The following is a 57,671-nucleotide window of genomic DNA, read 5'->3' as shown; positions in this document are numbered from 1 at the left end:
TTCTTAATGAAGCTTTCACCATTGCCAAATCCATCAACGTTGAGGGAAAATTAGAGGAGAAGCTCGACTCCCTTAAAATGAGAATGGAGAATCTCATCGCCAAAGGGGACTCGGCTTTTGAAGGCGGCAATTACACTGAAGCGCTCAGGCTTTACAGTGAGGCGTTAAGCATTGCAAGGGCATTGAACACCGACACTTCAAAGATTGAAGAAAAGATTAAGCTCACGGAGGAGAAGCAGAGGCTCGAACTTCTGAAGGAGAGTCTCAAGCTCGACGTTCCAACCGAGATGCCCCACAAGGCCGAGAGCGAGTTTCCATACTCGTCACCAACCGCTTTTCTGAGGGCATCTCCCTTACCGTCGACCTGAGCGAAAACTCCGACTACTTCGAGCTGAGCGAGGAGAAGGTGAACTTCCCACGCGTCAAGCCCAGCAGGACGATAGGCGATAGCATCACCGTGAAGCCCAAGTTCATTGGCGACTTCGACTTCATCATCAACGTAAACTCCGACAAAGGCTCCTTCACGAAGACCGTGCCAGTCAAGGTCACTAAGACGGCCAAGATGGGCGCGGCAGCGGTGACCCCCTCGGCCCTTGGGAGAACCCCAATCCTCAACCCAGCTGAGGCTCTCCAAGAGTTCTACTCGGACTTCCAGTACATCGGCGAGGGCGGTTTCGCGAGGGTTTACAAGGCGAAGAGAAAGGACGGCAAAATCGTGGCCGTTAAAATCCCGAAGACTCTTGATCCGGCAGTTGGCAGGGCTTTTGTAAGAGAAATTACCAACTGGCTGCACCTCAAGCACCCGAACATCGTCGAACTCTACGACGTGAACGTCCTTCCCGTTCCATACCTTGAAATGGAGTACTGCGAGAGCTCACTCGCGAGACTCCAGAAGCCCCTGCCGGTTGATGAGGCCGCCTTAATCGTCTTCAACATCGCCGAGGCTTTGAAGTATGCTCACGGAAAAAAGATTGTCCACAGGGACTTAAAACCGAGCAACATTCTGTTGAAGAACGGTTTACCAAAGATCTCAGACTGGGGGCTGAGCAAGGTTTTAGAGGAGAGCACGAGCGCGACGACCACGGCAAGCTTCACCCCATACTACGCCGCCCCGGAGCAGATTGATAAAAAGTACGGGCACACGGACGAGAGAACCGACATCTACCAGCTCGGCGTTATCTTCTACGAGTTGGTCACCGGCAAACTTCCCTTCGAAGGCACGCTGAGCCAGGTGATGATGGGAATCCTGAAGGACGACCCCGTTCCGCCGAGCCAGTTGAACCCGGCGGCAAAGGAGGTAGAGCCGATAATCATGAGAATGCTCGCCAAGAGGAGGGAAGAGCGCTATCAGTCCATCGAAGAGCTCCAGCGTGATTTAGCAGGAGTCCTGAACATGACTTACTCGGAGAGCCTGAAGGAGAGCAAGACCCTCGGCGACGTTGGGAGGGCAAAATACTACCTGACGGAGCTTCTCCTCATCAACCTGAAGACCAACAACGCCGGAGAGGCCTACAAGTACGCGAGCGATTTGGCATTCTACGTTAAGGGCGAACTTAAGGAAGAAGTTCAAAAGCTTGCCGAGCAGGTCAAGTTCAGGCTTGAGGAAAACCTCAACATTCCGCAGGAACTCGTGGAGAAGGCCGAGATAATAGTGCACAAGATAAGGGTGGGATTTGAAAAGGTCTGACTTCTTTTACCTTATCACCCTCCTGCTCAGCACGACGACAAAGAAGGCCATCATAAACGCTCCAAGAAAGGCCTCACTCACGGCTAAGAGGTGGTAGCCGGGCTTTGGAACGTAGTCGCCGTAGCCGACGGTTGTGAAGGTGACCACGCTGAAGTAGAGGTTCTCCGCGAAGCTTCCCGCTCCCTCAACCGCGCCGAGATGGCTGTAAAGGGCGGCGTAGGCGAGTATAACCCCCACCGTTGTCAGGAAGACCCGCCAGGGACTCTCACCGTAGCTGGAGATGTACCAGAGAAAGCGGTTGGCGAGCCAGCGGAGGTGGCCCTCAAGAAACGCCAGCCACCTCTTCCTGAACCTCGCCGTAAGCGGAAGAAACGCCTCGACGTGCGCCCGTCCCAGGGCTTTGTGGGCCAGTCTTTGAATCTTCCCGCGAACGCGCCACTCGCCTATGGAGTACCTGCTCGCGGCCTCGTATATTCCCTGTTCCGCGAAGAGCTTCTTGAGGAGGAGGTAGACGTCTATCGCCCGGTTGTACGATTCGAGGGCTTCCGAATACTTACCCTGCCGAGCGAGCCGGTCGCCGATGACTTCCTCAACGACGATCTCGTCGAACCTCGCGTAGCGCAGGTTCTTGGCGCCGGTTAAGGAGACTCCGTAGAGTTTCGCACCCCTGAAGTCCGCGCTGAAGAGGTTCGCCCCGCTCAGGTTTGCCCCGTAGAGCTCCGCACCCTGGAGGTCAGCGCTGGCAAGGGTGGCGTTCTCAAGGCTCGCGAGGGAAAGGTCGGCGTGAATGAGTTTCGCTCCGCTTAAGTCAGCGCCCTCGAGGCGGGAACTGCTCAGGCTGGCGTGGGAGAGGTTGGCGCCGCTTAGATCCGAGCCCTCCAGGTGTGCCCAGGCGAGGTTGGCGTGGGAGAGGTCGGCATCGCTGAGGTCGGCGTGGCGGAGGTTGCCCCCCTCGAGGTTGGCCTTTCTCAGGTTGGCGCCCGAGAGGTAGGCCTCCTCCAGATCCTCGCCAGAGAGGTCAGCCCTCTCAAAGTCCTTTCCCCCAACCGGCTCATGGAACGGGCAGAATGCCGAATCCTCTGCCGCCTCTCGGGGGCACTCCTTGATGGGGTTGTGGCGGTAGCTGTGGACGCACCTCATGGACACCAGCCCGGAAAGCTGTGGGTGGAGTGCGAAGGGCGGTTTTATATCTCTCGGAACGTATTTATTTGTTTTGGGACACGATAACGGTTGAACTTTTCATGGGGCGAAAACCATTTATTCCATAACGCCCTAACGTCTGGGAAACGCAACATCACCACGGGAGGTTCCAGCGGTCCGCCAAACACGGTAAAACTTCGTTATGAATGAGCCAGCTAAATCCAGTCAAGGGCATTACAGAGGCACAGAGTATCCTCCAAATCGGAGAAAACTTTAAATAAGATGAACGACTAATCCATCGCAGTGGTGCGTATGGGCTACATAATCTTCGTCACGTACGATAACGATGCCGAGAGAAAGCGCATAGACTATCTTCTGGACAAATGGTCCTCACGAGCCACCGTGAAAAAGCCCAGAGGGGTGGTTTTCTACATCGAAACGGACGAGCCCCAGGAGTTCCTGGAGGAGCTTTTCTCGAGGCTTGAGGGCAACGCCGAGGAGAAGGTCGAGGTGTACAGCGCAAAGAGGGTCGAGAACAGGGTCAGGGCAAAGAGGAGGACCCTTGAATACACCATCGGCGAGGAGAGGAAGGTCGTCGAGAGGTTCATCGACTACCTGCTCTCCAAGATGAACGCCGGCTATTCCCACTCAGAAAACGAGGCGAAGGTTTACAGCGTGTACACCAGAAAGGGAAGGGCCACCATAAGGGCCACCATCGAAGGAAACGGAAGGACAAAGGTAACCCTGGAGATTGAAGGCTACGGCGATGCCGTTGATTTTCTCGCCGAAAGGATAGATGAAGAGCTTAAGCTCTTCGCGGGTGGTTGAGATGGGGGTATTTGAGGAAGGACGAACCGACTGTGTTAAGGAGCTTTTGAAGCCTGCCGAGCGCGTCCTGAAGGAGGGCCTCGACATCGGCGTGGAGAGCTTCTCCAGAAGGGAAAGGCTCTGGCTCCAGATAGAGGAGAACTACGACCGCTACCTCGACGGGGAGTGCGGCGAGTTCCTGAAGGACCTCGACATGCACTTCCGGGGCAAGTTCGAGGGAGCTTTGGCCATACTCGCCTGGAGCTTCAGGCAGAACGGGGAAACCTACCTGCCGGCGAGCAGGAGGTACAGGGACAGGGAGCTGGAGGCCCTCGAGAGGGTTCTACGCTACAACGTCTTCGAGATATACTCCAAGGAGGACATAATGAAGAAGATAATGCACAGGGATAACAACGTCCTTGGCCTCCTCAGGGAGTACTACCACGGCGTGGACAGGTGGATTGACGATGCCCTCAACGACCCCTCGATAAAGCTTCCCCTGAGGGGGTTCCTCAAGACCAAGTGGGACTCCTACAAGAGCAAGATAAACGCGGCCATAGCCGAGGCGACGATGCGCTTCGACTGGTTCAGGGACTTCCTCACGATGGCCGGAGAGGAGACGCAGGCAGTGGAGAGAACGTACCAGAGAAGACTAGAAGCTAAAGAGCGGGAGATGGAGGAGCTGAGGAGACAGATGGAGGATATGCGCAGGAACTTCGAGAGGGAGAAAGAAGAGCTCAGGAGAAGGCTTGAAACCGCGAAGGAAGCCGAGATATCGAGGCTCATTCAGGAGAAGGAGGAGATGAGAAGACAGTTCGAGGAGGAGAGGCAGAGGCTCATCGAGGAGATAAGCAGAATGAAGGACGAGGAGGCAAGGAGAACCCTCGAGGCAGAGCTCGACAGAATGCAGAGGGAAATGATGGCTAGCATTGAAGCCATGGAGGCCGAGATAAGGAGGAAGGAGCTTGAGCTCAAGGAAAAGGAAATGGAACTCAGGAAGAGGGAGCTTGAGCTGAAGGAAAAGGAGGACGAGGTGACCAGGCGGATAAAGGAGGTAATGAGCCTGGCCGGCAAGGTCGAGAAGGGCTCGCGCTTCGTCAGGCTCGACGAGGCGAGAATGCTCGAGATGAACTTCGTCGGGAGGATAAGGAGCAAGTTCAGGGACGAGGTGAAGCTCCTGGGCAGGACCTTCAAGGTGGAGTCCGTCGAGGAGAGGAAGACCTTCGACAAGAGCGCCTACGCAGGAAAGCTGAGCGAGAGGGACCTCAAGAACGTCCCCGACAACAGACTGGTGGAGGTCAGGCTCAAGGAGAAGAAGCTCCTCGGAAAGAAGGAGGAGATAACCGTAAAGGCGCTCTTCTATGGAAGGTCCGAGCGCTACGCCGAGGTCGGCTTCGACACCGACCCCCTCGAGCTGGCAGATATCAACGCGCTCCTGGTTGATGCCCGTGATGAGGCCAAGAACGGCCGCATCGTCCTCCTCGTTGCCTCCCCAACGGGCTTCGAGAGGAGGATAGCAAACTACGTCAATTCGGGCGACTTCCACAGGAACTTCATATCCGAGAACGTCTCTTTAGCCCTGCTCGACCTTGAGAGCGGCGAGCTGATATACAACCCGCACGACGAATATGCTAGAGCCTTCGAGCCGATGCTCCGCCTTGAGAGGGACGAGGAGCTTCTCGCCAAGGTCAAGGACTTCCTGGAGGAGAAGATAATAATGAGGGGCTACGTGAGGCTGGAGGAGGCCCTGGAGCACTTCGCCGAGGAGGTCGTGAAGAGGGCGTTCCACGAGCTGTCAAAGGAGAAGGGCTACATAACCAAGTTCGTCGAGGGCGTCGGCTACGTCCTCGTCAAGGAGGGGTTCCTCTGATTTGACGGTTTCATCTTTCCTTCCCGTGGGAGGTGTGAAAAAATGAAAATACGTGATATGTTTGGAAGGAAGAACACCATCGAAAAGCTCTCGCTGAGGGAGCTTCAGGCCGAGGAGATAAGGCTGAGGAACAGGCTCGAGAGGCTCAAGAAGGACATCAACCAGATTGAAAAGAGGAAGAAGCAGCTCTTCCAGGAGGGAATCGGAGCTGACAAGCTCAAGAAGAAGATGCTCGCCCAGGAAATCAAGAGCCTCGACATGGAGCAGAAGCTCAAGCTCAAGGACTTCACCACTGCCCAGAAGCAGTACACCCTCATAAAGAATCTGATAATCGTGAAGAAATACGAGAAGGAGCTGAGGAAGACCGGGGTCTGGGAGAAGCTCAACAGCGTCGAGCCGGAGGAGCTGGAGCAGGCGCTGATAAAGATAAACCTCGACGGCAAGGAGTTCGACGAGATGGTGGACAGCCTCAACAGGGTCTTCGAGATGGAGGTTGCGGAGTTCGAGGAGACCGAGGACCAGACCGAGCGGGAGCTCATGAAGGCCTGGAGCCAGGTCGAGGCAGGAGAGGCTGACGTTGAGGACGTCGCCGAGAAGGTCGTCTCCATAGACCGCAGGCTCGAGGAGGACGAGGAGCTATGAGCGTCCTCTCCCGCTTTTTTGGAAAGAAGAACCCCCTTGACATACCCCTTCCAAAGCTCAGGGAGAGCCAGATCAAGCTGGAGTACCAGATAGAGAAGGTGGAGAAGGAGATAGCCTCGATAGACCAGGAGATAGCGAGGCTCTTTGAAAAAGCCAAAAAGGCAAGAACCAAGAGCGAGGAGCTGACGATAGCGACGAAGATAAAGACCCTCAACCAGCGCAAGAAGAACCTCCAGAAGACCCACATGGCCCTCAACAAGCAGCTGATGCTCATCAGCAACCTCGTGATAATCAAGGAGAACGAGAGCATACTCAGGGGCACACCCACCTGGGACCTGTTGAAGAGAATGTCGCCCGAGGAGCTCGAAAGCCACCTTACCGAGATGCAGCTCGACGCCCAGAACTTCAACGAGAACCTCAACAGAATGCTCGGAATGACCGACCAGACCATCGGGACCGGCGTTGAGTTCGAGGAGGACGAGGAGCTGGCGGAGATAATGAGGACGATACATGCTGTAAAGGAGGGCGAGCTGGAGCCTGACGCTGCCGCCGAGAAGGTGACCGGTGAAGAGAGGACAAAGAGGAAGGAGGACTGGCTGGAAGAGCTTTGATTTTTGCGTTTTTTGATTAAAAACGTCAAATCAGCCAACCCTGGATATAATCAGCGGAGGTGTCGATATGAGCCGATAGAGCTGGTGATAACAATGAGGCACGCAGGATTTATCGTGGCCCTGGGCATGATACTTGCCCTTCTGTCCCCCCTAGCAACTGCAGCTGCACCCACCTGGACGAAGGGCATCGGAGTTTACTCGGTGTGCATATCCCCGGACGGGAGGGCGATATTCGCAGGGGTGGAAGATGGGGTGTACCTCTTCGACCGGAACGGAACCGAGGTGTGGCACACGGAACTGCCTGAGGCCATCAAACTCCTCGCGGTTTCGCCGGACATGAAGTACGTGGTGGGGGCAGGAGAGAAGGACGTCTACGTGATAAACGCCTCCAGCGGAGAGTTCCTCTGGAGCACTGACACGAAGGGGAAGATAGAGAGCCTGGCCGCTTCGGGGGACAGGTTCGTCGTGGGGACGCTCTTCAGCGTTGAGGCCTACAGATACACCGGAAAGCTGACGTTCCTGCGCTTTCCCGAAACCCAGACCACAGGCGGGGTTGCCATGGCGGCAGAGGTCGGCTACTCGGTTGGATTCGCGGACAAAGCAATAGTCGTAGCGGGGGACAAGGTCATCTACTACCGGGCCGATGGAACCGAAGGGTGGAAGTACGACCCCTACGCCGACTCCAGCGCCGACAGGAACTTCGAGGCCCTGGCAATAAGCCCGGACAACTCCCTGATAGCGGCCGGCGGAAAGGACGGGGTCTGGATACTCGACGTCTACGGGACGTTCCGCGATAAGCTGACGGTTCCAAACGTCATCGACTTGGAGTTCACCCCGGACGGGGAGTACATAGCGATCCTTACCTCGGACGGAAAGGTTTACCTGGCGGACAGGAACGGAAACGTTGAATGGTCAAAGGCGACCAGAGGTGTCCCCAAGAACCTGGCGGTCACGCTCCACTACGTCGGAATCGCGACCGATAAAGGAGTAGAGGTACTGACGATAAAGGACGGCTCATCTGTGAACTTCTACGACCTTGGCAACACGAACTCCGTGGCCGGGACGGAAAAGGCCGATTACCTGGCCGCAGGGGGAGAAAAGCTCGGCTTCTTCAACTTCAACTACGCGGTCCTCACGGTGAAGACCAACCCAAGCGGGGCCGAGGTTTACATAAACGGTGTTTATAAGGGCACGTCGCCGCTCAGCCTGACTATCAATCCAGGAAAATACAAAATCACGGTGAGCATGGAGGGCTACTACTCGAACGAAACGACCGTTACCCTGGATCTGGGAGAGAGCGAAACGGTGACGCTGACCCTGGAGAAGAGGTCCGAGATAGAGACCCCAACCGGAACGGTCACCACCACTACCACCAGCCCACAGGTATCGATGGAAAAATACAGACTCGGCGGCCAGGAGATCAACTTCCAGCCCTCTGAGGGCTACCTGCGCGAGGTGTCCAGCTACGCCATTCAGAAAACGGAGGAACTGATTGACAAGATGAACGGGCTTGGATACAGCGCGGACCTCGCGGGGCCCATTCTTGAGAAGGCGAGGCAGGAATACCTTAACGGAAACTACGCGGCCGCGAGGGATAAGGCTCTTGAGGCGTGGATAACCGCATTCAGGGAGTTCTGGGTCCAGTATGATACGGCCATACTGTCGAAAGGGGGCATCGACGTAAGCCCCGTTGAGGAGAGCTACAAATCTGGGAACTTGGAGGACGCCCTCGGAAAGGCGGTGTCCATGAGCGGAAAGCTGGAAGGAGAGCAGAAGGAGCTGTTCGATGCGGCTGATGGAGCCGCGGCGGTCGTGGACGAGTACTGGAGGAAGGACGTCCGCCTCTGGAACTACGTTGATCCACTCCTCGACTCGGCCGGGAAGTTCAAGGACGGTGACGTGAAGGGTGCGAAGGAGCTGGCGGAGAATGCAAGGGCTGCACTGGAAAACGTGGGCAAGAACGGGGAGAAGGCACTCAGCGAGATACTGGCCCAGGCAAGAACCGGAGGACTGAGCGAGGAGAAGCTGAAGGAGTTTGAAATGGGCAACTTCGGCGATGTTGAGACCGAGACGCAGACCAAGGAGGGCGGCGGTGGCATCTGCGGGCCAGGGCTCTTCGCTATTCCCGCACTGCTTCCGGCACTGCTCCACCGGAGGGTGAGGAGGTAATGCACCCACGCTCCCGGGAGGCGGATTTCGTTCGTCGTCTTTTTATTTCCATATTCCTCGTGTACTTCCTGGGCAAGTTTGGACTAGTCCTGGCCCTGTTCATCTTCCTGCCCACGATAATCCGCCTGCTCGAGGGAGGCACCGCCCCCAAGCGGCCGCCGGCCGTAAAGATGCCTCCAAGAAGGCAGGACATCAGAAGGGTTCTCCGTGAGGGCTTCATCTTTGAAGCACCTCCAGAGCTGAACGAAGGCGTCGAGGCCCTCCTCCGGATCGGAATGAGGAACGTCTCAAGCCGTCCCCTGACCGTCACGATAAGGCTGGACGAGCTTGCGGAGTATGGAAAGGCGTCCCCGGGAAGGATAGACCTCTCGCTAGCGCCTGGTGAGGTCAAATCAACCTTCGTGAGGTTCATTCCGCGGAAAGTCGGCGAGATAAAAGCCCGCGCAGGGCTGAAATCCGGAATCTACCTGGTGAGAGTTCCCTTAACGCTCAGGGTTAAGCCGCTCCCCAGGGGGGAACCCGAACCCCTGCCCTCGGGGCCCGGCGGGCTGGAGAAACTGCTATCGATGTACTCCTCGGTGGAGCCAATCGGTTCCGGCGGCTTTGCTATCGTCTACCGCGCCGTGAAACCGGACGGCTCGGTGGTAGCGCTTAAGGTTCCCCACAGCCTTTCCGAGGGAGCGGGAAGGCAGTTCCTTCACGAGGTTGCCGTCTGGAGCGGGCTGAGGCACAGGAACATAGTCCAGCTTTACGAGGCGAACATCGTTCCTGTGCCCTACATAGAGATGGAGTACTGCGAAGGCTCGCTGGGGAACATCAAGAAGCCCCTTTCCCCTGAGAGGGTGGCGGAGATAGCCTTTGACGTCTGCGAGGGCCTGAAGTACGCCCACGAGCGGGGAGTAATTCACAGGGACATAAAGCCGAGCAACGTCCTCCTGAAGGACGGCACGCCAAAGATAAGCGACTGGGGGCTCAGCAAGATTCTGACAGAGAGCAGAACAACCACAGCTACCTTCACCCCCCTCTACGCCGCTCCGGAGCAGATAAGCAAACGCTTCGGCAGAACCGATGAGAGGACCGATATATGGCAACTCGGCGTTCTCATGTACGAGCTCGCGACCGGAAGGGTGCCCTTCGACGGTGAGGACTTCGTCGAGGTCGCCGGAAAGATAACGATGGAGAATCCCGTTCCCCCAAGCGAGCTGAACCCCGATGCAAAGCCCCTCGAGCCGATAATAATGAGATGCCTTGCCAAGAGGAAGGAGGAGCGCTATCAGTCGGTTGCTGAGCTGCAGAGGGATCTGGCGGAGATTCTCGGTGGGAAGTACCGGAGGGAGCTTGAGAGGAGCACGGACTTTTCACGCTCGGCATACTACGCCGGCCAGCTGCTCCTCCTTCACCTGAGGCTCGGCGATGCCAAGGAGGTCCTCAAGTACGCTCTCTCCCTCAGGAGGTACGCCAGAGGAAAGGCTAGGGAGGAGCTGGAGGGCCTGATAAAGGGACTCGAAGCCAGGGTTGAGGAAGGCCTGCCAGTTCCGGGGGAGATAGTAGAGCGGGCGGAGGTTGTTGTTCACGCGATTAATGGAATTTAACTGCTCTGAGGGGGTGAATCGTTTGGACAAACTCGTGGCCAAGATAAACTGGTCCTTCAACCGCTGGAAAGGTTTCGACTGGGAAGCGTTTAGGAAAAAGTACGAATCCGGATTCGAGTTCGTCAGACAAACAGGCTACGCTCACGAGTGGTGGAACTTCTACGAGGGATTTTCGCCCGACAAGTACTACGGAGTTATCCTCAAAAGGCCCAAAAGATTCCATAGGGGAATTGTGCTCTTTGTGAGTATGAACCCTCTCGACGGCAGATGGTACTTCGTTGGATTTTACTGCGATGCCGTAAGGCCCCCGAGCGACGCCTCAACAGGGGTACCGGTCAGGAACCTCCTCCCCGATGAGGTTATACGGGACCTCGAGGAGCTCCTTAGAACCGCCGACTGGGAGGACAGGCATTTGGAATACATATCACGGGTTCTCTCCGGTGAGGAGTACCTAGGCACGCTCGTCGCCCCAAAGGAGTATTCCGCTTCGTTTCTGCCAGAGGCGTACGTGGAGGTCTTCCCTGAGGACTTAGGCGTTGGAAGGCTCGGGGGGCAGTGGAAGATAACCTACAAGATAACCGGCGCCCAGGTTCAAAGGCTCCTTGAGGAGGCCAAGAGAAGGCACGAGACGATTGGCGGGGAGGAAGCACGGCTCATAGTGAGCAGAATAAACAAGGCACTCGAAAGGTTGAAGGGCGGGCCAATTGTAGAGGAAAGAAAGCCTGGAGGAATGGCGCGGAGACTCATAAATTTCCCCGACACTTCCTCCGCGTTCCAGAGAGCTCACAGGGGAAGTGGAAACATCAAAGGTTTTCCGGTCGAGCTTCTCCCCCACTATGAGCCCCTTGAGTTCCTCGGCGAGGGCGGCTTTGCGAAAGTGTACAAGGCCAGAAGGAAAAAGGACGGAAAAATCGTCGCCCTCAAGATACCGAGGATAGACGAGAAGACGGGCAAGTTCTTCATTAAAGAGGTGGCGTCGTGGTATCAGCTCAATCATCCAAACATAGTGACCCTCTACGAAGCAAATGTCTATCCTCTCCCCTACATTGAAATGGAGTTCGTTGAGGGCGTTGAGGTCGATGGAGAGCTTTTCAGAGACCTCGGAGCTTATCCGAAGCCCGTTCCCGAGAGGGTGGCAATTAAACTAATCACGGGCATCGCCGAGGGTTTAGCCCACGCACACTCAAAGGGCATCTACCACCTCGACCTGAAGCCGCTCAACGTTCTCCTCAAGGCCGACCTGACACCCAAGATAACGGATTGGGGTTTAGCCAAGATAAGCGCGAGGAGCTCGCTGAGCATGCACTACGGATACTCCCCTCTCTACGCGGCCCCGGAGCAGCTCGATGAGGAGACCTACGGCGAGCCAGACGGAAGAACCGACATCTACCAGCTGGGCTTAATCTTCTACGAACTCCTCACCGGCGAGCTTCCGTATAAGGCCACCTCCCCCGGTGCTCTCGTCGGCAAAATCCTCTACACAAAGCCGAAGCCCGTCTCCGAGATTAAGGAAGAGCTCAAGAAGTTCGACGGAATGTTCGAGCGCCTGCTCGCGAAGAAGAAGGAGGAGCGCTACCAGAGCATCAAGGAGTTCCTCCAGGCCCTCGAATCCCTGGCGGAGCTGGAGAAGGAGAAAGGGGAGCTGATCAAAACCGGCCTGGCGTTGAGAAGAAGCCGCTCGCGGGAAGAGTTCGAGAGGCTGAAGATCGAGAGCGTCCGCAAGACCGCCAAGGTCGCGATTCTGGCGGCGAGGCTCAACGATAAGGCAGAACTGCTGGCGGCGCTGGACGACCTAAAGTTCTACACGAGGGAGAACCTCGACGATTTACTCAGCGCCATAGTCCAAGTAGAGATGTTGCTGAAGGAGGGGATTCCGATAGGTTCCGAAGTCGAGGAGAAGGTTAGGGCGCTAGTACTGAGGATCGAGAGGGAGGTGTCGAGGTGAGGTTGGAGTCACCTAACAGTCCACGTTTGAAAATTCGCAACCCCCGGGAGGTTTTGTTTTTCGGGGTTGATGTGGCACAATTCAAAAACAGGTGGTGATTGAAATGTCCGTCGATCTTTCCGGTCCCCTGATGTCAGCCTTTAGGAAGGCCAAGAAAGAGTTTGAGGAAGCGATAAAGAAGGGAGACAAGGAAACCGCCAGAAAAAAGGCTCTCGAATGCTCCAGGATACTGAAGCAGCTCGCGAAGTACGACGAGTTCAACCGCGAGAGCTACCTGCAGAAGGCCAAGAAGTGGGAAACCATAGCACGGGACGTTGAGGCCGGCCGCTACGGAGTAAAGAGGAAGCACAGGCCGATGAAGGAAGGTGGAAGCGGAAGGGAGGCCGGGACGGAGGACGGCGAGGAGGACAAGTTCAAGCAATACGTCGAGAACCTGATAACGAAGTCCAAGGTCAAGTGGAATGACATAGGCGGGCTGGAAGAGGTCAAGATGCTGATGATGGAAACGGTCGTCATCTCTGCCCTGCAGAGGCCCGAATCGATTCAGCCCTGGAAGGGTATCCTGCTCTTCGGCCCGCCGGGAACCGGCAAAACGCTACTCGCGAGCGCCGCGGCCGGAAGCCTGAACGCAACCTTCTTCAGCGTTAAGGCCAGCAACGTCCTCAGCAAGTACTTCGGAGAGTCCACCAAGATAATCTCGGCCCTCTACGAGGTTGCCAGGGAAAAGGCCCCGAGCATAGTCTTCATGGACGAGATAGACGCGTTGACGACCAGGCGCTCCGGTGACCAGAGCGAGGCCAGCAGGAGGATGCTCTCGACGCTCCTCACGGAGCTGGACGGCTTCCAGGACAAGAAGAGCGACATACTGGTCTTGACTTTGGCGGCGACCAACACCCCCTGGGACCTTGACGAGGCAGTTCTGTCGAGGTTCCCGCGCAGGATCTACGTCCCCCTGCCTGACGAGAAGGCCACAAAGGAGATAATCAAGATCAACACCCGCGGACTGGACATAAGCAGGCTCGACCTCGACGCGATAGCGGAGGAGAGTGTCAGGAGGCTCTACTCCGGAAGGGACCTCAAGAACCTCTGTCAGGAGGCGATATGGCACATGATACGCGAGGAGAACAGGGACCTTCACAAGCTGGCGGAACTGCCGTATGAGAAGCTCAGGAGGCGCTCCCTGAAGACCAGGCCGCTTGAGATGAGGGACTTCGAGGAGGCCTTCAAGAGGATCAAGTCCCCGCTGACGAGGAAGGAGATCGAGCGGTACGAGAAGTGGGCGGAGGAGTTTGGGGGATGAATGGTTCAATGACCATACACATTGGGAGGAGGTATACATTTTGAGTGTTACTGGTGTTGTCATCAACATTGTCTTAAGCACGATAATAGTGCTGTCCATGGCGTTAACGTTAAGAGACATAATGTGGCGAGACGACATAGGGCGCTTACGTAAGATTGTGTGGAGTTTCTTAGCACTGAATCCCATAGGAATAGCTGGGTACTGGGCATCTAAAAAGATGAATGTCATTCCTAAAACCAGAACGGAACACAAGAAAAATCGGAAAACAAATCAACTCTACATCCGCAGTATACTCCCCGGCTTCCCGCCCGAGCTCCTCGACAAGTACGAGCCCCTTGAGTTCCTCGGCGAGGGCGGTTTTGCAAAAGTGTTCAAAGTGAGGAGAAAATCGGACGGCAAAGTCATGGCCCTCAAGGTCTCCCGTCTGGACGAGAAGGCCAAGAAGTTCTTCCTCAAGGAGGTCAGGGCCTGGCGCCTCCTTGATCACCCGAACATCGTCAAGCTCTACAACACCTTCGACGAGCCTCTACCCTACCTCGAGATCGAATTCGTTGACGGAATCCAGCTTAACGGCGAGGTCATAAGGGACCTAGGAAAGTACCCGAAGCCCGTCGATGAGGAGAAGGCGCTCCACTTCATCAGGGGCATTGCCGAGGGCCTCAAGCACGCCCACGCAAAACAGGTCTTCCATAGGGATCTGAAGCCCCAGAACGTCCTGATAACGAGCAATTTAACCCCGAAGATAACTGACTGGGGATTGGCTAAAGTCGGTGCCATATCAACGACCGCGACAACCACGAAGGGATTAACCCTCCTCTACGCGGCCCCGGAACAGCTCGATGACGAGACCTACGGCCACACCGATGCCAGAACAGACATCTACCAGCTCGGCCTGATATTCTACGAGCTCCTCACAGGGAAACTTCCATATCAGGGAACTTCTCCAGCGGTGGTCATGGCCAAGGTGATAAACCCGGCAGTAAAACCCAAACCGCCGAGCCACTTCAACAAGGCTCTGGCTAAATACGACGGCATCTTCGAGAAGCTCCTCGCGAAGAGGAAGGAGGAGCGCTACCAGAGCGTTGAGGAGTTCCTCCGTGATCTTGAGCTGATGAAGAAGCTCGACGGGGAGAGAAATAAGCTGGCGAAAGAAATCGAGAAGACCAAAACCACGATGAGCATGACAATCGACAGCAGGGAGCTTAAGAAGCTTATGCGCCAGCTGGTGGAACAGCTGAGCAGGAACGCTTTACTCCACGCTCAGCTCAACGACAAGGCTGGCCTGATCAACGCGCTCGAAGATTTGAAGGCATTCTCAAGGAACCATAGGGAGGAGCTCGAGGGCGCGATAGGCCAGTTCGAGCTGATGATGCGGGAGAGTGTGCCGATAAGCAAGTCCACGCTGGACGAGCTGAAAATCCTACTCCACAAGGTGCAAAGGGAGGTGGAGGGGTGATGGAGGTAAATGGAGATACCGATGTTCTTTTTCTCCCATTTGCGGCCGCCATAAGCCACGTTGGGGAAAGATACAACAACGAGGATAACTTCTTAATCCTGAAACTGCCTGACTCATACCTCCTGGCGGTGGCCGATGGGGTTGGGGGTCATAGTTCCGGCGAGGTGGCTTCCAGGATTGCAATTGAGGTTCTGAAAGAGACGCTTCTCCAGGAGTACGAACCTGGCGCTCCAGGGTATCTCACCTTGATAACGCTCAGGAAAGCGTACGAGCTGGCACACTCCAGAATATTGGAGAACGCCACAGGAGAGAGGAAGGGAATGGGGACAACCCTTGTGTCCGCCCTCGTTTCCCCAGGAAGGGTTCTCATAGCCAACACTGGGGACAGCAGAGCGTACCTGATAAGGAATGGAAAAATCATCACCAGGACGAAGGACCACTCACTCGTCCAGGAGCTCGTTGATAAAGGTGAGATAACCCCTGATGAAGCGAGGAGGCACCCGATGCGGAACATCATAACGAGGGCCCTCGGGGCCAAGTTTGAGGTTGATTTCTACGAATGGAAGCTGAGGCACGGGGACGTTCTTCTGCTCAGCTCCGACGGACTGCACGACTACGTGGCCGAGGGCAGGATAGTGGGGATAGCCTCGCAGGGCAGGAGCGCGGAGGAGATAGCGAAAAAGCTGATTGAAGAGGCCCTGCCGGTCACAAGGGACAACGTGACGGTCATGGTTTGGAGGTGGTAAAAACGCCCAAAAACATCTTATCCTTCAACACTGTAATCGGATAGGTGGTAGCGTGAACAGTACATTTCCAAAAATACCGGGCTTTAGAGAAACATTCCGAGTATTAAAGTTTGGTCATAATAGAGGATAGATAAGTACGAAAAGCGGGCGGGGGAGTTCGGAAGATGAAGAATCAACTGCAATGGCTCTACTCCATTTTGGCAGTTGTTGTATTTATCGCAGATAACCAGTGGGCCATACTTATGACGTTGATACAAATAGCCCCGTCCCATGCAACTTTTCTGGCCCTGGCCATGGTGGGGACTATATTGCTTAATGTCTTCGCCACTATGAAGCCGGAGGCACCGGTAATGAGAGGGTGTGAACGGGTGGTATCCATGAAGTGGAGGACGGCGTTCATCATCGGGATCGTTTTGATATCGCTCCTGGGAACGGCTCACGCGGAGGCCTCTGCACCGCAGATAACCCCGGAATGGACGTACACAGTGAACACCGAGGTCTACGCGATCAAGGTGGGGCCGAACGGCCAGTACGTGGTTGCCGGAGGCAAGAACGGAAGGATATACTACTTCAGCTGGGACGGAAGGCCGATATGGGACTACCTGACTGGAGGCTTCATAGCGTCCCTCGACATAGCCAAGGACGGTAAGAACATCGTGGCCGCGGTTGGCTACGACACGAACAGGGACGGTTCTCCAGAGTACGGGAAGATAATCTACCTGGACGACAGGAAGCACGTGCTCTGGACCTACACCTCGCAGACCAAGGAGTTCTTCTCTTCGGTGTCCGCGGGCCAGGACAGGATATACGTTGGTAGTGAGGGGAAGATCATACGTTTCAGCTACACCGGCTCCAGAATAGCCACCAACCTCGTGGGCGTTGATCTGCCTGAGGTCGATGCCTACGGAAACTACCTGGCGGTGTCGCACTCCCCCTGGTTCTACAGGAGGGACGACAACGAGTACAGCAAGCTCTTCCTCTTCTCCGGGACGTTCCTGAAGTCCACCAGGGAGTTCGATGATGCGGTCGTGGGCACGGCAATATCGGAGAAGTACTACGCCGCCGTGACCGGGCTCCACCTCGATCCCAGCGGGAAGTGGACCGGCTCCGGGAACTACTACGCCTACCTCTACCGGCTCTCGGGGGAGTTCGTGTGGAGGTACAAGCTGGACGCGCCTGCCTTCGACGTTGATATCACCCCCTCAGGCAACATCATAGCAGTGGGCGACACGGGAGGAAACGTCTACGTTTTCAACGAGAACGGCTACCTCCTCTGGAAGGGCAACGTGGGTTCTCCAGTCTACGCCGTGGCGCTCTCTCAGGACGGGAACTACCTGGCGGTTGGAACCAAGGACGGCACGGTTGCACTGTTCAGGGTTCCGGGAGTGATCCAGATACTGACCGACCCCAGCGATGCCCAGGTGTACCTGATGGAGAACGGGGAGTACACCAGGATAGGAAAAACTCCAGTAGCCTTCGCAGTTCTCCCGGGAACCTACGCGGTAAAGGTCGCAAAGGAGTACTACCACACGAAGGTCGTTGAGGTGAGCGTTTCCCCGGGCGATGTCGTCAAAGAGTACATTTCCCTGCCCCTGGCCAACGGCACGATAAACGTCTACTCCAACGTCGATGGCGCCCAGGTGGTCATAGACGGCATACCCGTGGGCAAAACGCCCCTTCTAAACTACACGATTCCCGCCGGGGACCATAACGTCACGGTGAGGGCCAACGGATTCTGCGGGGATTACAGGGAAGAGGTGTCAATAAACTCACCCACACCCGTGGCGGTGACGGCCCGCCTGGAGCCCTGTCCAGCGAAGCTCGAGATAAACGAACCCTCAGGGGCAGAAGTTTACGTGGACGGGGCCTACTACGGAACCGCACCAACATCGATCTCTATCCAGCCCGGTAGCTACGAGGTGGTACTCAAAAAGGAGGGAAGGAAGGACTACACCACCACGGTCTCGCTGGGCCCCGGGGAGACCAGGGAGCTGCTACCGAACATGCAGGTGGATCCGGTTTACTACGGAGTCAGGGCGGCGGCTGGCATAGCCGTTCTAATAGTCCTGCTCCTTCTGGTAAAGGCGTACAGGGGATACCGCTTCAGGACAAGCTACAAGGAACTGCTCGCAATGATAGATTCAGCGAAGAGGAAAAACGTCCCGGAGGAGGCAGGTGAGATACTGGAGGTCCTGGAGGGGAAGAGAAAGGCCGTGGAAGAGGCATACCACAGGAGAGACAGGAAGGGCCTCGAAAGACTCAGGAAGGAGATTGCCGCGGAGGTCCAGCGCGTCATAGAGCTCAGCGGCCAGTACCGGAACATGAAAGAGAGGATCAGCAGGGACATCATGAGCCTGCTGAACCAGCCGACCGCAGGAGGGCCTTCAGAGGGGGAGGGAGGCAATGAAGAGTGATGCCGTCCCCCTTTGGGGAAATAACAACGTTAATAAGCACTTTGCATTAATAAAAGCGGGTGTTATGCCCCGCGTTGGGGGTGTTGGGGTTGGGCAGGATAGCTGACCTGAGGGAGATCGAGTCATATCTCCCGAAAATCTCAAATTATATGACGCTCGGATTACCCGGCTCGAACATCGAGCAGGCTAAGGATTACCTTCAGAACGCTCTAAACGCGTTGAGCACCGATGACACCGGAACCGCGCTTGAAATGGTTAAGAGGGCCCTTATAGCGGCCCTTCCAGATAGGGATTTCCTCCTCAGCAACGCCCTCAGGCTGAGGCACGATGGAGAAAAGCTGCTCAAGGCGAGGAACTTTGAGGAGGCCATATCAAAGTTCACGGAGTCGCTGGAGAAGTACCGCCAGGCCCTCACGGTTCTGGAGGTGGAGGAGGGCGACCGGGAGGAGCTGATCCAGAAGCTCAGGAACACCATAGAGACCACTGAAAACCTCAGGAAGATAGCCAACTTCAGGAGGATATACCAGAAAATAAAGAACGCCCAGACCGAGCAGGAGCTCTGGGAGGCGATAAGGGAGCTCGAAACCGTTGAGGTTCCGATGGAGGACGACAGGTTCGATGCCCTCATAGTTGCCCACAGGAAGATAATAATGCTCCAGCTCCAGGCGGTAGCGGACATGATGATAGAGGCCGCCGAGATGTACAGGAAGGAGGACTGGTTCTCCGCTAAGAAGAGCCTCGAGAGCGCGAAGAAGGTCCTGGAGAACCTCCTGGAGATGGCGAAGAAGCACGACCTGGTAGAGGAAGTCGCAATGATAAACGAGCTGATAAAGGCCTGCGACAGCAACCTCTACGGAATCACCGAACTCCTCTACACCGGAGAGGTCCCCAAGGGCTGGCGCCTCCAGATTCCGGACAAGAACAGCTTCGTTCTCCAGGAGGAAGTCGTCGAGGAGGAGACCTTCGACTTGTCGGTGAACTTTGAGACGAGGCTGGAGCAGATAAAGGAGAGGTATCGGATAATACGGACCATCGGAGAGGGTGCGTTCTCATACGTTTACGAGGCCAAGAACCCACAGGGACACAAGGTAGCCCTCAAGGTGCTCAAATACTTGGACAAAGAATCCACCTCCTCGTTCATGCGCGAGTTCGCGGCGGCCCAAAAGCTCGACCACGAGAACATCGTCAAGGTCCACCGCGCCGACCCGAGGCTCGGCTTCCTCGAGATGGAGCTGGCCAGCAGTAACCTGGAGGAAGTCAAGAAACCGGTAAGTCCATCGGTGGCCGGAAGGGTAATATTCGAGATCGGCCGTGCCCTCCACCACGCCCACTCCCAGAAGATATACCACAGGGACATAAAGCCGAGCAACATACTCATATTCGGAAGCCTGGAGAGGGTTAAACTCGGAGACTGGGGTCTCGCGAGGCTTGCGTCGAAGGCCACCAGGAAATCCTCTCTCGTCAGGCACAAGACCATACTCTACTCCTCCCCCGAGCAGATAAAGGACCCTGAGCACATCGACCACAGGAGCGACATCTTCCAGCTCGGCATCGTCTTCTACGAGATACTGACCGGCAAGCACCCCTTCACGGCCGAGTACGAGGGAACCATCATCAACAACATACTGAACAAGACCCCCGAGCCTCCCTCATACCTCAACCCTGAGGCGAGGGTCTTTGATGAGATAGTGATGAAGATGCTCGAAAAGGACCCGGAGAAGCGCTACCAGACGGTAAGGGAGCTGCAGAACGACATCAAGGAAGTTTTGATACGCATGGGAGTCCATATCAAGGACAGCGTCAGCTCAAGGGAGAGGACGAAGATTCTCGCGGAGAACGCCTACCTGCGCATCAAGGCGATAGTGGACGGCTTCGCCCAGGAAGTCTCATCGGAGCTCGCGAAGCTCGCCGCCGATCTCGACGCGCTCTACCACGAAACCGGCCACCCGGAGCTGAGGGACCTGCACGCCCAGGTATCACTCATGGCCTCCGAAAACGCCCGACCAACAGAGGACACCTTCAGGAAGGTGGAAACCGTGCTGAAAAAATGGATGTGAGGGATTGAGATGGTTAGCCTGCGGCGTGTTGTTTCAATACTCCTCCTCATCATTATGGTGCTCAGCGTGCCTGTGACTGCCGCGGACACCGGACAGACGACCCAGGATTCAACCCAGCAAGCTTCAAGCGATGTGGAAGGGATTAACAAGGACATAGACCTTGCCAACCAGACTCTGAAAACCCTGAACGAGAACAAAGAGGCCCTGGACGTGCCCCCGGAGGAGATCAAAAAGCTGAACCAGAGCATAACCACTGCAAAAGAACAGCTGAACAACGGGGATTCAGAGGGCGCCAACGCGACCCTGATAAACGGCTTCTGGAACCCCCTCGCGGAACTGCTGACGAACATCACGACGGACCTCAATACAGAGTACACCCAGCTTTCAAAGGACGCCAAAGCGTGCAGCGATAAAACAGCGGCCGAGGAGATCAAAAGCGACCTCAATGGGGTAAAATCGCTCCTTGATCGGGCGAGAGAGCTGATAAATGAAGGTAGCAAGGATCACTCAAAATTCGCAGATGCCATAACCACACTCCTGGAGGCGAGGAAAAAGCTGGACACTGCAAAGGGAGAGACCGAAAAGTGCCTGGTCCCGCTGGAAGAGGTGGAGGGGAAGATTGACTCCGCCGAAAGCGCGCTCCGGGCAATCAAGGACAACAGGGAGTTCCTCAACGTGGATAATAAGACCATAACCGACCTCGAGAGCGAGATCGAGAAGGCGAGAGCCCAGCTGGAGGCCGGGAACGTTTCCGAGGCAAACGCGACGATAAGTGAGGTCATGAGCCGCATGAGGGAAATAATCCAGGCCAAGCTCGACGCCCTCAGCGAAAAATACCGCGAGTACGATGACTATTTCAAGAAGTACTGCACCGGAACGACCGACCAGAAAACCCTTGAGGAGGCTCTAAAAACCGTCAATCAGCAGCTGGCGATAGCGAAGGAGAACCTGTCCGGAAACAGGATGCCCGAGGCGGTTTCACACCTGAAATCCGCCAGTGGCACCCTGGAAAACGTCAAAAAGCCCCTCGCGGAGTGCCTCGTTGGAAAGGCTGACGAGACAGTTAAGAACATAACGGTCAAGTACAACGCACTTCCACAGGATTACTACGACGTAATCATCAAACCCCTCGAATCCAAGCTCAAGAAGGCCAAGACAGCGCTCTCAGGGGGCGATTACGATAACGCCATCTCGCTGGCCGTTGAAGTGATCAACAACGGCGATTTCAAGGTCATCAGGGAGAGGATCCTGGAGCAGATGATGGCAAGGCTCGGCGTTAAGGAAATCAACATGACCGAGGAGAATCTCAATGACCTGGAGAAGAGGTACGAGCAGGTTCAGAAAAGACTCCAGGAGGCCAGAAAGAAGAAGCCAGCCATATCAATCATAAGCGCGGACGACAAGCTCAAGCGAGCGGAGGAGGAGCTGAACAAGGTCAATGCAGCCCTGATGATCATAAGAGCGTACCTCAAAGCCCAGAACGCCCAGGGGGCGGAGGACCTCCTAGGCGCCGTGAACGAGTTCAACTCGGCCCTGTCGGCTTCCGGTGGGGCCGAGAGTTACATCGTTGCGAGCGTGGCCCAGGTGGAGAGCCTGCTGAACGACGCCAGCAAGTCGATTGATGACGCGGAGAGCAGCTACACTTGGAATACGGTTCTCCTGGCGGTGATTGCGTTGCTCCTCCTGGCTGGCCTGGGCTACGGAGGATACATTGGATACACCAAGTACCAGGACAAGAAGCGCGTGGACGAGGCCCGGGAGGCCGTGGAAACGATGGAGGATATCATCGAAAGCCTCCGGAGCGAGCTCGCCTCCCTCAACCTTCTGGAGGACAAAGGGGTTAAAAAGAAGTTGGACGAGATGGGAAGGCTCGTGAGCGAAGCCCGGGCCGCGTTCGAAAGGGGCGACTACAGGAGGCCCATCGTCCTGAAGGAGAAGTTCGTGTCCGAGTACGACAGGCTCAAGCTCAGAATAGCACCCTACAAGCAGACCCTCGGCGTGGACGTGACCAAGCACGTGGCGGCCAAGAGCTACATAGGACGCAGGCAGAACAACGAGGACGCATACATTGTCGAGAAGATAGGGGGCAACATACTCCTGGCTGTTGCCGATGGCATGGGAGGACACCTCGCCGGCGAGGTTGCGAGCAGGAAGGCGATTGAGATACTCAAGGAGACCCTGGAGAACAACAAGTTCGAGGATCCCGAGGAGGTGTTCAGGAAGGCCATTCAGAGAGCCAACGAGGTAATCTACCAGATGGGACACGACCCGGCGCACCCGGAGTGGTACAACATGGGGACCACGCTGACGGCAGCCATAGTCAGGGGCAACGAGGCCACCATCGCCAACATAGGTGACAGCAGGACGTACCTGATACGGCCAGACGGAAGCATAAAGAGGCTGACCAAGGATCACTCGCTCGTCCAGGAGCTCATAGACAAGGGCGAGATAACGCCCGAGGAGGCCAGGAAGCACCCGCAGAAGAACGTCATAACCAAGGCCCTCGGCATTTCCCAGACCATAAACATAGACAGGAACGACATAAAGAAGGTGAGCCTGCAGAAGGGTGACCACCTGCTCCTGTGCTCCGACGGCCTCAGCGATGCTCTGCCGGATAGCGAGATCGCCAGAACCGTCCTCGCCGCCCCGTCCCTCGAGGAGGCCGTGAAGATACTCGTGGAAAAGGCCTACGGTTACGGAAGCGACGACAACATAACGGTGGTCCTCTACCGCCACTGAGGGGTGCCGGTATGGGCATTTTTTCCTCCATTTTACCGTCAAAGGAAGAGAAAAGGCTCCGGGAGCTGAGGGGGCGCCTCGATTCTCTGAAGGACAGGGTTCCAGAGGAGGGCAAAGAGGGTCTCAGAGGGGCGTTGGCACTCATTCAACACGCCGGGAAGCTCATCAGGAGGGGCGACAAGGAAGGAGCCTCAAAGGCCCTCGAAAGCATCGAGGTGGAGATCTCGCGGCTTGAGGTTCTGGTCGGAGAGTACATAGCACTGAAAAAAACCGTCACGGGCGCAATATCAGAGCTCCTGGAAACTCCAGGCCTCAGGGAAGTGGCAGTGCCTGCTCCACATTCCTCGATCGGGAACACACGGCAAAAAGGTGGAAACGATGGGAAAACCCAGGTTCTGAGATACATAGACCACGCCCGCAGGAATCACGTCGCTGTGCTGCTCGATGAGTCGCTCAGACCGGTGGCAACGGACAGCGTGGTTTCGATGGTGATGAAGCTCAACACCCAGCCCATTGGAGGGAAGGTCCTGATAGTGCCCACCGTTGTGACGGACGTCCTCGTTGAGCTGGCAAAGAGGAGGGGCATCGAGACCGTGATCGGAAGGGAGGTCGAGGCCCGGGTCACCAGGACGGGAGGGGTTCGCGTTCTGACCTTCGATTCGTACCTCGGCGGACACTAGCCCCAACACCGCGGTGATGGTCATGAGGAAGGGCGCACTGGTGCTGTTGATCCTGCTTTTACCCCTGTTTCTCCCAAGGGCTTTTTCAGAGACCACGATGGAAGAGTGGTACAAGGTCGGGGACTCCCTGATAGTGAGGAACACGTACACGGGGGAGAACCTCTACAGGATAAAGATCTACGACGTGGACCTCCTCAACGAGAAGGTGATATTCGAGTTTCAGGCCCTGCCGGACGGGAGTCCAGTAATGTACACCGTCCTCCTAAACGAGAGGCTTTACGGGGATCTCTCCCACGGTTTCGACGTGGAGCCACTCGACGTGTTCATGGGGATTTCAGGAGACGTGTCAGTCAGGCTGCGCTTTTACCTTGACGACGGCTATACAGTGGTTAGCGACACGGCCACCCTGAGGGTATCCTCGGACCCCAGCGATGCGGCCGTTTATATAGACGGGGAATACCGCGGAAAAACGCCCCTTACCGTCAGGCTCCCCTCGGGGCGCCACGACGTAGTGATAATGAAGGAGGGCTACCGGCCATACAACACGACCGTCGTGCTTGAGACCGGGGAGTACAGGACGATATACGCCAGCCTGGACAAGATCGTGGGAAAGCTCAGGGTGGAATCCACCCCCTCGAACGCCAAGGTTTACCTGGACGGGGACTACATAGGGAGAACTCCCCTGACCCAGGAGCTTTCCCCCGGCACCTACCGGATAAAGCTCCTCCTGGACGGCTATTTTGAGTACTCGACGACGGTCACCGTCAGGGACAACGAGACGAAGGTTATCTCAGCCGCTCTGAAGCCGAAGCCGGGAACGCTCGGTGTAACCTCTGAACCCGCTGGAGCGAAGGTGTACGTAAACGGAACGTACATTGGAACCACGCCAGTGCAGGGGTACAGTCTGAGCCCGGGGATTTACCGGGTGAAGGTAACGATGACTGATTATCAGGCGTACGAGAAGGTGATAACCGTAGAACCCGGGCAGGAGTACCGGATAAGCGCCCGGCTCACCCCCTCGTGGGGAGTTTTGAAGGTGAACTCAAACCCCTCCGGGGCCGAGGTATACATAAACGGCGATGCCGCTGGAAAGACGCCCCTCGAACTCAAGCTCGACCCGGGAACCTACACCGTCAGGCTGTCCATAGAAGGATACGAAGATTACGAGGACAGCATAGAGGTGAGAGCAGGTGAAACTGCAGAAGTTTCCGCGAATCTTGATCCCATCGGATACCTGACTGTGCTGTCTGAACCAAGCGGGGCGGAGGTATATCTCGGCGACACGTACATAGGAAACACTCCCCTAACCGGGTACAAGGTGAGGGCGGGAACGTACTGGGTAACGATAAAGAAGGAAGGATATGACGTTTACAAAACACTCGTTGAAGTTGGGGCCGGGGAAACGAAGGAAATCAAAGGGGAACTAACCCCCCGGGAGACGGCGGAGGAAACCGCTGAAGCAGGAGAGGGGAGTGAAGCCACCGTCAGCCCCAGCTACCAGAGCATCGCTGGGGAGTCACCCCTCGGCCCGTACACCATCGGCGCCGCGGTTTTAATCCTCGGCGTAGCCGTCGCGGTAAAGTTTCGCAGAAAACCGAACGAGGTAAAGCTCCTGGAGAAGGAATTCCGCTCAATAGACCCATCTAAACTCCCAGAGGAGGCAAGGACGATATACGACGAGGTTTCCAGTTCATTGAAAGCTCTCAAAAGCAGCAAAGGGAAAGACAGGGAGCGGGCGGTCAGGGATTTCAGGACGAAGTTTGAGGAGCTGAGAAGGGTAATGGAGGAGTACCGGAAACTTAAGGGGAACATCGAGAGGGAGGTAAGAAAGATGCTCTCCCAGGGGGTACCCGGGCGGGAGGTTGAATGATGCCGTTTGTGGAAAGTTACAGGTGCTGGGAGGACTGAAAGATGGTGAAGTTCTGGAAGTCCAAAGAGGAGAAGGAAATTGAGCGCAAGGTTCGAATGAGGAAGGCCAAGATGGCGCTGAAGCAGTACATAAACAACCTCGAAAACCTAAAGCGCAAGATATTCCTTCAGGGCAAGGAAGCGGCGAAACTGGGGGACGAGGCGTTGCTCAGGAGGAGCGCCATGAAGTACCTGGCGCTCGAAGAAAGGATAAAGCAGGCGAAGAGGCTGCTCCTCCTCATGGAGGAGGCGGAGATTCAGAGGGAGCTGGTGAAGGTTTCGGCGAACTTCATTCAGTTCAGCCGGGACATAGTTGAGAGCATAGCCGAAGGGCCAGGGGCGGAGGACGTTGCTAAGATGCAGGTGGAGTTTGAGAAGGCTATGACAAAGGTAGAGGGTCTTGACGAGGCGCTCGGCACGATGCTTGACCTGACGAGTGAAAGCATTCTGACGGGGGATTTCGACGCCGAGACCATCGAAGAGGCAGCATCGCTCTTTGAGGCCTCCGCATCTTCGGATCTCGAGCCGAAGAGCAGGCTGAAGCAGATAGAGGACATGATGAGGGGTTGAGATGAAGTCCCTCTACCTCTCTCTTTTTGAGGAATGCAGAAAGGAGTACGAGGCGGAGCTGGCGAGGGGCAAGGTAGACGAGGCCAGAAAGTACGCCCTCAAGTGCGCGGAGATTCTGAAGACACTGGCGGAGAAGATGCCCGGCAGGAGAGAATTCTACCTGGAAAAGGCAAGGCGCTGGGAGGAGGCCGCGGAGGAACTCAAAACCTCACCACCCCGTGGAACACAGGCCAGCCTCAAGGGGGGAGCATCTACCGATGAGTACAGGGCACAAGTGGAGGGGCTGATAGCCCGTTCCACCGTCACGTGGAGGGACATCGGGGGGCTAGAAGATGTCAAGAGATTGCTGGCCCGAAACGTGGCCATAGCTTTCGCAAAGAGGCCCGAAGCTATAAAGCCGTGGAGGGGAATTCTCCTCTTCGGCCCACCTGGAACAGGCAAGACCCTTCTCGCTTCCGCGGCGGCGGGGAGTTTGAAGGCCACTTTCTTCAATGTCAAAGCTTCAGAGGTACTCAGCAAGTACTACGGCGAGTCATCAAAGCTGATAACAGCTTTGTATGAGCTGGCGAGGGAGAAGGCTCCCAGCATAGTTTTCATCGACGAGGTCGATGCGCTCAGTCTGAAAAGAGAGAGCGTCCACGAGGCAACGCGAAGAACCTTAGCGACCCTCTTGTCCGAGATAGATGGCTTTAAGGGGGGAGAGGAGGAATTCGTTCTTACGCTTGCATCAACTAACACCCCCTGGGACCTCGACGAGGCACTGCTCTCAAGGTTTCCGCTGAGGATTTATGTACCATTACCCGATAGGGAGGCTATCAAAGAGATTGTGAAGATACACACCAAGGGTCTGGATATAAGCGGGCTTGACCTCGATGGTATAGCAGAGGAGAGCGTGAAGCGCCTGTATTCAGGCAGGGAGATAGCGAACCTGTGCAACCTGGCAATACATCACATGCTCGAAGAGGAGAACCCCGAGCTCGCCGACTTCGAGGTGCTCTCGGAGGGTGACCCGAGAAAGCTGGAGCTCAGGATCAGACCACTGGAGATGAGGGACTTCGAGGAGGCGTTTAAGAAGATAAAATCCCCACTTACCAAGAAATATGTTGAACGCTATGAAAGGTGGGCCCGTGAATTCGGAGGTTGAGTGGGACTTATAGAAGAATACAGCAAGGCTTATAAGAACTTCCATTCTTCAAAGTTTGAACAACAACCGGAGGCGATAGTAATGCCTTTTGCCGGAACCGCCCTGGTTATCATAGGGGTTTTTCTTTTGATAATGCTCCTGCTGAGTGTGAAGGTGATAAGGCCGTACCAAAAGGGCCTCGTCGAGCGCCTTGGAAAGTTCAACAGGATCCTGGAGCCGGGAATACACTTCATAATCCCCTTCATGGAGCGCGTCAAGGTCGTGGACATGCGCGAGCACGTCGTTGATGTGCCGCCGCAGGAGGTCATCTGTAAGGACAACGTCGTCGTTACGGTTGATGCCATCGTTTACTACCAGATACTCGACCCGGTAAAGGCCGTCTACAACGTCAGCGACTTCCTCATGGCGATAATCAAGCTCGCCCAGACCAACCTGCGTGCCATTATAGGTGAGATGGAGCTCGACGAGACGCTGAGCGGGAGGGACATAATCAACGCCAAGCTGAGGGAGGAACTGGATAAGATAACCGACCGCTGGGGAGTCAAGATAACCAGGGTGGAGATACAGCGCATAGACCCGCCCAAGGACATTCAGGACGCGATGGCCAAGCAGATGACGGCTGAAAGGGAGAAGAGGGCGATGATACTCCTCGCAGAGGGTAAGAAGGAGGCTGCAATCAAGGAAGCAGAGGGCCAGAAGCAAGCTGCTATACTGAAGGCGGAGGGCGAAAAGCAGAGGCAGATACTCGTGGCCGAAGGCCAGGCGGAGGCAATAAGGAAAGTTCTCGAGGCCCTCAAGATGGCGGACGAGAAGTACCTGACGCTTCAGTACATTGAGAAGATGCCCGAGCTGGCCAAGTACGGTAACCTCATTGTCCCGTACGACACGGAAGCCCTCATCGGCCTGCTGAGAATCCTCCAGAAGGTGAAGGACGCTCCGATACCAGAGCCTCCGAAGGGAGATTCTGAACGGGCGGTTCCCCAGGAAGAGGGAAGCTCCCTCACCCCTGAAAAGACTTAAAGCCCTTTCTCTCAATTTTTGACGGTGGTGATCATGGAGACGCTCCCTATTTCCCTCCTTATCCTTGGCCTTCTCGTGATAGCCCTTGACATGATGGTCACGGCGTTCATAACGCCGATAGGAGTGGCCATGGTCGTCCTTGGGCTCCTCATGGGCTTCGGAGTCAACTTCACAGAGAGCTTTGTCATAGCCCTCATAGCGGCGATGATCTCGTACATCATCGTGGGTCGCTACATAAAGAAGGACGTTCAGGACGCGGGAAAGGGTAAATACACCTTCGAGCTCAAGGGCAAGCGCGGGAAGGTCGTCGAGATAGGGAAGGATCACTACATAGTCGAACTCGAGGGAGACAGGTGGATAGCGCTCAGCGAGAACGACGAAAAGCTGAAAATAGGTGAAGTTGTCGAGGTCTCCGAGGTGGACGGGGTCAAGCTGATAGTCAGGAGGGTGTGAGCTTTAGGCCTGTGCTTTTATCAGCCTTTTTCAGTCTTCTCCCCCTTCCCGTACACCACCCTGCCGTCCACCACAACGACCTCGACGTCGCTTCCCCTTGCGGAGTAAACGAGGAGTGAGTAGAGGTTCTCCATCGGTCTGAACCAGGGTTTTTCGGCGTTTATGAGAACCAAATCGGCGAGATAACCCGGTTTTATCAGTCCGGCCCTCAGACCAAGCGCCCTCGCCCCGAAAAGCGTTGCCATGCCGAATATCTCCCTCGCCGGAACGGCATGGGGCTTTCCTGCCGTTAGGTTGGCAACGATTCCGGCGGTTCTCATCTCCAGGAAGGGGTCGAGGATTCCGGTCGGGTTCGGCGAGTCGTTTCCCAGGGCAACGTTGAGGCCGAGGTCGAGGAGCTTTTCAAGGTTAATCGTCCTTCCCTCGAGCTTTACGTTGCTCGTCGGGCAGTGAACGAGGGTCGAGCCGGCTCCAGCGAGTCTGGAGAAGTCCTCCTCTCCGAGGTAAACGCCGTGGACGCCTATGAGTTTTTCGTTCAGCAGGCCTGTCTTTCCAAGGAGGCCGACGGGGGAAGTGCCGTGACGCTTTTTAACCCCCTCAACCTCGGCCCTGCTCTGGGCGAGGTGAAGGTGAACCCTCGCACCGGTTTCCTCCGACAGCTCCGCGGTTTCTCTAAATAGGTCGAGCGAGACGGTATTGGTCGCGTGCGGAGCTAGGACTGGGGTAACGAGTTCGCTCCTTCCGAGCCACCTCCTGAAGAACCGAAAGCCCTCCTCGGGACTCGCGAGGGGGAAGTCAACTTCGTCCATCATAGTTTGTCCGATGAAGGCCCGAACGCCGAGCCTCTCGGCAACCTCGGCTATTTCATTGGCAAAGAAATAGTGATCATTTATCGTCGTCGAGCCGTTTGCGAGGGCCTCCCGGATTCCAAGCTCCGCCCACTTCCTGATGTCCTTTCGCGTCCACCCTTGCTCCATTGGCCAGATTATTCTCTCAAGCCATTCCTCCGTCGGCAAGTCTTCACCGAGGCCCCTAAAGCGCGCCATCGCCACGTGGGTGTGGGCGTTTATAAGGCCAGGAACCACAATGTGGTTCCCTCCACCGTATACCTCATCGACACCGTATTCCCTGAGCTCGTCAGCGGGGACAACGGCCCGAATGGCCTTCCCCTCGACGATTACCGCGGCGTTCCTTCTGACTGACTCCGCATCGACTGCGGTTCCGATGAGCGCAAACATTCCATCACCTTTTGGAGATTTGCCATCAGAATAAATAAAACTTCTGACACATCGACATAAATTTGCCCAAAGAACTTAAATGCCACCCCCGAGGATTAAGTACCATGCCGCTCCTTGTGGTCATTAGAAGAAGGTCCCGCACCCTTGCCCTCTGGACGAATTGACTCTTCTCGCTTAGACCAATCGCTACCGTTATAAAGTCACCTTCAAAGCCTCTGGAGGTGGTAAAGATGATTGATAAAGTTTACTGCGCAGACCTTCGGCCCGATATGGAGGGCAAGCGCGTCAAGCTCGCAGGCTGGGTTTACAGAAAGAGGGAAGTCGGAAAGAGGGTCTTCATAGTGCTGAGGGACTCGAGCGGAATCGTTCAGATCGTCTTCGCCAAGGATAGGAGTGAAGAAGCCTACAAGGCAGCCAAAAAGCTCGGCATCGAGTCGAGCGTCATCATCGAGGGAACCGTCAAGGCCGACCCCCGCGCGCCGACGGGAGTCGAGGTTCAGGCGGACGTGATAGAGATAATCCAGAACGTGGACTTCTTCCCGATAACGAAGGACGCGAGCGAGGAGTTCCTGCTCGACGTGAGGCACCTGCACCTCCACTCGCCCAAGGTCGCGAGCATAATGAAGGTTAAAGCCACGCTGATGCAGGCAGCTAGAGAGTGGCTCCTCCAGGACGGCTGGTACGAGGTCTTCCCGCCGATACTCGTCACGGGGGCAGTTGAGGGGGGAGCGACCCTCTTCAAGCTCAAGTACTTTGACAAGACAGCCTACCTCAGCCAGTCGGCCCAGCTCTACCTTGAGGCGGCAATCTTCGGCCTCGAAAAGGTCTGGTCGCTAACTCCGAGCTTTAGAGCGGAGAAGAGCAGGACGAGGAGGCACCTCACCGAGTTCTGGCACCTTGAGCTCGAGGCCGCCTGGATGGACCTCTGGGACATCATGAAGGTGGAGGAGGAGCTGGTCAGCTACATGGTTCAGAGAACGCTTGAGCTCAGGAGGAGCGACATCGAGACCTTCAGGAAGGACTTAACGACGCTCAAGAACGCCGTTCCGCCCTTCCCGAGGATAAGCTACGACGAGGCAATCGACATACTCCAGAGCAAGGGCGTGCAGATAGAATGGGGCGAGGACATGGGCGCCGACGAGGAGAGAATACTCACTCAGGAGTTCGAGGCACCGTTCTTCGTCTACGGCTATCCAAAGCACATCAAGGCATTCTACATGAAGGAAGATCCTGAAGACCCGAGAAAGGTTCTCGCCGCCGACATGCTCGCGCCGGAAGGCTATGGCGAGATAATCGGTGGCTCACAGCGTGAGGACGACTACGACAAGCTCGTGGAGCGCATAAGGGAGGAGGGCATGAAGCCGGAGGACTACGAGTGGTACCTCGACCTCAGGAAGTACGGCTCGGTTCCACACAGCGGCTTTGGACTGGGCCTTGAGAGGCTCGTCGCCTGGGTGCTGAAGCTCGACCACGTCCGCTGGGCCACGCTCTTCCCAAGGACGCCGAGCAGGCTCTACCCGTGAGCCTGCCCCACCACAACTTTTATAAAACTCCCCCAAGACCATTAGCCCGAGGGCCCGTAGCCTAGCAGGATAGGGCGCCGGCCTTCTAAGCCGGAGGTCGCGGGTTCGAATCCCGCCGGGCCCGCCATTTCCCAAAAATTCGATTCTAAAAGGTTCTGCTAAATGGCCATGAAATGTTAAAGAGGAAAAGAAAATCTCACTTCCTCCTGAGAAGGAGCGGAAGGACGGCAAGGCCAACTATGAGTGCCGGCCCACAGATACCGCCGTTCTCCCCTTCCGGCGAGGTTGAGGTCGTCCCGGTTATCTCCTCCGGGCTCTTGCCCTCGACCATCAGGGCCGTCCACTGCTTGAGCCAAGTCTCGTAGTTCTCCTCTATCTCCTTGGGGTCTATGGTGACGGGCTCCTCCACATTGACGGCATAGCTAAAGACCTCCGGGAGCTTGACGTTCCTGTTCACCGGGTACATCCACTGGTTGAGCGGGAGCTTCTCCTGGGCCTCCTCGCTGATGAGGAACTCGATAAACTTCTTCGCCAGCTCCTTGTTCTTGGCGCCCTTGACTATTCCGGCACCCTCTATCTGGAGGTAGTTGCCCTCCCTGAAGGCGACGGCTCCGACGTTGGTGTTGTTCTCGTAATAAACCGTTGCCGCCGGTGATGTGGCGTAGCTGAGAACGAGAGGATACTCACCCTCGCTGAAGGCTCCCCATGCCTCGCTCCAGCCCTTGACTATCTGGACGTCGTTGGCCTTGAGCCTCTCCCAGTAGTCGAGCCAGTCGTCACCGTAGACCGCTATCGTCCAGAGGAGGAAGGCCATTCCCGGCGAGCTGGTGCGCGGGTCCTCGATGATGAGCTTGCCCTTCCACTCGGGCTTGGTGAGGTCTTCGAGACTTGCCGGTGGGTTCTGAACCATGTCCTTGCGGTAGTTGATGGCTATGTAGCCGTAGTCGTAGGGGGTGAGGTGAAACGTCGGGTCGAACTTCTCGATTATCCAGTCCGGAATAACGTCCGCGTTTGCCGGCCTGTAAGGCTCGAGTATTCCGGCATCGATGGCCTTGGCGAGGTAGCTGTTGTCTATGCCGACCACCACGTCCGCCTGAGGATTGTCCTTCTCCAGTATGAGCCTGTTGAGAACCTCACCGGCGTCGCCGATGAGGACGAGGTTCACCTTGACGCCGTACTTCTGCTCAAATATCGGCACTATCTCCTTCATCCACCACTCTATGCTGTCGTAGGAGTACACCGTCAGCGTCTCCTCGGCTTTAACGGGCCTGGGAGAGGCCAGAACGCCGAGGAGGAGGACAACAACCAGGAAAAGGCCCAGCCTTCTCATCTCACCACCTCCACTACCGGGTTTTGGTTTCCAATAATGGGGTAATAGCAGGGCTAATAAAGCTTTGCTTCACAGTTTCGGGAAGTCGGAAAAAGTTGAGAATAAAATCAGAGATTCACGGCACCGGTGGTGTAGACGTATAGGAAGTAAGCATATACAGCCAGAAAAACACCAGCGGTTACCCTGTCTATCCTACCAGTGAGCCTCAGGACGGCCGTGAGAAGGCCCATGACGAGCAGTGTCAGCGGGAGAGTAAAGGTGAAGACCGTCGCATCAACGCGTATCGGGTTTATGAGCGAGGCTATGCCTATCACCATCAGCACGTCGAGTATGTTGGCCCCGATGATGTTGCCCACGCTTATGTTGGGGAGCCTCTTGATGGTGGCCATCAGGGAGTTGGTGAACTCCGGCAGGGAGGTCCCGATGGAGACCATGGTGAGGCCTATCACCACCTCTGGAACGCCGTAGGCCCTTGCTATCGTGACCGCGCTGTCCACCACCAGCTTGGCACCGGTGACTACAACCAGGCCACTTGCGAGCATTATCAGCGCGTCCCTCCTCGGATTACCCCTGCCGCCCTCCGGGAGCTCCTCGAGGGTCATGTGTTTCCGGTAGAGGTAGTAGAGGAAGCCAAAGTAGATGAGGATAAGGCTCAACCCGTCGAGCCTGCCGATGGTTCCGTCGTACATCAGCAGTCCCGCGTAGGCAGTAACTCCTACCATGAAGAGGGAGTTCTTCCAGGCGGTCTTCTCAACGCTGAGGGGCCGCAGAAGTGCGGAGACGCCGAGAATGAGGGCGATGTTGGCGAGGGCACTTCCAATCGCGTTGCCCAGCGCTATGTCAGGGTTCCCCTGGTAGGAGGAGATGGCCGAGACGGTAACCTCCGGCAGAGTGGTGGCTATGCTCGCCAGGACGAGCGCTATGATGAACTCGCTCACCCCGAAGCCCTTTGCAACCCGTGAAGCGGCTTCAACGAAGTAGTCGCTTCCCTTGATGAGCAGAACCAGTCCGACGGCAAAGAGGATTATTTCAACTATCACCTTCTCCCACCGGGATAAAATAGGGAGCGGCCTTAAAAGTCATTCCCCTTCTCCTTGCCCTCCATGCGTATGACGTAGTCGGCCGCGTTCTGAAGGGCAACTGAAAAGCCCGGCTCCACTCCTATGACGATTGTTTCCTTGCCCTTCCTCTTGGCCTCGTTTATTATGGGCAGGAAGTCGGCGTCGCGGGTCGCGAGGGCTATCACCTCAACGTCGGAGTTGTAAATCAGCTCCATCGCCTCTATCGCTATCCTAACGTCGGTGTCGCCGGCGACTATGATTGGCTCAAGCCCCTGGTTCACGACGGCCTCTATCAATCCCTGGGGGGCGTACTGGTTGAGAACAACCTTGGCGACCCGAATCTTTCCTATCCTCTCGAGGGCCTCAACGATGTCCTCGAGCTTTATCCCAAACTCCTTGCGCAGAATGTTCGGACCGTCAATTATCAGCCCTATACTCTTGCCTTTAACGGGCTTGGCAGGTTCCTCCCCTACCTCCTTCTCACCCCTGCGGAGGACCTTGAAGATGCTCTCCTTCATCGCTCACCACCCTTGGGAGTCAGGATTATGGTGTAGTCGGCGGCGTGCTTCAGTGCCGCGGAAAAGCCTGGTTCAATTCCGAGGACTATCGTTTCCTTCCCCTTCTCCTTGGCTTTCAGTATGACCGGTAGAAACTCGGCGTTTCTAGTGGCGAGGGCTATGGCGTCGATGTTGGGGTTGTAAATCTCGCGCATCGCCTCGACGGCCAGCTTGACCCCGGTCTCGCCGGAGACAACTATAGTGTCGAAGCCCTGGTTGGAGATCGCCTCTATCAATCCCTGGGGGGCGTACTGGTTGAGAACAACCTTGGCGACGCGCAGGTCGCCGAGACCCTCGAGGGCCTCAACGATGTCCTCGAGCTTTATCCCAAACTCCTTGCGCAGAATGTTCGGACCATCGATGAGGAGGGCTATCTTCCTACCCCTGCTTATCTTCCTGCGCATCATTCCGATGCTCCTCATTCCGTCCTTCGTCATCGATATTATGCGCTCCCAGTTGCTGCCTGCCATGGGAGGTCACCGTTGGGATTGTGGGAATGAATCAATGGGATACCACACTACCTACGGGACAATCCTATAAAAAGGTTGATTCCCAGCCCGGGAAAACTTTAAAACGATGGGTTATAAAATCCGCACAGAGTGAAAAAGTACGCCGGTGGGAGCATGGCGGTGAAGTCCAAGTCCGGAAAAGCTCCACTCAGGGGAAAGCTCACAGCTATGGCGCTCGGGATAGCCACCGCCCTCGTGGCCATAGTCATCGTCGCCGCGCTCTTCGGAGAGAACTTCGACGACAACGGTATTACGGGGGCGGTTGCCGGAACCAGCGCGGCCGTTCTCATGGGGCACGCGCTCGGAAAGCTCAGGAGGCACGCCCTCAAGGCTTACTTTGGGCTGGTGTTCCTCAACACCATCACCGCGGCGCTCGTCGTCAAGTGGCTTTCCCTTAGCCCCGAAGGTGCCTTTCAGTTCCTCCTGTACCTGCTCCCCCTGTACCTCATCGTCGGCATCGTGGATCATGTTATCCTGAAAACACTGGAGAAAAGGGAAGCTCAGAGGAGCCTCTTGTAGTAGTACCAGAGGCCCCTTATTATATCCCTGACTTCAATCATTGTGAACATCTCCGTCCTGTCTATGAGCTTCGCCGTTTCCTCCCAGCTGTGGGCCTGAAGGACGCGGTAGATGAGAAGCTTTATCTGTCTCTCATCTAGGTAGGGCTTCATCCAGCCGTCGAGGAAGTAGAGCTTGACGATTGGCTTCACCGCATCAACCACCGTGTCGTAGGTCAGAACCTTGCCCGTGAAGGCGTCGAGCCTCTTCTTCTGAATCTCCGTGAGGTGGACGGGGTAATCGACTGCCTCGCCGAAGGGCGTCTCGAAGAGCCAGCGAACTATTTCAGGCTCAAGCTCCCTGTGGGTGTCACCGAGCCACTCGGTCAGCCTGATCCTGAACTCGTCGCTGGCCTGGCGAATGAGCTTCTTCGCCCTCTCGCTTATCGGTTTAAGGACTATCGCCGTGAATTCGCCACTCACCGGGTTCCTGGCGGGGCTGAGGTGCACCACCGCGAAGCCGTTCCTGACCCAGAACCTGGCGAGCTCTTCGCTCGCTCCGAAGCCCGAGCCTATCCAGTCGAGGCCCTTCTCCCTGGCTTCCTTCTCTAGCAGTTCTAAAGCTTTGCTTCCGAGGCCCAGATCCATCGCATCTGGGTGGGTGGCGATCCTGACTATTCTATACCCCTTCAGCTTGGCGAACTCCTTCGCCAGGTGGTGCTTGACCATCATGTCGGGGATTATGTTGCCCCTAGGCTTGTAGCCCTTGGCCATCTTGTCTATAACTTTCTTCGGAATCCCGCCCTCCTTGGCTATCTGTATCGCCGTCACGATCTTTCCGTTCTTGAGCCTCAGAACCCTCGCCTCGTGGTGGGGCGCATCGGCGAGCAAAGCCACGTCGCTCGGCCTGTTGCGGTAGTGTGCTAAAACGTAGATGCCCACGAAGTGCCTCAGATCGGGCCTGTCGTTCTCGAACCAGTCGTCGAGGTCGGGCTCTTCGAGGTAAACCTCCTTCCTCTTAATCAGCTCGAAGTCCTCCTCTGTCAGCTCGACCGGTTCAGCATCGAGCAGGAGGACGTCGAAGAGCCACCCCTCTATGGGATCGTTCTCGGCGTAGCGAATGGGCTCGTCCATGTGGAGCTCCTTAAAGGAGCGCTTCTCCCTGGCTTTCTTCAGGAACTTGACTGAAAAGCCCCTTCCTGCTCCCTCGTAGCCGTGAATCGTGGAGGAGTAAACAACCCTCTCCTTGTTGAGGTACTTGTGGAGTATCGGCACGTGGATTCCAGCGGCCTCGTCGAGTATGTACAGGTCGGCGCTCTTGCGGTAGCCCTCGGTGGGCGGATAATACCTGAGCCCGATCTTCCTGGCGTAGAGCTCCTTTATCAGGCCCCTCTCCTCGACGACGTGGGGCTTGAAGCCGAGCCTCTCCAAAGCCCTCTTGGCAAAGCGGAACAGGGCCTGGACGTTCTCCGGCTCGGGGGCGGTGACGACTATCCTCGTCCTCTTCTTGAGCGCGAGGGCAAAGCCTATGGCCGCGATCCCAACCGAGACGCTCTTGCCCCTCCCCCTATCGGCTGTAAGGACGAGCATTCCCTCCTCCTCGACCAGCCCCTCAAAGGCCCTGAGAACTTCCACCTGCCCCTCGGTGAGGGCCATCTCGTAGAGCTCGCGCGGGAAGAGGGTCTCCTCAGGAATGGGAACGCCTTTCCTCGCTTTAATCCTCGCCTGGGTCTTGCTCCTCTTCGGCTTCTTCTTCGCTTTCCCGTTTTCGGTGATGATGTATATTCCATCGTGCTCCGTGAACTTCCTGATAAGCCTCCTGTTGAAGCGCTTCTTGACGTCGTCTATCGTGTAGGGTGGCGTTACGAGGCTCTTGTGGAAGCCCGTCCACATGTTCTTCCACTTCTCGAAGGGGTGGGCCAGGATAAATATCAGTCCGCCTCCCCTGACAGTCTCGATTATCCTTCCGAGGTCGTTCGGGGAGTAGTCGTAACTCATGTCAAGGATAAGGAGGTCGTAGGTTCTTCCGAGGATATCGCGGGTGTGTTTGAACGTGACGGCCTTGACTTCCGCGTTCGAGCCGGCCAGAACGTCGAAGTGCTTCCTGAAGGCCTCGTAGCGCTTCCTGCCGAAGGTCTCCTCGCCGAGGGCATCGGTGGCGTAGAGAACCTCTATTTTGCCTTCGCTCTCGTCGCGGAGGCGCTTCTTCTTCAGCTCCTCCAGGATCCCGTCCAGAACCCTCGCGGAGGCGCCAGCAAGGATTCCAGCCAGTTCGGCCTTTTTCAGGGTGTCCCCCTCTATGATTATCATTCTCCTGTGGAACTTCTCAAGCGCTTGAGCAAGGGCAGTCTCGGTGAGCTTGAGAACGGAGTCCTTAACCTTCTCGCCCTTGGCGTAATCCCTAACCTCTTTATCAAAGCGGACCTTGACGGTCACGGCCGCCACCTCCCGGATAAAGGGGAGAAGGGGGATTTAAAAAGGTAGCTCAGGATCGTGGTCAGCCCGCCACGAAGCTCACCATCACGCGGTATCTGGCCGGAAACTTCATTTCCATTATCCTTTTCCTCTCGGCGTCTATCAAAGCCTCCAGCCCGCGAAAGTCCCTCTCGTCTATGTAGCCCCTATCGAGGAGTTCCCTCCCAAGGGCCTCAGTTTCGTTGAGTGTGGCCAGGCGCTCCCGGTCCCAGCATTCCCTGTCCCAGACCCACACCGCGCCGAGGCTCTCAAGCTCTGAGAAAAGCGCGTCCCTCTCGCTCTCGTTGAGCCACAGCTCGAGGTAGTGAACGGAGTAATCGGGGTCGTCTGCATAGACCGGCGGGTTGTCCAGGAGGTGCTCCCGGAAGATCCTCTCCACCTCCGGCGTCGCCCTGACGTACCAGCTCTCAAGGCAGGGAGGACTGACCGAGGAGTTCCGCTCCACCGGCTGTATTCCCGCCAGGAACCCCTCGGGAATTGAGTGGTGCACCGTGTTGAAGGGATATCCTGCGAAGATGAAGGCGTAGCCAACCAGTAGCAGGGCGGAGAAGAGCACCGCCACCGCCAGGGCCTTTGCAGGCTCCCTGTCGGCGAAGTCCCTTATCTCGAAGGCGAAGGCTACACCCGCGAGGGTTATCACCAGGCCCTGCAGGAGCGCCAGGGTTCCGACCACCGGGAACAGCTCGACGCTCGCCTCGCCCAAGCGGTCCCCGTATTCGGAGATGCTCTCGTTGAGCCAGACCACGTGTGAAAGCCGGAGGTACAGCTCGCTCGCGTTCCAGTTTCCCTTTCCGTCCTTCACTTCCTCAAGGATCCGCTGAATCTCTGCAGAGCGGTTCTCAATCAGCTCCTGAATTTGGGGTCGGTAATCGTACTCGGTTGGGAGGTTCAGGTCCCCCGAAGTCCTAACATAGAGCGTATCCCCAGCCCTCCACACTATCTCCCCGTTCCTCCCGGCCTCCAGGACGGCATAGGTCTTGGGGAAGTAGATGCCGTACGTCACGGGCGTACCCACAACCACCGGCACCTCCGGCACGTCCCGGAGGAGGAACTCCGCTATGCCGCAGTCCACGAATGGGACGGCCACCAGGAGAAAGGCCAGGGCAAATATCACCTTCGACGACTTCCTCATCACCCGATCCCTCCGAAGTCGAACTCCAATATGGTAACGTTCGCACAGAAACCGAACTCCCTTCCCGACCTCTCCAGCCCATTGAGGGAAGCGGACATCACGGCATCAACGGCACCCTCGTCCAGTCCCCCTGTCTCGAGCAGGTCCTCCCGGACCAGCGATACCAAGGCGTCATCAATTTCCAGCCTTTCGGGCCACGAAGGAAGGGAATAGACGTAGAGCACAGTGGTTTCTTCGGACAGATTGTCGAGTAGCCCTTCCGCCCTCTCCGGGAGAAGTGCCAGCGTTATTGAGAGGGCCCTCCCGTTCCACCTCTCGACACGGACGTACTCCGCCGAACCCACGGCGTCGAGCAGGAGGGAGTCCACCCGGGCGTTGCGAGGGACGTAGTAGGCCCTCTCGCCGCAGAAGTTGAGCTTATCCTCCCATTTTGACTCGACACCGAGGAGCGGGTCGTGTTCCTGAAGGAGGCCGTAGGAGATGAAGGAGACCCCGATGATAAGGGCAAGAAGGAGTGCCAGGTTCCTGAAATCCGAGAGCATCTCAATGAGGACGTCGATCCTGGAAAGCAGGAGAATCGCGCCCGCCAGCAGGAGAAGCGAAACCACGATCTCACCCGGAACCGGGTTCCCGCCGTGGAAAAGCCTGTAGGGATAGGGTGGCCTCACCAGGATCTCCGTCACGTTTTCACCGCGTTTGAGTTTCTCAAGTTCACTCCTGACCTCGAGGGTTATCCTGAACAGGCTCATAGCGTGGATAAAGGTCGATTCGTTTCCGGTTTCAGACCAGAGTGCGATGTATTCGGAGGTGAGGTTGAGGAAGTTGCTGTAGGATCTCTCCAGCCCCATTAGTTCCAGCCGGTAGTGCTCGTCCGGTTTGCCCTCACGCCCCCTGACCAGGAGGTAGTACTCGCCGGTAGACGGCAGGTAAGAATAGCCAAGCAGGGAATCCTCAAGGGAGCGGACGTAGAGAGCCGGCAAAATCGGGCTGACGTTTTCATGGTAGTGGGCAACGACCCGGCTACCGGGGTAGCCCTCCAGCATCTCGCCGACCTGGCGATAGCTCCACCACTGGACGACGGTTAGGAGGACCATGCCCGCTATTGCGAGCGCCGCGAGATGTTTTCTCCTGGAGAGTTTCATCACCACAACCATGGTTGATGTCCTTAAATACCTTTCGGGGTTGCAAACACGTCGCGGAGACGACTATCGAAACGCTAAGCTTTTATACGAAAAAGGCCGAGTTGGTTCGGTGGTTTCTATGGCGAAAGGTCTGGGTGAGAAAGACTTAGGAAAGTTCAAGCTCGTCGGAAACATCGACGCCTTCAGAAGGAAGGTGGTCTTCCAGGTCACCGAAATAAGCGTGGAGAAGGACGACTACTTCTCAAGGCTCTACCTCTACGACGGGAGGAAGGTCAGGCCCTTTACCTCTGGCAACAAGGACGCGAACCCGCGCTTTTCTCCCGATGGTAAGCTGATAGCCTTCACCTCGAAGCGGGACAAGGAGAGCAAGGAGGCCGAGCTCTACGTTATTCCCACGGACGGCGGGGAGGCGAGGCTTTTAGCGAGGTTCAAGTACGGAATCAAAAACCTCCGCTTCACCGAGGACGGGAAGGGAATAGCGGTCGTCACGCCGATAGACATTGAGAAGAAGCCGAAGGATGACGTCCACCTGATTAAGGAGCTTCCCTTCTGGTTCAACGGCGTCGGCTGGGTCTACGGGAAGAGGAGCGTTGTTTACCTGGTGGATATTGAAAGCGGGAAGAAGAGACGGCTGACGCCGAAAAACCTTGACGTCTCGCAGATTAGGTTCTATGAAGGAAAGCTCTACTTCATAGCCCAGGAGGACCGCGAGAGGAAGCCGATGGTGAGCGACCTCTACGTCCTCGAGGGCAGGAAGGCAAGGAGACTAACCCCCGGGGAGTGGAGCGTAAGTGACTTCATTCCCCTCGACGACGGGACGTTCATTTTGAAGGCCAACACGAGGGAGAGGGGCATTCCCACGAACACCCACATCTACCACTACAACCCGGAGACGGGAGAGCTAAGGAAGCTCACCGCCAAGCTCGACCGCTCGGCCTACAACTCGCTCAACAGCGATGTTCGAGGGCCTCAGAGGGCGGAGCTGGCTTTTAAAGACGGCTGGATTTATTACGTCGCCACCGACGGCCCGAGGGCCAACCTCTTCAGGGTTAACCTCGAGGGGAAGATAGAGCACGTCATCGGCGGGGACAGGAGCGTCGAGAGCTTCGCTATAGGCGATTACATAGCCTTCACCGCCCAGGACGCGGTTACACCAACGGAGCTCTACGTCCTCCGCGACGGGAAGGAGAAAAAGCTCACGGACTTCAACGGCTGGATTAGAGACTACTCCCTCTCGAAGCCCGAGCACTTCAAGGTTAAAGCCAGCGATGGCGTCGAGATAGACGCATGGATAATGAGGCCCGTTGATTTTGAGCCTGGGAAGAAGTATCCGGCCGTTCTGGAGATTCACGGAGGGCCGAAGACGGCTTACGGCCACTCCTTCATGCACGAGTTCCACGTTCTTACTGCCAAGGGCTTCGTGGTAATCTTCTCCAACCCGCGCGGCAGCGACGGCTACGGTGAGAACTTTGCCGACATCAGGGGGCACTACGGCGAGCGGGATTATAAGGACCTGATGGAGGTTGTTGACGAGGCCTTAAAGCGCTTCGACTTCATCGACCCGGAGAGAATCGGCGTCACCGGCGGCTCCTACGGCGGCTTCATGACCAACTGGATTGTCGGCCACACGAAGCGCTTCAAAGCTGCCGTAACCCAGCGCTCCATCTCGAACTGGGTGAGCTTCTTCGGCACGACTGACATCGGCTACTACTTCGCCCCCGACCAGATAGGAGGCGACCCCTGGAGCAACCTCGATGGTTACTGGGGGAAGAGCCCGCTGAAGTACGCGCCGAACGTTGAAACGCCTCTCCTCATAATCCACAGCATGGAGGACTATCGGTGCTGGCTGCCGGAGGCTCTGCAGTTCTACACGGCTTTGAAATACCTCGGCAAGACCGTTGAGCTTGCCCTCTTCCCGGGCGAGAACCACGACCTCAGCAGGGGCGGAAAGCCGAAGCACCGCGTTAGGCGCCTGGAGCTTATAGCCGGGTGGATGGAGAGGTGGCTCAAGGAGTGAGCCTTTCCATTTTTTCACAACACTTAAATACGTGAACTCACATATTCCAGTGCGGTGATGCTATGCCGAACATAACCCTCTCTATCCCCCCCGACCTCTACAGGCGAATGAAGAAACACCCCGAAATAAAGTGGAGTGAGGTAGCGAGAAAGGCCATAGCGGAGTATTTGGCCAAAATCGAGGCCGAGGAGCTGGGTTCTGAGGAGATACTGTCCCTTCTCGGCGAGGACTTCAGGAGGGAGCTTGAGAGCACCCCCCTTGAGAAATACGAGGAGGCACTTGAGAAAACGAGGGATGCGGAATGGAAGAGGCTCTCTACGACACCAACGTCCTGATTGAAGCGACAAAATCCGGAAAAAAGCTGAACGGATACACAACCGTTCTAAACGTCGTGGAGTTCCCGAGGGCGCTTGAGCTCGGACTGACGGTGATAACGCCGAGCCTCGAAGACTACCTGCTGGCGATTAAAATATCGCAGGCGATGGTGAGGAGGGGGACGCCTGTCCCGGCGGTTGACGCGATAGTTGCCGCCGTGGCGATGAACAGGGGGCTGAGGCTCGTCACGGAGGATAGGCACTTCGAGTGGATAAGGAAGGAGTTCGAGGGGCTAAGGCTCAGCTCGGAGAAAAAAGAAGGGGCTCAGAGAGTGTAGTCCAGAACCCTCTTGGCCTCCTCGATGTGCTCGGGGTAGACGTTCTTTATCTCCGGGTGCAGGGCCTTGATGACCCTCCCAACGAGCACGAAGAGGGTTCCCGCTATTATGGGAAGCTCGTTCACTACCTCCTCCTCGAGCGGAATGTCGCCGGGTATCTTCCTGAGGACGTACTTCCTGATGGGCTCGATCTGAACCTTCTCGTCTTCGATGACCGCTCTAAAGAGGTTGAGGCTGTTCCTGAAGCCCTTTGTGATGGGTATGTGCCTGAGCTTTATCGTGCCTGAGCGTTCGGCCTTGGCATTTTCGTAGGCCACTTCGAAGAGGTCAGCGAGCTTTTTCTCGACTATCTCCATCATCTCCTCGGCGCGGGGCTTAATAACGGCCAGCTCACAGGTTCTTTCGAGTATCTTCTGGAGCTGGGGGTATGGAATCACCATCTCCGCCACTGCCATCACCTCCGTTTTCTTCGCGAGAATTTTAGTAACTCAAAGTATATAAAACTTTCCCCGAGGTTTTTAAACCCAGCCGCAGACTCGAGACCATGAGGGCCTACGTGATAGCGTTCCCTGAAAAGAAGTGGGAGAACTACACTGTTCCAGTGGCTGATGAACCTGTGATTAAGCTCACCGAGAGGAGGCTTTTGATGAGCAAGAGGATAGACGAGGTCATCACTGTGGTCAGGAGGGACAGACTCAGGGTTTATTCACTCCACGTCTCGAATCCCCTTCCTGTTTCCGCGAGGGGCAAGATGGAGGCTCTCCTGAAGGCCCTCCCGGAAGCGCCGTTTTTCCTGGCCGAGGGCAACATGCCGCTGATAATGCCCTTCCTCGTGAACTACATGACGGGCCTCTTCTACGAGAACGAGCCGGAGGCCCTGATACCCGTCTGGAGGGACGGGACGGCAGAGGTTACGCATGCGGTTTACGAGCCTGACGCCCTTGCCGATGCCATTGAGGCGGCACTGGCCGAGGGATACCGGAGCCTGGGCAGGGTAGTGGAGTTCCTCGACTACGAACCGCTGCCAATTGAGGAACTGGCGAAGAGGAACCCGAAGGTCACGCTGAGCTTCTTCAGGGTGCGGAACTCCTTCGACGTCAGGTTCGCTGAGGAGACGCTGGAAAAGATGAGAAGCCAAATTTGATTGGAAACACTTCAAAATTATGTAAGAAGGCTTAAATAGTTCAAAGCCTACAATAAACTAAGGGTAGGAGTCCCGAAAAGTTCTTCTGCTCGGTTCGGACCAAAAAGGAGAGAGTATTATGAAAAAAATTTTGAGCGCAGCGGTATCGCTGCTCATGCTTTTCAGTCTGGTGGCAGTGCTGGGGCCCCCGTCGGCTTCCGCAAAGCCCCTGACGGATTACAACGTGCTGGTTTTAAAGAACTCTGACGCCTGGGGTACGCCTGCTGTTGAGTATACCCTCACGGGCATGGGGGTACCATACGACGTCATGACGAGTACGGAACTTCAGAACAGAACAGCCCAGACCCTAATAGATGCGTACGACATGATTATCATTGTAAGCGACCAGTCCCAGGACTTTTACGACGAAATAGGGCCACAGATGGGCAAGCTGGAGGATTACGTAAGGGCAGGAAGGGTCCTCGAAATCCACGCCGCCAACTGGGGCTGGGGCGGTGGAGTGTGGACGACACCCCTGCCCAGGGACGTGACGCTGACCAAGAGCTACTCACGCAGGGATTACGTTATCGCCAACAACACGACCCTCGCCAGCAGTTACGCAAGCCACGCCTACCTCAACAACCTTCCCGCCGACGCGGAGATAATCACAGTTCAGGCACCATCGGGAACTCCCGAGTACGGCAGGCCGAGCACTGCAGTCTACACCCTTGGAAACGGCAGGGTGTTTGTAACAGGCCTTACCATCGAATACAGCGTCGCAAGAAAGGGGCCCGAATGGGAGGCGTTCTACAGGGAGATGATACTGAACAACCTGGGTTACTCCCAAGTGGTTCCCACACCTGAGACACCGGCTCAAAAGGGAATAAACGTGATGTTATTCAACTTCTACTACTACATTCAGTACCACAGGAACCTCGACAGATACAACACCCTCTACGGGGAGGCCCTCGATGGGGGGCTGGACAACGAAACCCTCGGTCTGGCGACGATACAGAACGACACAGCCGCTGACTACTACGCCAACGCGAGCCAGTACGGGCCGGTTGTTGCGAACTTCCCGAGGATCTACATCTTCATAGACCTGAGAAAGGCGGCGCTTCACCAGAAGCAGGCAGTAGGAATACTTGAAGAGGGAATGGCCGACTGGTGATCTGCCATTCACCCTATTTCTATTGCTTTTCTGACCCTGTCTGCTATCAAAACCGCCACTCCAGCTTTTATTGCATCAACGGGCAGGAACGGCATCACCCCAAGGAGGAAGGCCTTCTGAAAGTCTCCCCCAAGGAAAAGGCCGAGCCTCAGCCAGCCCAGGAGGTATATTACCCCGACCCCGACCAGGGAGCCTCCGAGCATGCCGCTTTTCTTTCCAGTTTTTTCGGCCACATACCCCGCTATGAACGCCGCTATTGGAAACGCGACTATGTACCCCCCAGTCGGCCCGTAGAGCACCGCGAACCCGCCCTGAAAACCGGCGAACACCGGGAGCCCCACGGCACCCATGACCACGTAAACGAGCTGGCTCAGAAAGCCGAGCCTCGGCCCGAGGACGAGCCCGCTCAGGAGAACGACCAGAACCTGAAGCGTTATCGGAACCGGGCCTATGGGTATGCTTATCTGGGCACCGACCGCGGTTAGGGCCGCGAAGAGGGCGGCAAAGGAAGTCTCCCTGGCGTTCATGTAACCACCGAGAGATGCTGGAGGGGAGCCTTAAAACCTTTTGCCGTCGCCGTTGGGAACGTTTTTAAATCCAGCCGAAGAGTGTGAAGCGATGCTGAAGGCCGAAAACGTCTGGCACGTCTACGAGAACGGCAGGGAGGCCCTTCGCGGTGTCAGCTTCGAGATGGGTCAGGAAATAGTCGCCCTAGTCGGTCCCAACGGGAGCGGAAAGACAACGCTGGCCAAGCACCTGAACGGCCTTCTGAAGCCGACTAGGGGGAGGGTTCTCGTGGACGGAATGGACACTCGCGAGCACACGGTGGCGGAGCTCTCGCGCACGGTCGGCTACGTCTTCCAGAACCCCGAGCACATGTTCTTCGAGGAGAACGTTTTTCGCGAGGTGGCATTTGGACCCAGAAACCTCGGACTGAGTGAGGAAGAGATCGAGGAGCGCGTCAGGTGGGCACTGAAGGCCGTGGGCATGGAGGGCTTTGAGGAGAGAACACCGTACTCCCTGAGCGGCGGTGAGAAGCAGAGGCTGGCCATAGCGTGCGTCCTCGCGATGAAGCCCAAATATCTGATACTCGATGAACCCACGACGGGACTCGACGGAAGGTCCGAAGAGGGCGTCGTAGAGGCGATAAGAAGGCTCCACTCGGAGGGGCACGGGATTTTCCTCATAACCCACGACATGGAGCTGGTGGCGAGGCTGGCCGAGAGGGTGGTTCTGCTCCACGAGGGCAGGAAAGTCTTCGACGGTCCGGTGGAGGAGTTCTTCTCCCTGGAACTGCACGACTACGGCCTTGAAAAGCCCGAGCTCCTGAGGATAAGCGAGAGGGCTGGAGTGGGTTTCGTGAGGAGCGTGGACGAGCTGGTGGAGGCTCTGGCGGGTGGTGCGAGATGATCTACCCCTTCTACACTGAGAATGATTCCCTCCTGCACTCCCTCGACCCGCGGGTGAAAATAATCGGAACGGCCGCGGGAATAGCCGCGCTCATGCTCTATAACGATCCAGCCGTTCTGATACCGATGTTCTTCCTCTTCCTGCTCGTCGGGCGGCTGCTTGGTGGGGTTGGGTTGGGGGAGCAACTGAGGCTCCTGAAGCCCCTCCTGCCGATAGTGGTCATAACCCTGGTGGTGTGGCCCCTGATATACGAGCCGAGGCTCAAGGGACTTCTCTTCGGGGTTTCCTTCGCGATGAGGCTCCTCACCTTTGCCCTCCTGACCTTTCTCCTCCTGATGACGACCAGCCAGCGCGACCTTATCCTCGGCTTCGTGAGACTGGGAATGCCCTACGAGTTCGGACTGACGATATCGATAGCCCTCCGCTACATTCCAACCCTCTACCTGCTCTCTAGGAACATAATGGACGCCCAGAGGAGCAGGGGCTGGGAGGTGGACAGGGGGAACTTCATAGTCAGGGCAAAGAAGATGACGGCGGTTCTCATTCCCCTCCTCGTTGCATCGCTCAAAACGGCCCACGAGCTCAGCATAGCCCTCGAAAGTCGGGCCCTTGGGGCTTCTAAGAAGAGAACCTTTCTCTATGACATAGAGATGAGCGCGAGGGACTACGCGGCGGTCGTCCTCGTGCTTGTCCTCTTCGGACTGGCGGTGTACCTCCGCTACGCCCTTGGAATAGGCCACGTGAGCATCTACAACTGAATAATTGCCTTGACGAGGGAGTCAATAGGCAGGGAGTGGTCGCCGAGGCTTGAAACGTAGTCGGGAGGCGCGCGGAGAACGGTGATGCTGAGCCGGTAGTGGCCGCGGTAGGAGCTGGTTCTCAGAACTGCCAGGGCATCGAAGAGTTCCGGAAGGGTATAGAACCGTCTGAACTCGGAAGGAAGGTCGAGCTCGTTCAGCTCGATGGTAGAATGCCCCAGGACGAGAACGAGGCCCTTCCGGTCCACCGCCTTCCGGACCTCCAACAGACCTTCCCTGGACACGCCCGCGAGGGCGGGAAAGCGGGAGGCGAGGACGAGCGAGCCGTCATCAACCGCTTCGAGGGCTTTTAGAAGGTCGTCGAGGGAGTAAACGTTGCCGGCGTAGAGGTTTGAGACGTCCTCGGCGAGGCGCTTCAGCAGGCGCACGGAGAGAACGCCGCCGGGCCCCAGATGGTAAACCGAACCGCTTTTCAGGGCAGACGAGGCCAGGTGGTGGAGGAAAACCGTCTCGGAAAGCTCGTCCGCGAACACGAAGCCGGCCAGGGTTCCCTCACCTAAGCCAAAGGGAAAACCGTCAAAGGGCTTGACCTCCTTGGCCTGAAGTTCGGCCGGCTTGAAGAACATGGCCATCACCTTCGATAACGCGCTCCTGGTATTTATAACTTCCGCAAAAGACAAAGATGGCCTCAGAGGGAAGCGAGGGCGCCTATGGTGAAGAGGCCCAGCAGCGCCAGCACGCCGAACACGAGGCCTGCTATTATGAAGGACAGGAGCCACGCCAGGAAGGCTTTAAGCCAACTTGTGTCAAAGACGGTTTTTATGACCCACATATTGGCCAGGAAGGCCAGCAACGGCGCCAGTGGAGGGAAGATTGCCGCGGTCACAACGGCCACTATTCCGCCAACGATTCCTCCGCCAAGAATGGCTATCATTGCCCTCCCTATTGAGGCCTTCTCTATGCCTATCAGCTTGCCCGCCAGCGACAGGAAGAGGGCCGCGATGAACAGACTGAACAGGAACGCGAAGATGCCTGCAGTGCCTATTGCAACGAGGTGGCCCGGGCCGTACATGGTATCACCCAAAGGCCATTGAAAGGAACGTTAATAAACCTTCCCCAAAAGAAATTTAAATTGCCCTCTCGATTTCCGATTGGGGGGATAAGATGCTTGAATCACTCCAACACGAGATATGGAACTTCCTCTACAAGTACTTCTGGGAACCCATGTTCACAAGGAGCGGTTACAACCCTGTGAACACCCTCGTCTACGCCCTCCTGCTCGGGTTCGGTGCAATATATACCTATAGGTATATACTGAAACCCCTCCGGATTAAAATCGACAGGACGCTCTTTATGGCGGTCACCCTGATGGTCGTCTTCGGGTCAACGGTCAGGGCCCTCGTTGATGGGGGGATCCTACCCCAGAACCCGCTGATACTCACGCCGGGAATCTTCTTCACGACGTTCTTTGTAATGCTCCCCGCGATAGTTCTGGACGCGAAGCTGAAGACATACCCCAAGCTGACCTTTGGCTGGGGCGCACTTCTGGCGCTAGGGGCCAACTACCTCCTCGTCACACACGCCAAGAGCTGGGAGCCCTACGAGCTGACGCTAATCCACACCTTCGTCTCCTGGATTCCGGCCCTGCTGATATACAGGTACCGGCCCTTCGACAGGCTCTACCTCTATGCCGTCTTAGCTCACCTCTACGACATGGGGTCAACGGTGGTGGCGATTCATTTCTACGGCTACCGCGAGGTTCACTGGCTGGAGAACATTCTGGTTCAGCACTTCGGGGCGTACTTCTACTACCCGTGGATAACATTCATTCTTGTTGTGGTCTACTACGGCCTCCAGAAGCTGGTCCCGGACGAGGAGGAAAGACGCCTCTGGTACCTGATGGTCTACGTCCTAGGCCTGGGGCCGGCGATAAGGGACCCCGCCCAGCTGGTGCTGCAGATAGGAGGCTGATCCTTCAGCCGTTCTTCCTTCCATTCCCGTACCTTCCCCGATCTTTCCTGCCTTCCCGGCCCCTCCAATCTAAGGACCCTTGGTGTCCTCTTCCGCCCCCATGGTCCCCTCGTATTGTCCTGCCCTCCTCGATCTCCCTCCTGAGAAGCTTCGCCTCGTTCTCGGCAGTCCCTACCCCGAAAACCCTCGCTATCCTCTCGATGGCTTCAAGCTTTCTGACTATTCCGTCGAGCCACGTGAAGACGTCGCCCGGGTAAACGATGAGGCCGTAGACCTTCCTGAAGTGCTCCGCTATCTGGGTTGGGTGCTTGCCGTTCCTCCTCAGCTCGATTATCAGGTTGCTAACGCGCTCCATCGCGTAGTCGGTGCAGTCGTCCTCTGGACACATAAAGAACTCCTGATAGATCGTGAACAGCCTCTCCGCCGCGTTGGGGCTGAGTTCTGGGATGACCTTGTCCAGCTCCTCAAGGATCGAGGCGAAGCTGGGCGAGAAGACGTTCGCGCTTATTCTTCCCCTAACCGCGCCTTCAAGCTCCCTCTGGAGCGTCCCGCTCAGGTAAAGGTTTTCGAACGGCAAAAGCTTGACGGCTATCCACTGGGCTGGCTTCTTTCCAAGGTTGCCCCTTATGAAGGACGCCTCCCTGGGGAGCAAAAAGCTCATGCTCACGGCCCTTCCGTAGGGCGTGACCTCCACCAGGGAGCCCTTGAGGCGGACGAAGCCGTACCCGCTGAGCTTCTCCAGAACCTTCCCGGCGCTCTGGTTGGCGCCGAGGCATTTATCCTGCACGTCCTCGATGACGTCGAGACGATTGAAGACGCAGGAGTGAGCCAAAACGTTGTCCTGCTCAAGCTCGTCGCTCCATTCCACCATCACGGGCTCGATTGGAGCTGTTAAAAGCTTGAACGCCACTTCCTCTTCCGTCCCCTCCATCTGGGCGGAATATTTTCTCCCGGGCTCGACTATGAGGTAAACCCTGCCCTTCTCGTGGTAGAGCGGCCTTCCAGCTCGACCAAGCATCTGGTGGAACTCCCTCACGCTCAACCACTTGTTGCCCATGGCGAGGCTCTCGAAGATGACCTGCGATGCAGGAAAATCAACACCCGCCCCCAAAGCCGCTGTCGTAACAACCACGTCGAGCCTTTGTGCCAAAAACTCCATCTCGGTGAGCTTCCTCTGTTTGTATGGCAAACCTGAGTGGTAGGGCTTGGCTTTGAGGCCTTTGCTCGTGAGGTAGGCGGCAAGCTCGTGCGTCCTCTTGCGCGAGAAGGTGAAGACTATGCTCTGGCCCCTGTAGCCCTGCCTGGATTTTCTCATCGCCTCGGCACGGCAGAGGCTCGCTATGTGACGCCACTTCTCGGACTCGTTTCTAGCTATGATTATGTGCCTCTCCAAATCGACGGGCCTCTCGTCGTAGAGGACGAGCTTCAAGCCAAGCTCTCTGGCAAGCTCCTCGGGGTTTCCGACGGTGGCACTCAGGCCTATGAACTGGGCCTTCGGGTAGAGCTTTCTCAGCCTCGCTATCAGGCCGTCAAGCCTCGGTCCGCGCTCCTCGTCGTCGAGGGTGTGAATCTCGTCTATGACGATCGTCCCCACGTTCCCTATCTTCCTCCCCGCTCTGAGGAGGTAGTCAATGCCCTCGTAGGTTCCCACTATGATGTCGGCGTCTATTCCAGTATCGACCACCACCAGCTCGTCCCTCGTCTTAATCCTGCTCATACCGACGCGAATGGCAACGCGGAGGCCGAGTTTAGAATAGCGCCGCTTGAAGTCCTCGTACTTCTGGTTTGCCAAGGCAACGAGCGGAACGAGGAAGAGGAGCTTTTTCCCCTCCATCGCCCTCGGAACGCCCGCCAGCTCACCTATGAGCGTCTTACCGCTCGCTGTTGCCGAAACGACGAGGAGGTTCTCCCCTTTGAGGAGGCCGTTTTTAACGGCCAGGCTCTGAACCGGGAGGAGCTCGCTGACGCCTTCCGCCTTGAGAACGGATTTAAACTTCTCGGGGAGATTCAGCTCGTCCACTTTGAGCTTCTCAACTCTTACGTGCTTTGCCTTCAGCTCGTCCCACTTCGTTATCTCCGGGTGCCTCGTCGGGTCGAAGCGCGGGTCGAAGGCGTAGAGAACCTTATCGAGGTCTCTAAACCTGTCGAGGAGCTTCTTTGCCTGGTCGAACATGGCCACGCTGTTAAAGCGAAAGCGGAGCTCCCTCCTCAGCTCGTCCTCGGCACAGCGCTCGCAGATGTACTCGTCCCGGTATTTTATTCGGTTTCCGGGTGTGAGAACTGTTATTCTGCCCTCCAGCAGGCAGAGGCGGCACAGCTCGGCCTTCTCAACCCTCTTGTTCTGGAGCCTCCGCCTGAAGTAGTCCTCCCACTCATCGGCGTTCACTAGGACGATTCTTGCCCCCCGGAGGAGCTTCTCGATCTCCTTCGGATTGCGGTAGTTGCTCCCCTCAAGGACCTTGAAGAGCCTCCCCTCGCGCATTATGAAGCGGTATATCCTGTCAGCCTTCAGGTTCTTCATCGCGGTGAGCTTTTCCGGCTCGCTCTCGATGAAAAACGCTTCCAGCTCGTTCTTCTTCCTTCCCGGCCTGATGACGAAGAGCACGGACATCACCCTCTCCTTCTCTCGAAGGGTATCCAGCCCTCCTTGAAGGTGTCCAGGATAAGGGTCACCTCGGCCCTCTCGAGGTTCTTGCCGAAGAGATCCTTGAGTCTCCCGACGAAGACCTTAACCTCGTCCGTGTCGTGGAACGAGGCCTTTATCAGTATACTCCGTTCTCCGGTTTTTCTGTAAACCGCCTCGACGTTTTCGAGTTCGGCGACCTTTTTCAGCAGAGAGTCCACGGTATGATCGTCTATCGCGAGCTTGAGCTCGAGGAACGCCGAAACGTACTCGTCCAGGAAAGCCGGGTCGATAACGGCGGAGTAGCCCTTTATCGCACCGAGCTTTTCGAGCTTCTCAAGCCTGTTCTTAACGCTCGCAGGGGACAGGCCTACCCTCTTCCCCAGCTCTGTCAGAGTAATCCTACCGTTCGAACGGAGGATTTTGAGAATTTCCCTGTCCTTCTCGTCTACTCCGGGCATCGGCTCCACCAGCTGGAAAAGGAAAAGAAGGCTCAGCGGGTGATCTTTATCTCCCGCATCAGCTCCAGCGGTTCGGGGTGCTTTTCAAAGTACTCCCTGACCGGCCTGAGGAGCTCGATGAGGTACTCAGCTACCGCGTTCTTGAGGTCGAGCGGGTGGAGCTTGCCCTCGGCAAAGTCCCTCTTGAGCTCCTCAATGGTCGTGTAGGTGACGTCGCCGCCGAACTTGGCCGGACGGTGAATCGTGAACTCTGTTGGCTCTTCCCTGAAGATTATGTACTCGGCCCAGTCGAGGACGGGGTTGTACTTGACCTCCCTGGCCGGACAGAAGGCCTTTCTCAGCTTCTGCTTTATCTCTTCAGGGCTGTCGTGTATGAAAACCGCCGAGTAGGGCTTGCTCTTGCTCATCTTCATCTGGGTCTTCAGCTCCTTGAACTGCTCCTCGCTCTCGATTGGCCAGACCGGCGGCTCCTGAAGGCCGAGGAGGAGGTGGTGGTGCAGGGCAACCGGCTTGAGCTTTTCTCCATTCCACTCGAGGGCGTGGTACTTGAGCTTCTGGGCGACTTCAATGGCTATGACGTGGGCCTTCCTCTGGTCCATTCCGGCGTGGGCTATCGTAACACCCTGGTAGAAGATGTCAGCAACCTGCATTGCCGGGTAGATGAGCTTTGCGAAGTCTATTGCCTCACCCATCTGGCGGCCCATTATCGTTATCGAGCGCATCATTCTCGCAAGGGTAACGTTCTTGGATATGTCTATGACCGTCTGCCAGTAGTCGCCCTTCTCGAGTATCTCGCTCGCGAGAACGAACTCGACCTTCTCTGGTTTACCGCCCATGACCTTTATGCTCTGCTTCATGCCCTCCTTGAAGTAGGTCAAAGCCACCTTCTGGATTGTCTCCAAGTCACCGCCGAGCTTGTCGTTTATCCAGCTGTGCCAGTCGGCTAAGAAAATCCTCGTCTTGATTCCTGCTTTCTGGAGGTCGGCTATCTTCGCCCCAGCCATGAGTCCGGTTCCGAGGTGAATGTAACCGCTTATCTCAAATCCTATGTAGTGCTGCATTGGAACGCCGACTTCGAGCAGGTGCCTGAGGTTCTCTTCAGTCAAGAGTTCCTCCGTGGGCTTCCTCTTTATGAGCTGAATCCTCTCCTCTATGTCCATCACTACCACCTGAGCCTGAAACGGCGGAAGGCTTTAAGGGTTTTACTGCCGGGGGAAAGGAACTCACTGCAGGGCTTCAAAGTTTAACAGGGACGAAAAACTTTCCGATTCATAAGATTTATAACTTCATCAGCCTTAGATAACCCGGTGATACCATGAGGAAGGCTGCAATAATACTGGCTGTGTTTGTGTTCTTTGGAGTGTTTGGATTTGCCATGGCCAGCGCTACGACCATCGGTGTCGATCTCGCCCACGGCGAGAGCGACAAGGGACTGGCTGTTCTGACCGACAAGGACGGCAACGTCATAGCCGAGGGAATGATAAAGACCATCAGCGACGTCAGCTGGGCTTACATTGGCCCGACCGAGAAGGCCGACGAGCTTGGAATCCCCCAGCTCGGTGACAAGATAACCTACGACGCCATAAAGGACGTGGACTTCCTTATCATTGGCCAGCCAACACAGGCCTTCAGTCCGGACGAGATACAGGCCATCGTCCAGTGGTGGAACGACGGCAACAGGATTCTTTGGGTCGCGGGCGATTCGGACTACGGTGACGGCCCGCAGAGGATCGACTTCGCCAACTCAATTCTCGACGCCATAGGCGCCAACCTCAGGCTTGACCAGTGCTCCGCCGAGGACGCCACCAGCAACGCCGGAGCCGGTTATCGTGTCATAGGCCTTGTGAACCCCGACAGCGGAACCCCCGACAAGGACATGCTCACCAAGGACCTCAAGAACGGGGGTAAGGTTCTCTTCCATGGGCCGGGTGTCGTTGCTTACGTCGATGAGAACGGCAACTGGAAGAGCCTCCACGGCGGAATAGCCGAGGGAATATATATCATCGTAACCACCAGCGCCGACGGGCAGATAGTTGAGAACACTGATCCAGCGGCCCAGGCGTACACCGCCGGCGACACCGGCGAGTTCCCGCTCATGGCTGTCCAGCTCTTTGAGGACAAGAAGAACGTCCTCGTCGTCAGCGGTGAGACTCCCTACGGCGGCTACGAGCCGATGTGGACCCCCGAGTACCACGGCGTTGACCTCGACGGCCCGCAGTTCGTCACCAACTTCATTCACTGGGCCATAACCGTCCAGAGCAACCTCGGTAAGGAGGAAACCAGCGAGGGTGGAAGCACCTGTGGCCCAGCGGCCCTCGTGGGCCTCGCCCTTATTCCGCTCGCCCTCTACAGGAGGAGGAAGTGACCCCTCCCATTTTCTTTGTCCCTTGAACCATTAATTTTTTATTGAGTTTCTCGAACCACCCACGATTGGCATAACCGGGTGATAAACCATGAAGAAGCCCGTGGCAATCGGCTTTATCCTGCTCCTTGCCCTTAGTGTTGTTGCCAGCGGTTGCATAAGCGGCGGAAACGGCGAAACTTCAGGAATAACCCTCGTCGTCATAACCAGGCACGACGCGACGATACAGTATATGGTCAAGCAGACCTTCCTCCAGAGTGACATCGCCAAGCAGTACAACATCGTGGACCTCAAGTTCATCAAGGTCCCTGAGAGCCTCTGGCCGAGCTACATCGAGAAAGGCGCTGACGTCGGCTGGGGTGGAGGGCCTACACTCTTCGACGACCTCTACAAGGCCGGCTATCTCGCACCGATAACTGACGAGAAGGTTCTCGGCCTCATAGGGAACCCGATCCCGACCGAGCTGGCGGGAATGCCCATGGTAAGGAAGGACGGAGACAACGTTTACTGGATCGCCGCGGCCCTTTCGTCGTTCGGATTCACCGTGAACAAGAAGCAGCTCGAGAAGTGGAACCTCCCGGTTCCTCAGAAGTGGGAGGACATAGCAAGCGAGGAGTGGGCGCTCAACCCGCCCCAGTACGGCATAGCAGACCCGACAAGGAGTACCTCCAACACTAGGATATACCAGATTATCCTCCAAGCCTTCGGCTGGGAGGACGGCTGGCGCATAATGACCCTCATAGCGGCCAACTCCAAGGTCTACATGCAGAGCGACGCCGTCAGGGACGCAGTCATAAACGGCGAGATCGCCGCTGGAAACACCATCGACTTCTACGGCTACACAGCCATGCAGCAGAACCCGGACTGCCAGTACATAGTCCCGAAGGGGGAGAGCATAATCAACGGCGACCCGATAGCGCTCCTCAAGAACGCCCAGCACCCCGAGGCGGCCCAGGCCTTCATCTACTGGGTCCTCACGGAGGGCCAGGCCGTCTGGATGAGCCCCGACGTTAACAGGCTCCCGATCAACCCGCAGATATTCGAAATGACCATCACCAAGCCCTACGCAGACGTCATCTTCAAGGGCGAGAACGAGGGCAAGACCTATGGTGAGGCCAGGCCCGCCCTCGAGAAGGCCTACCAGGACGCCATAAACGCTGAAGGAATACCCTTTGACGACAAGCGCGCCCTCGAGACCATAAGCGCCGTCCAGTACTACTTCAAGGCCACCCTCGTAGATCCGAACCAGAAGCTCCACGACGCGTGGGTGGCAATAGTCCAGGCATACAGGGACGGTAAGATAACCAAAGAACAGTTCGAGCAGCTCAAGGCAGAGCTTACCGCCCCGATAGAGTTCAAGGACCCCGAAACCGGTCAGACCGTCACCTTCACCGAGGAGTATGCCAAGAAGATAAACGACAAGATCGTGAAGGACAGGAACTTCCAGGACCAGCTCGTCCAGGAGTGGCGCCAGGCGGCGGGCAACAAGTACGACAAGGTACTCCAGGACCTCCAGAGTATGACCGGTTGATTGATAACTTCTTGCAGATTCCTTTCTCTTTTGAACCCTTTTTTGGAAACGGACAAATCAAGCGGTTTTCGGAAATATTTAAATAGACCCGCTCTCGACCAACAAAGAGTGGCTGGTATTGTCGTAAAGGCTAGCGGAGGTTGATGCTCAATGCGGGTAAGCAAGTGGAGCGAGAGACTCTTCGGAACCCCACTGTTCGATCCCGTTGTGGCAGCGTCGTTCCTGTTCCCTCTCCTGTATCTGGTAGCGTTTCTCGTGATCCCAGTGCTGGCGATGCTGGCGGTGGCATTCGAGTACAACGGCCACTTTTCTCTCCACTGGTTCACCAGCATCCTGACGTCGGACTATTACATCAGCTGGCCCACTGGAGACTTCGCCAAGCTCGTCACTATGCCCAACGGGGAGCAGATATACTACATTCAGGGCGTTGATTTCGGAGTGGTGCTCAACTCAATAATAGTTGCCATAAGCGTCATGATACTGACGACTATACTCGGAACCATCTTCGCCTTTGTCATGGCACGTTACGACTTTCCGGGCAAGAACATCATGCGCATACTCCTCTTCGTCCCGCTCCTCGTCACGCCCTTTGTCAACGTCTTCATCGTCAAGAAGATGTTCCTCCCCAACGGCCTAATAAACTGGATATTCTACGACACCCTCCATATATTCCCTCACAGGGTGGTCATAGACGGTCTCGTCGGCGTCATAATCGCCCAGACCCTGACATACTATCCGATAGTCTACCTCAACGCCTACGCGAGCTTCATCAACATCGATCCAACGCTGGAGGAGCAGGCCGAGAACCTTGGAAGCAGGGGATTCCACCTCTTTAGGACGGTCACCTTCCCGCTTGCCCTTCCGGGAATAGCGGCCGGTGCAACCCTCGTCGGCATCTTCAGCCTCGAGGACCTTGCCGCGCCGATAGTCTTTCAGGGCAATCCCCTCGCCAGGAAGCTCATGTCCTTCCAGATTTACAGCGCTTTCACCAGCGGTTTCAACGTTGGCAGTCCACAGCTCGCCGCGCTGGCCCTCATAATGCTCACCATAGCTATCCTAATGTTCCTTGGAATCAGGAAGTACGTCAGCATGAGGCAGTACGCAATGCTCAGCAAGGGCGGAAGGTGGAAGCCTAGGGTTGCCAAACCAAAGACCTGGCAGGCTGCATTGATATACTT

50 protein-coding genes and 1 tRNA gene (2 of these 51 only partly in view) are annotated in these 57,671 nt (G+C 56.4%); 35 read left to right on the top strand and 16 right to left on the bottom strand.

What is annotated here, in order from left to right:
- Window positions 1–368: the 3' portion of a hypothetical protein gene (locus CL1_RS10855; RefSeq protein WP_048152211.1), read on the top strand. Its footprint begins 232 nt before the window's first position; only the last 368 of its 600 coding nucleotides appear in the window; its start codon lies beyond the left edge, outside the window; its stop codon occupies window positions 366–368.
- 38 nt (window positions 369–406) lie between these two features.
- Window positions 407–1,687, top strand: a complete 1,281-nt coding sequence (locus CL1_RS08960) for a serine/threonine protein kinase (protein WP_052304119.1) — start codon at window positions 407–409, stop codon at window positions 1,685–1,687.
- A 6-nt stretch (window positions 1,688–1,693) separates the two neighbouring features.
- Here CL1_RS08960 and CL1_RS08955 read toward each other — a convergent pair whose 3' ends face one another.
- Window positions 1,694–2,827 carry a pentapeptide repeat-containing protein gene (locus tag CL1_RS08955; RefSeq protein WP_014789561.1) on the bottom strand — a complete coding sequence of 378 codons (1,134 nt, stop codon included), beginning with the start codon at window positions 2,825–2,827 and terminating at the stop codon, window positions 1,694–1,696.
- A gap of 312 nt (window positions 2,828–3,139) precedes the next feature.
- Between CL1_RS08955 and CL1_RS08950 the strand changes: the two genes are divergently transcribed.
- The 19 genes from CL1_RS08950 (at window position 3,140) to CL1_RS08860 (ending at window position 28,950) form a co-directional block, all read left to right on the top strand.
- Window positions 3,140–3,655 carry a hypothetical protein gene (locus tag CL1_RS08950; protein WP_014789560.1) on the top strand — a complete coding sequence of 172 codons (516 nt, stop codon included), beginning with the start codon at window positions 3,140–3,142 and terminating at the stop codon, window positions 3,653–3,655.
- Window position 3,656: 1 nt separating this feature from the next.
- The gene (locus CL1_RS08945; protein ID WP_014789559.1) at window positions 3,657–5,504 is read left to right on the top strand and encodes a hypothetical protein; all 1,848 of its coding nucleotides are present in this window, start codon (window positions 3,657–3,659) and stop codon (window positions 5,502–5,504) included.
- A gap of 42 nt (window positions 5,505–5,546) precedes the next feature.
- Window positions 5,547–6,146, top strand: a complete 600-nt coding sequence (locus CL1_RS08940; protein WP_014789558.1) for a chromosome assembly protein — start codon at window positions 5,547–5,549, stop codon at window positions 6,144–6,146.
- On the top strand, window positions 6,143–6,757 hold the full coding sequence (locus CL1_RS08935; RefSeq protein ID WP_014789557.1) for an SNF7 family protein: 615 nt from the start codon (window positions 6,143–6,145) through the stop codon (window positions 6,755–6,757). The genes CL1_RS08940 and CL1_RS08935 overlap by 4 nt, the downstream gene beginning before the upstream one ends.
- A gap of 93 nt (window positions 6,758–6,850) precedes the next feature.
- Window positions 6,851–8,926, top strand: coding sequence for a PEGA domain-containing protein (locus CL1_RS08930; protein WP_014789556.1), 2,076 nt, complete (start codon window positions 6,851–6,853; stop codon window positions 8,924–8,926).
- A gap of 59 nt (window positions 8,927–8,985) precedes the next feature.
- Window positions 8,986–10,518: a serine/threonine-protein kinase gene (locus CL1_RS08925; RefSeq protein ID WP_237266244.1), complete on the top strand. Its 1,533-nt coding sequence runs from the start codon at window positions 8,986–8,988 to the stop codon at window positions 10,516–10,518.
- A 22-nt stretch (window positions 10,519–10,540) separates the two neighbouring features.
- Complete coding sequence (locus CL1_RS08920) at window positions 10,541–12,463, top strand: serine/threonine-protein kinase (RefSeq protein WP_014789554.1); 1,923 nt, start codon at window positions 10,541–10,543, stop codon at window positions 12,461–12,463.
- A 103-nt stretch (window positions 12,464–12,566) separates the two neighbouring features.
- Window positions 12,567–13,763 (top strand): ATP-binding protein, encoded by a 1,197-nt coding sequence (locus CL1_RS08915; RefSeq protein ID WP_014789553.1) that lies wholly within the window; start codon window positions 12,567–12,569, stop codon window positions 13,761–13,763.
- A 97-nt stretch (window positions 13,764–13,860) separates the two neighbouring features.
- On the top strand, window positions 13,861–15,219 hold the full coding sequence (locus CL1_RS08910; RefSeq protein ID WP_394295200.1) for a serine/threonine protein kinase: 1,359 nt from the start codon (window positions 13,861–13,863) through the stop codon (window positions 15,217–15,219).
- Complete coding sequence (locus CL1_RS08905) at window positions 15,219–15,965, top strand: PP2C family protein-serine/threonine phosphatase (RefSeq protein WP_014789551.1); 747 nt, start codon at window positions 15,219–15,221, stop codon at window positions 15,963–15,965. Before CL1_RS08910 ends, CL1_RS08905 begins: the two co-directional genes overlap by 1 nt.
- A gap of 377 nt (window positions 15,966–16,342) precedes the next feature.
- The gene (locus CL1_RS08900) at window positions 16,343–18,379 is read left to right on the top strand and encodes a PEGA domain-containing protein (RefSeq protein WP_014789550.1); all 2,037 of its coding nucleotides are present in this window, start codon (window positions 16,343–16,345) and stop codon (window positions 18,377–18,379) included.
- A gap of 89 nt (window positions 18,380–18,468) precedes the next feature.
- The gene (locus tag CL1_RS08895) at window positions 18,469–20,436 is read left to right on the top strand and encodes a serine/threonine protein kinase (RefSeq protein WP_014789549.1); all 1,968 of its coding nucleotides are present in this window, start codon (window positions 18,469–18,471) and stop codon (window positions 20,434–20,436) included.
- A 9-nt stretch (window positions 20,437–20,445) separates the two neighbouring features.
- The gene (locus CL1_RS08890) at window positions 20,446–23,175 is read left to right on the top strand and encodes a Stp1/IreP family PP2C-type Ser/Thr phosphatase (protein WP_014789548.1); all 2,730 of its coding nucleotides are present in this window, start codon (window positions 20,446–20,448) and stop codon (window positions 23,173–23,175) included.
- 11 nt (window positions 23,176–23,186) lie between these two features.
- Window positions 23,187–23,855 carry a hypothetical protein gene (locus tag CL1_RS08885; protein WP_014789547.1) on the top strand — a complete coding sequence of 223 codons (669 nt, stop codon included), beginning with the start codon at window positions 23,187–23,189 and terminating at the stop codon, window positions 23,853–23,855.
- Window positions 23,856–23,871: 16 nt separating this feature from the next.
- Window positions 23,872–25,725 (top strand): PEGA domain-containing protein, encoded by a 1,854-nt coding sequence (locus CL1_RS08880; RefSeq protein WP_237266242.1) that lies wholly within the window; start codon window positions 23,872–23,874, stop codon window positions 25,723–25,725.
- A 41-nt stretch (window positions 25,726–25,766) separates the two neighbouring features.
- On the top strand, window positions 25,767–26,333 hold the full coding sequence (locus tag CL1_RS08875) for a hypothetical protein (protein ID WP_014789545.1): 567 nt from the start codon (window positions 25,767–25,769) through the stop codon (window positions 26,331–26,333).
- A gap of 1 nt (window position 26,334) precedes the next feature.
- Entirely contained in the window at window positions 26,335–27,477 is a 1,143-nt protein-coding gene (locus CL1_RS08870; protein ID WP_014789544.1) for an ATP-binding protein, read from the top strand.
- Window positions 27,478–27,558: 81 nt separating this feature from the next.
- Window positions 27,559–28,497 (top strand): SPFH domain-containing protein, encoded by a 939-nt coding sequence (locus CL1_RS08865; protein ID WP_014789543.1) that lies wholly within the window; start codon window positions 27,559–27,561, stop codon window positions 28,495–28,497.
- A gap of 33 nt (window positions 28,498–28,530) precedes the next feature.
- On the top strand, window positions 28,531–28,950 hold the full coding sequence (locus CL1_RS08860) for an NfeD family protein (protein ID WP_014789542.1): 420 nt from the start codon (window positions 28,531–28,533) through the stop codon (window positions 28,948–28,950).
- A gap of 20 nt (window positions 28,951–28,970) precedes the next feature.
- Here the strand turns inward: CL1_RS08860 and CL1_RS08855 are convergent, their stop codons facing one another.
- Window positions 28,971–30,188, bottom strand: a complete 1,218-nt coding sequence (locus CL1_RS08855; protein WP_014789541.1) for an amidohydrolase family protein — start codon at window positions 30,186–30,188, stop codon at window positions 28,971–28,973.
- A gap of 230 nt (window positions 30,189–30,418) precedes the next feature.
- Between CL1_RS08855 and asnS the strand changes: the two genes are divergently transcribed.
- Window positions 30,419–31,711 (top strand): asparagine--tRNA ligase, encoded by a 1,293-nt coding sequence (asnS, locus tag CL1_RS08850; RefSeq protein WP_014789540.1) that lies wholly within the window; start codon window positions 30,419–30,421, stop codon window positions 31,709–31,711.
- A 50-nt stretch (window positions 31,712–31,761) separates the two neighbouring features.
- Window positions 31,762–31,838: transfer RNA gene (locus tag CL1_RS08845), tRNA-Arg, on the top strand.
- Window positions 31,839–31,907: 69 nt separating this feature from the next.
- On the opposite strand, the gene CL1_RS08840 is transcribed toward CL1_RS08845, so the two are convergent.
- From CL1_RS08840 to CL1_RS08825, 4 genes are all read right to left on the bottom strand, one after another.
- Complete coding sequence (locus CL1_RS08840; RefSeq protein WP_014789539.1) at window positions 31,908–33,041, bottom strand: thiamine ABC transporter substrate-binding protein; 1,134 nt, start codon at window positions 33,039–33,041, stop codon at window positions 31,908–31,910.
- A gap of 107 nt (window positions 33,042–33,148) precedes the next feature.
- Window positions 33,149–34,081, bottom strand: a complete 933-nt coding sequence (locus tag CL1_RS08835) for a calcium/sodium antiporter (RefSeq protein WP_014789538.1) — start codon at window positions 34,079–34,081, stop codon at window positions 33,149–33,151.
- Between the two features lie 32 nt (window positions 34,082–34,113).
- Entirely contained in the window at window positions 34,114–34,620 is a 507-nt protein-coding gene (locus tag CL1_RS08830; RefSeq protein WP_014789537.1) for a TIGR00288 family NYN domain-containing protein, read from the bottom strand.
- Window positions 34,617–35,129 carry a TIGR00288 family NYN domain-containing protein gene (locus tag CL1_RS08825; RefSeq protein WP_014789536.1) on the bottom strand — a complete coding sequence of 171 codons (513 nt, stop codon included), beginning with the start codon at window positions 35,127–35,129 and terminating at the stop codon, window positions 34,617–34,619. The genes CL1_RS08830 and CL1_RS08825 overlap by 4 nt, the downstream gene beginning before the upstream one ends.
- Window positions 35,130–35,258: 129 nt before the next feature.
- Between CL1_RS08825 and CL1_RS08820 the strand changes: the two genes are divergently transcribed.
- On the top strand, window positions 35,259–35,687 hold the full coding sequence (locus CL1_RS08820; protein ID WP_148267301.1) for a hypothetical protein: 429 nt from the start codon (window positions 35,259–35,261) through the stop codon (window positions 35,685–35,687).
- Here the strand turns inward: CL1_RS08820 and CL1_RS08815 are convergent.
- The 3 genes from CL1_RS08815 to CL1_RS08805 all read right to left on the bottom strand — a co-directional run bounded on the left by CL1_RS08815 (window position 35,669) and on the right by CL1_RS08805 (window position 40,414).
- A complete protein-coding gene (locus CL1_RS08815; RefSeq protein ID WP_014789534.1) occupies window positions 35,669–38,101 on the bottom strand; it encodes a tRNA(Met) cytidine acetyltransferase TmcA in 2,433 nt (810 codons plus the stop codon). The genes CL1_RS08820 and CL1_RS08815 overlap by 19 nt on opposite strands.
- A 61-nt stretch (window positions 38,102–38,162) precedes the next feature.
- On the bottom strand, window positions 38,163–39,272 hold the full coding sequence (locus tag CL1_RS08810) for a hypothetical protein (protein WP_014789533.1): 1,110 nt from the start codon (window positions 39,270–39,272) through the stop codon (window positions 38,163–38,165).
- On the bottom strand, window positions 39,272–40,414 hold the full coding sequence (locus CL1_RS08805) for a hypothetical protein (RefSeq protein WP_048152207.1): 1,143 nt from the start codon (window positions 40,412–40,414) through the stop codon (window positions 39,272–39,274). Before CL1_RS08805 ends, CL1_RS08810 begins: the two co-directional genes overlap by 1 nt.
- Window positions 40,415–40,532: 118 nt before the next feature.
- On the opposite strand from CL1_RS08805, the gene CL1_RS08800 reads away from it, so the two are divergent.
- The 3 genes from CL1_RS08800 to CL1_RS08790 all read left to right on the top strand — a co-directional run bounded on the left by CL1_RS08800 (window position 40,533) and on the right by CL1_RS08790 (window position 43,083).
- A complete protein-coding gene (locus tag CL1_RS08800; protein ID WP_014789531.1) occupies window positions 40,533–42,431 on the top strand; it encodes a S9 family peptidase in 1,899 nt (632 codons plus the stop codon).
- 62 nt (window positions 42,432–42,493) lie between these two features.
- On the top strand, window positions 42,494–42,766 hold the full coding sequence (locus CL1_RS08795; protein WP_014789530.1) for a hypothetical protein: 273 nt from the start codon (window positions 42,494–42,496) through the stop codon (window positions 42,764–42,766).
- Window positions 42,733–43,083 carry a PIN domain-containing protein gene (locus tag CL1_RS08790; protein WP_014789529.1) on the top strand — a complete coding sequence of 117 codons (351 nt, stop codon included), beginning with the start codon at window positions 42,733–42,735 and terminating at the stop codon, window positions 43,081–43,083. Before CL1_RS08795 ends, CL1_RS08790 begins: the two co-directional genes overlap by 34 nt.
- Here CL1_RS08790 and CL1_RS08785 read toward each other — a convergent pair.
- Window positions 43,071–43,532, bottom strand: coding sequence for a DUF1931 family protein (locus CL1_RS08785; protein WP_014789528.1), 462 nt, complete (start codon window positions 43,530–43,532; stop codon window positions 43,071–43,073). The two genes, CL1_RS08790 and CL1_RS08785, sit on opposite strands and share 13 nt — an antisense overlap.
- Window positions 43,533–43,627: 95 nt before the next feature.
- On the opposite strand from CL1_RS08785, the gene mobA reads away from it, so the two are divergent.
- Together mobA and CL1_RS08775 are read left to right on the top strand one after the other, a co-directional pair.
- Window positions 43,628–44,227 (top strand): molybdenum cofactor guanylyltransferase, encoded by a 600-nt coding sequence (gene mobA, locus CL1_RS08780; RefSeq protein WP_014789527.1) that lies wholly within the window; start codon window positions 43,628–43,630, stop codon window positions 44,225–44,227.
- Between the two features lie 118 nt (window positions 44,228–44,345).
- Window positions 44,346–45,377, top strand: coding sequence for a pyrolysin (locus tag CL1_RS08775; protein ID WP_014789526.1), 1,032 nt, complete (start codon window positions 44,346–44,348; stop codon window positions 45,375–45,377).
- An 8-nt stretch (window positions 45,378–45,385) separates the two neighbouring features.
- Here the strand turns inward: CL1_RS08775 and CL1_RS08770 are convergent, their stop codons facing one another.
- A complete protein-coding gene (locus CL1_RS08770; protein WP_014789525.1) occupies window positions 45,386–45,904 on the bottom strand; it encodes a biotin transporter BioY in 519 nt (172 codons plus the stop codon).
- Window positions 45,905–45,995: 91 nt separating this feature from the next.
- On the opposite strand from CL1_RS08770, the gene CL1_RS08765 reads away from it, so the two are divergent.
- The gene (locus CL1_RS08765) at window positions 45,996–46,787 is read left to right on the top strand and encodes an energy-coupling factor ABC transporter ATP-binding protein (RefSeq protein ID WP_014789524.1); all 792 of its coding nucleotides are present in this window, start codon (window positions 45,996–45,998) and stop codon (window positions 46,785–46,787) included.
- On the top strand, window positions 46,784–47,545 hold the full coding sequence (locus CL1_RS08760) for an energy-coupling factor transporter transmembrane component T family protein (protein WP_014789523.1): 762 nt from the start codon (window positions 46,784–46,786) through the stop codon (window positions 47,543–47,545). Before CL1_RS08765 ends, CL1_RS08760 begins: the two co-directional genes overlap by 4 nt.
- Here CL1_RS08760 and CL1_RS08755 read toward each other — a convergent pair.
- Complete coding sequence (locus CL1_RS08755; protein ID WP_237266241.1) at window positions 47,536–48,177, bottom strand: hypothetical protein; 642 nt, start codon at window positions 48,175–48,177, stop codon at window positions 47,536–47,538. The genes CL1_RS08760 and CL1_RS08755 overlap by 10 nt on opposite strands.
- A gap of 56 nt (window positions 48,178–48,233) precedes the next feature.
- The gene (locus CL1_RS08750) at window positions 48,234–48,617 is read right to left on the bottom strand and encodes a hypothetical protein (RefSeq protein WP_014789521.1); all 384 of its coding nucleotides are present in this window, start codon (window positions 48,615–48,617) and stop codon (window positions 48,234–48,236) included.
- Between the two features lie 92 nt (window positions 48,618–48,709).
- Here CL1_RS08750 and CL1_RS08745 point away from each other — a divergent pair, with 92 nt between their 5' ends.
- The gene (locus CL1_RS08745; protein ID WP_014789520.1) at window positions 48,710–49,516 is read left to right on the top strand and encodes a DUF63 family protein; all 807 of its coding nucleotides are present in this window, start codon (window positions 48,710–48,712) and stop codon (window positions 49,514–49,516) included.
- 4 nt (window positions 49,517–49,520) lie between these two features.
- Here the strand turns inward: CL1_RS08745 and CL1_RS08740 are convergent, their stop codons facing one another.
- The 3 genes from CL1_RS08740 to CL1_RS08730 are packed head-to-tail and all read right to left on the bottom strand — an operon-like array spanning window position 49,521 to window position 53,760.
- Window positions 49,521–52,121 carry a DEAD/DEAH box helicase gene (locus CL1_RS08740; protein ID WP_014789519.1) on the bottom strand — a complete coding sequence of 867 codons (2,601 nt, stop codon included), beginning with the start codon at window positions 52,119–52,121 and terminating at the stop codon, window positions 49,521–49,523.
- Between the two features lie 5 nt (window positions 52,122–52,126).
- On the bottom strand, window positions 52,127–52,600 hold the full coding sequence (locus CL1_RS08735; RefSeq protein ID WP_014789518.1) for an Lrp/AsnC family transcriptional regulator: 474 nt from the start codon (window positions 52,598–52,600) through the stop codon (window positions 52,127–52,129).
- 32 nt (window positions 52,601–52,632) lie between these two features.
- Complete coding sequence (locus CL1_RS08730) at window positions 52,633–53,760, bottom strand: tyrosine--tRNA ligase (protein WP_014789517.1); 1,128 nt, start codon at window positions 53,758–53,760, stop codon at window positions 52,633–52,635.
- 155 nt (window positions 53,761–53,915) lie between these two features.
- On the opposite strand from CL1_RS08730, the gene CL1_RS08725 reads away from it, so the two are divergent.
- The 3 genes from CL1_RS08725 to CL1_RS08715 form a co-directional block, all read left to right on the top strand.
- Window positions 53,916–54,965, top strand: a complete 1,050-nt coding sequence (locus tag CL1_RS08725) for a CGP-CTERM sorting domain-containing protein (RefSeq protein WP_014789516.1) — start codon at window positions 53,916–53,918, stop codon at window positions 54,963–54,965.
- Window positions 54,966–55,053: 88 nt separating this feature from the next.
- Window positions 55,054–56,493, top strand: coding sequence for an ABC transporter substrate-binding protein (locus CL1_RS08720; protein WP_014789515.1), 1,440 nt, complete (start codon window positions 55,054–55,056; stop codon window positions 56,491–56,493).
- Window positions 56,494–56,643: 150 nt separating this feature from the next.
- Window positions 56,644–57,671 carry the 5' portion of an ABC transporter permease gene (locus CL1_RS08715; protein ID WP_014789514.1) on the top strand. 811 nt of this gene lie beyond the right edge of the window, so the window shows 1,028 of its 1,839 coding nt (coding positions 1–1,028); its start codon is at window positions 56,644–56,646; its stop codon lies beyond the right edge, outside the window.

The sequence above is a fragment of the Thermococcus cleftensis genome, assembly GCF_000265525.1.
Lineage (GTDB): Archaea > Methanobacteriota_B > Thermococci > Thermococcales > Thermococcaceae > Thermococcus > Thermococcus cleftensis.
Note: the sequence above shows the minus strand (reverse complement) of the source record. Positions and strands in the feature narration are given on the sequence as shown.

Excerpts from the sequence above, each read along its gene's own strand:
- CL1_RS08955 (WP_014789561.1), bottom strand. The coding sequence starts at position 2,827 with ATGAGGTGCGTCCACAGCTACCGCCACAACCCCATCAAGGAGTGCCCC.
- CL1_RS08950 (WP_014789560.1), top strand. The coding sequence starts at position 3,140 with ATGGGCTACATAATCTTCGTCACGTACGATAACGATGCCGAGAGAAAG.
- CL1_RS08945 (WP_014789559.1), top strand. The coding sequence starts at position 3,657 with ATGGGGGTATTTGAGGAAGGACGAACCGACTGTGTTAAGGAGCTTTTG.
- CL1_RS08940 (WP_014789558.1), top strand. The coding sequence starts at position 5,547 with ATGAAAATACGTGATATGTTTGGAAGGAAGAACACCATCGAAAAGCTC.
- CL1_RS08935 (WP_014789557.1), top strand. The coding sequence starts at position 6,143 with ATGAGCGTCCTCTCCCGCTTTTTTGGAAAGAAGAACCCCCTTGACATA.
- CL1_RS08930 (WP_014789556.1), top strand. The coding sequence starts at position 6,851 with ATGAGGCACGCAGGATTTATCGTGGCCCTGGGCATGATACTTGCCCTT.
- CL1_RS08915 (WP_014789553.1), top strand. The coding sequence starts at position 12,567 with ATGTCCGTCGATCTTTCCGGTCCCCTGATGTCAGCCTTTAGGAAGGCC.
- CL1_RS08910 (WP_394295200.1), top strand. The coding sequence starts at position 13,861 with ATGGCGTTAACGTTAAGAGACATAATGTGGCGAGACGACATAGGGCGC.
- CL1_RS08905 (WP_014789551.1), top strand. The coding sequence starts at position 15,219 with ATGGAGGTAAATGGAGATACCGATGTTCTTTTTCTCCCATTTGCGGCC.
- CL1_RS08900 (WP_014789550.1), top strand. The coding sequence starts at position 16,343 with ATGAAGTGGAGGACGGCGTTCATCATCGGGATCGTTTTGATATCGCTC.
- CL1_RS08890 (WP_014789548.1), top strand. The coding sequence starts at position 20,446 with ATGGTTAGCCTGCGGCGTGTTGTTTCAATACTCCTCCTCATCATTATG.
- CL1_RS08885 (WP_014789547.1), top strand. The coding sequence starts at position 23,187 with ATGGGCATTTTTTCCTCCATTTTACCGTCAAAGGAAGAGAAAAGGCTC.
- CL1_RS08880 (WP_237266242.1), top strand. The coding sequence starts at position 23,872 with ATGGTCATGAGGAAGGGCGCACTGGTGCTGTTGATCCTGCTTTTACCC.
- CL1_RS08875 (WP_014789545.1), top strand. The coding sequence starts at position 25,767 with ATGGTGAAGTTCTGGAAGTCCAAAGAGGAGAAGGAAATTGAGCGCAAG.
- CL1_RS08870 (WP_014789544.1), top strand. The coding sequence starts at position 26,335 with ATGAAGTCCCTCTACCTCTCTCTTTTTGAGGAATGCAGAAAGGAGTAC.
- CL1_RS08865 (WP_014789543.1), top strand. The coding sequence starts at position 27,559 with ATGCCTTTTGCCGGAACCGCCCTGGTTATCATAGGGGTTTTTCTTTTG.
- CL1_RS08860 (WP_014789542.1), top strand. The coding sequence starts at position 28,531 with ATGGAGACGCTCCCTATTTCCCTCCTTATCCTTGGCCTTCTCGTGATA.
- CL1_RS08855 (WP_014789541.1), bottom strand. The coding sequence starts at position 30,188 with ATGTTTGCGCTCATCGGAACCGCAGTCGATGCGGAGTCAGTCAGAAGG.
- asnS (WP_014789540.1), top strand. The coding sequence starts at position 30,419 with ATGATTGATAAAGTTTACTGCGCAGACCTTCGGCCCGATATGGAGGGC.
- CL1_RS08840 (WP_014789539.1), bottom strand. The coding sequence starts at position 33,041 with ATGAGAAGGCTGGGCCTTTTCCTGGTTGTTGTCCTCCTCCTCGGCGTT.
- CL1_RS08830 (WP_014789537.1), bottom strand. The coding sequence starts at position 34,620 with ATGAAGGAGAGCATCTTCAAGGTCCTCCGCAGGGGTGAGAAGGAGGTA.
- CL1_RS08825 (WP_014789536.1), bottom strand. The coding sequence starts at position 35,129 with ATGGCAGGCAGCAACTGGGAGCGCATAATATCGATGACGAAGGACGGA.
- CL1_RS08810 (WP_014789533.1), bottom strand. The coding sequence starts at position 39,272 with ATGAGGAAGTCGTCGAAGGTGATATTTGCCCTGGCCTTTCTCCTGGTG.
- CL1_RS08805 (WP_048152207.1), bottom strand. The coding sequence starts at position 40,414 with ATGAAACTCTCCAGGAGAAAACATCTCGCGGCGCTCGCAATAGCGGGC.
- CL1_RS08800 (WP_014789531.1), top strand. The coding sequence starts at position 40,533 with ATGGCGAAAGGTCTGGGTGAGAAAGACTTAGGAAAGTTCAAGCTCGTC.
- CL1_RS08795 (WP_014789530.1), top strand. The coding sequence starts at position 42,494 with ATGCCGAACATAACCCTCTCTATCCCCCCCGACCTCTACAGGCGAATG.
- CL1_RS08790 (WP_014789529.1), top strand. The coding sequence starts at position 42,733 with ATGGAAGAGGCTCTCTACGACACCAACGTCCTGATTGAAGCGACAAAA.
- mobA (WP_014789527.1), top strand. The coding sequence starts at position 43,628 with ATGAGGGCCTACGTGATAGCGTTCCCTGAAAAGAAGTGGGAGAACTAC.
- CL1_RS08775 (WP_014789526.1), top strand. The coding sequence starts at position 44,346 with ATGAAAAAAATTTTGAGCGCAGCGGTATCGCTGCTCATGCTTTTCAGT.
- CL1_RS08770 (WP_014789525.1), bottom strand. The coding sequence starts at position 45,904 with ATGAACGCCAGGGAGACTTCCTTTGCCGCCCTCTTCGCGGCCCTAACC.
- CL1_RS08765 (WP_014789524.1), top strand. The coding sequence starts at position 45,996 with ATGCTGAAGGCCGAAAACGTCTGGCACGTCTACGAGAACGGCAGGGAG.
- CL1_RS08760 (WP_014789523.1), top strand. The coding sequence starts at position 46,784 with ATGATCTACCCCTTCTACACTGAGAATGATTCCCTCCTGCACTCCCTC.
- CL1_RS08755 (WP_237266241.1), bottom strand. The coding sequence starts at position 48,177 with ATGGCCATGTTCTTCAAGCCGGCCGAACTTCAGGCCAAGGAGGTCAAG.
- CL1_RS08750 (WP_014789521.1), bottom strand. The coding sequence starts at position 48,617 with ATGTACGGCCCGGGCCACCTCGTTGCAATAGGCACTGCAGGCATCTTC.
- CL1_RS08745 (WP_014789520.1), top strand. The coding sequence starts at position 48,710 with ATGCTTGAATCACTCCAACACGAGATATGGAACTTCCTCTACAAGTAC.
- CL1_RS08735 (WP_014789518.1), bottom strand. The coding sequence starts at position 52,600 with ATGCCCGGAGTAGACGAGAAGGACAGGGAAATTCTCAAAATCCTCCGT.
- CL1_RS08730 (WP_014789517.1), bottom strand. The coding sequence starts at position 53,760 with ATGGACATAGAGGAGAGGATTCAGCTCATAAAGAGGAAGCCCACGGAG.
- CL1_RS08725 (WP_014789516.1), top strand. The coding sequence starts at position 53,916 with ATGAGGAAGGCTGCAATAATACTGGCTGTGTTTGTGTTCTTTGGAGTG.
- CL1_RS08720 (WP_014789515.1), top strand. The coding sequence starts at position 55,054 with ATGAAGAAGCCCGTGGCAATCGGCTTTATCCTGCTCCTTGCCCTTAGT.